Origin of the sequence: Ruegeria sp. HKCCD7559 (assembly GCF_013110575.1) — a bacterium.
GTDB lineage: Bacteria > Pseudomonadota > Alphaproteobacteria > Rhodobacterales > Rhodobacteraceae > Ruegeria.
The window spans coordinates 1-57,671 of sequence record NZ_WVQU01000008.1 but is presented as its reverse complement, the minus strand read 5'-3'; the positions used below and the strand labels follow the sequence as shown (position 1 = coordinate 57,671).

Sequence of the window (57,671 nt, the reverse complement as noted above, 5' to 3'; positions counted from 1 at the left end):
CGATACTTCGAGAACCGCAACAACTTCCTCAAGAGCTCGGACCTGACCCTTCCCAGCCCGCGCCATCACGACCTGCCCGAGATCGATGCCGCAACGTTGAAACCGGGCGAGAACATCTATGACCATCGCCTGTCTGCTGCCGTATCCCAGCTGGAAAGCGACAGCGACTTTATTCTGATCGACTGCCCGGGGTCTCACACCCGTCTGAGTCAGGTGGCGCATTCGCTGGCCGACACCCTGATCACCCCGTTGAACGACAGCTTCATTGACTTCGACCTTTTGGCGCGGATCGACTCGAAGGGCGAAAAAATCCTTGGCCCGTCCGTCTATTCCGAAATGGTCTGGAACGCTCGTCAACTGCGGGCACAGGCGGGGCTGAAGCCGATCGACTGGGTCGTTGTCCGCAACCGGGTCGGTACGCAGCGCATGGTCAACAAGGAAAAGATGCAACGCGCGATCGAAATGCTGTCCCAGCGCATCGGCTTCCGCGTCGCCTCGGGCTTTTCCGAGAGGGTTATCTTTCGCGAACTGTTCCCGCGCGGCCTGACCCTGTTGGACCTGAAGGACATAGGCGTCAAACAGCTGAACATCTCGAACATCGCCGCCCGGCAGGAATTGCGTGACATGATGAAAGAGCTGAACCTGCCGGGTGTAGAGATTGATTTCTGATCAGCTGTCCCGGCGACCGCCATGCCGACAAAGTGAGCTGCGCGGCGGCTGAGCGTCACACCGCTCGCCCCGGCCGGCCCGCGAGGCGATGTCTATCTCATGACGGAGAGTACGTTTTGCGTTGGATGCTCAGACTGCATTTCCCGGATCGCATGGCGAAGGGATCTCCGAGAGCGGGCTTCGTCGGTGGCCGGATGCGGTGAAAGCCGGGCGGTCAGCTGCGGCTGATCTTCGGCGACGTGACGGTCGAGCCCGCCGCCGACACCTCGGCACGGCTCGGGGGCGACGGCATTCAGAATTCCCGGCTTCGAAGATTTCCTTCGGTCAGATGTCGTCAAGCTTCGGCTTGCAGGCCGGCTTTACGAAGACTGTTCATCAGTTTCCTCTGAAACGAGTCATCGAATTGCCAGATTGAAAAAATGTCCCGCGCCTTTGATGCGAAATTTGGCTGTAGCGCCCGCAGTTCATTCAATGACGCCTGGGCCGCTTCTTGATTCCCCAACTCACCATTCAAGGCAGCCCCCCACAGATGCGTCCAAAAGAAGTTCGGCATGTCGATTTGATCCAGAATTGTCAGGGCCTGCTGGTGGTTTCCCTGATCGAACTCATAAATGACACGCGGGAAACGATACCAGTGCGGATGGACCGGGTTCAGGGCGATGGCCCGTTCCACGAAGGTCAGCCCTTCGTCCCATTCGCCACTGAAGGCCAATCTCATTCCGTAATGCGCCAGAACAGCCGTGTCATTCGGGCTCAGATCAATTGCGACCTGACCCGCCTGGCGAAACCCCTGAATATCGCCAAGAACAAAGCGCATGTTGGCCAGCATCAAATGCCCGGCAGCCAAATTTGGATCAATCTCCACCGCCCGACGCGCAGCCGCATCCGCGGCGGCAAAAAGATCTTGGCGGTCTCCGCCAAGACTAAACCGGACTTGTTGAAGATACAGGTTGGACAGTACTGCCCACGCTTCGGCAAAGTCGGGGTTTTGTTCAAGCGCTCTCAGGATACAGGCCTTGATTGCGTGGTGCCGATCAAGATCGATTGTGACCTGATAGCTGTAGTAACTCAACACGCAGTCAAGGGCATCACGGTTTCCGGGCGGGGTGCGCGCCGCCTTCTTCATCGCGTCTTGCGTAAGAACACCGTATTTACCCGCAAGTTTTCCGATCACATCCTGTATGACCATGTCTTGCGCGGCATAGATGTCACTGGGTGAGCTGCCAACCTTGTATTCGTGAACCCAGATGTAGCGCTGGCTCTTGAGGTCTATGAGACGGGCAGACAATTCTACCGTGTCGCCCATGTCCATGACACTGCCTTCCAGCGCGAAATCCGCGTCGAACTCTGCGCGCAAAGCTTGTGAATCCGTGCCCCCTTGCGAAAACCTCCGCACGCTGCCCAAAGGGAGAACCCAAATATCACGAAACCGGACCAGCTCGCTGGTCAGTTGCTGTGTAATGCCATCGGCGAAATAGCTTGGCCCCTCACCCAGAGTGTCGAATGGCAGTACCGCAACCACAGGACCCTGCGGCAACGGCTGAACCGAGAGCTGAGCCGTTTTTGTGGGCGACGCAAAAAAAGAAACCCAGATCAAGGCGCAAAGTACCAAAGCCCCGAAAACAGCCAATCCAGCCCTGAAAAATCGCCGGGGGCCGAAGCCGGAAACATGAGGGGGCGCAGGCTGTGCCGGTACTGGTTCCGCCGGGGGGGCAACGCTTTCAAACCTTGGGGCATAGCCGCCCTTGGGAATGGTCAATCGAATGGGATCTGATCGGCCGGGCCCAGCATAGTAGCCGTCTATATCTTGACGCAGTCGCCTCGCTTCAAGCCTGACAATCGGATCAATTTGCTGATCGAAGGTTTCATCCCGGCCGAAAACGGACATGGCGATGGACACGCCTTTGATTTGGTCCGCGCGCCCGGCCAGATACTCATCCACGATATAAGACAGAAAAGCGCGGCGCTGGGGTGTGGCGGTGAAATCTTGATGCTTCAAAAGGCGGTGCAACTGCGCCCGAATGTCATTTTCCGATAAGCCCAACTGAAGAATCCCGGTCCCGTAAAAAGTTCCTATAAATTAAGCACTCAGAGAGCTACGGGAACGTTCATACATGGGATTGAACTCGGGTGGCAACATGTTCGCACTTCACTGATCTTTTTCTCAGGTTAGCAGGAACGTGCAGTTTGCCACGCAGGCAGGCGCCGGAGCCTCAAGGAAGTGGCATTTGTGTTCAAAACAGCTACCGTCCCGTGCGGACGGTCTGATTTTCCCTAGTGGTGTGATTTTATTGCTGCTTCCTTGTCGCTTTCGTTATTTGCATTCAACTCGACAGGAACCGTTTGAACATGGCACGCCGACATACACTTTTTTTCTCTACCGCGCTTTCGATTTTGACGGCTGGTGCCGCGGTCGCGCAGGATCACTTTGACCCCAAGGGCAAGATGCCATCGAAATTCACGGTCGAATTTCAGGAGCAGATGCGCGACTCTCTACCATTTGACGATCAGCGCGATTTTGAAGAAAGCCGCAAAGGTCTGATCGCCGTTCCGGATTATCGCCAAATCAAGACCGAAGACGGCACTGTCGCGTGGGACATCGGCAGCTATGACTTCCTGTTGGAAGAAGGGCAGGATTTCGACTCGATCCATCCATCGCTGCAACGTCAGGCGATCCTGAACATGAACTATGGTCTTTACGAGATTCTGGAAGGCAAGATCTATCAGGTGCGCGGCTTCGATCTGTCGAACATCTCGTTCATCCGCGGCGAGACCGGCTGGATCATCTTCGATCCACTGGCATCGAAGGAAACGGCGGCGGCGGCGTTGAAACTGTTGAATGACACGGTAGGCGAGTTGCCGGTCAAGGCGGTTGTCTATTCGCACTCACATGCCGACCATTACGGCGGTGTCCGTGGTGTCATCACCGATGAAGATGTGGCCAATGGGGTCGAGGTCATCGCACCCGAAGGGTTCATGGAACATGCAGTGTCCGAGAACGTCTATGCAGGAAACGTGATGAACCGCCGTCTGTTCTTCCAATACGGTGTTTTGCTGCCGCGCGATCCGCATGGTCATGTGGATCAGTCGATCGGCAAGAACATCTCGGCCGGAACCACCGGCTTGATCGAGCCGACCCGCTATGTCTCGGACGATTATGAAGAGATCACCATCGACGGTGTGCGCATGATCTTCCAGAATACGCCTGGCACCGAAGCCCCTGCCGAGATGAACACCTATTTCCCCGACCTCAAGGCGTTCTGGGCTGCGGAAAACATCACCGGCACGATCCACAACATCTATACCCTGCGCGGCGCGCTGGTCCGCGATGCGCTCAGCTGGTCGAAGCATATCAATGACGCGCTTTATGAGTTCGGGCAGGAAGCTGAGTTGATGTTCGCTTCGCATTCCTGGCCGCGTTTCGGCAATGATCGCATTCAAGAGGTCATGCGTGCACAGCGCGACACCTACGCCAACCTCAACAACGGAGTGTTGAATCTGGCTAACAAGGGTGTGACCATCAATGAGGTCCATAATGTCTATGAGGTCCCCGAAAGTCTTCGGCAGCAATGGGCTGCGCGCAGCTATCACGGCTCGGTCGAACATAACAGCCGGGCAGTGATCAACCGGTATCTTGGGTATTGGGATGCGAACCCGACCACCTTGACACCTCTGTCGCCCCAGGACAGCGCACCACTGTATGTCGAGATGATGGGCGGTGCCGATCCGATCCTGTCCAAGGGGCAGGACTTGATTGACGCAGGGCAATACTTGCACGCAACCGAGATCCTGAACAAACTGGTCTATGCCGAACCGGAAAATCAGCAAGCCAAGGACCTGCTGGCTGATGCGTTCGAGCAGATCGGCTATCAAAAAGAAAGCCCTTCGGTTCGCAACTCGTTCCTTGGTGCCGCTTACGAATTGCGCAACGGCATCCCGCAAGGTGCAACTATCGAAACCACCGGCCCTGACACGATCCGGGCGATGGAAACCTCAATGTGGCTTGATTTCATAGCCATCCGCGTCAACAGCGAAAAGGCGGCGGGTATGGAATTCACGATCAACCTGTCGATTCCGGACCGGGATGAAAACATCGTCGTCGAGATGAGCAACGCCACGCTGACCCACATCGTTGATCGAAAGGCACCCGACGCAGACCTGTCGATCGTCTTGAACAGAGCGGATCTGGAGAAAGTCATGACCGGAGAGAGCAAGCTTGTCGATATGCTGGCGGACGGAACCGCTCAATCCGAGGGCAACACCGATGTTGTGTCGCAATTGGCTTCGACTCTGGACCAGTTTGATCTTGGGTTCGAGTTGATGCCCGGAACCGGAGCCGCGGACCTGACAGCGCCAGCCAATGACTTTGCTCAACCGCCGCTGGCGAACTCAAACGGAGGCTGAGTTCTACATGGATTGAAACTGGCAAGACCCAAGTCGGCATGGATTCATGGCAGCAGGAATAAAGCTGGCAAAACCCAAAACCGGCTTGGGTCACCTTTTCCGGCAGATATCAGAATTATGTGAGGTTCTGTCGCTTGTCCCCGGTGCAGCATCGGTGGATCTGGGTTCGAACCAGATACTGGCTCAAATCCACAACATACGCGATTATCCGATCAATCCCGGCGGGTTAAAGGCGTTCCATCACGTCTTTCAGCTTCGGCACCGCTGGAAGGAATAGCCGCAGTTTCAATTGGTTTCCGATGGCCCGCCGGGGCTGTACACCGTAAACAGCTCTTTTGGTTCATTCACCCCGCGCAGCATGTAGCGACCGACCGAGACAAGCTCCTGCGCGCAGGGCTGTGCAGCGCGGGCGACATCATCCGAGATCAGGATCCTCTGACCCAAAGACCGGTGCATTCCCGCAATGCGGGCGGCCTGGTTGACAGCCGGGCCGATCACCGTGAAGTCCAGCCGGGTCTCGGACCCGATATTGCCATAGAGAATCTCGCCCGAATGCAAGGCCAGCGTATAGTTGGCCACCGGCAGACCCTGCGCGCGGCGCCTCGCGTTCAGTTCATCCATGCGGGACTGCAATAAGGGCACGGCCTCAAGCGCGGCACGGGCGTCTTCGTCGATCTCTCCGACATCGAACATTGCCATCAGGCCGTCACCCATGAATTTCAGGATGTTGCCGCCCTTGTCATGCACCACACCCACGGCGACGGCCAGATAGTCGTTCAGCATGTCGATGATCTCATGCCCCGGCAGGTCTTCGGACAGCGTGGTGAAGCCTTCGAGGTCGAAATTCCAGATCACAGCGTCGATTTGCTGCAAAGACCCACGCCGAATTTCACCCGACAGAACCCGGCGACCGGCATCCCGCCCCAGATAAACCCGCATCAAATCCTTGGCCAGTTCCTGGTTCTTGGCGGATTTGAGCGCCAGCCCCAGATGCGGCAGTACAGTTTGTATTTGGTTCAGATCGCTGTCTTCGAATCCGTTCGGTGCGTCGCTGGTCCAGGACATCAGAACACCATCGCTGACCTTTTTCGTACCGTCGGGGCGCAGTTGTCTGGCCCCTTCATATGACAGGCCGGTGGCATAATAATCGGTCGCTCCGATTTCACGCAGATCATTCAACAAGGGAAAGCGGCTGGGTTCATTATGGTCGACCAGTTTGACCCGGATTTCATCCAGATCACCGTTCAGCAGCGTATAGAGTGGGCTTTGCTGCCAAACTTCGCTGGGCGTTTCCGTGAACTCAAATTTCTCGGATTCACCGCCCGCGCCGTTGTACCAGCTGTAACCGGTACCTCCGTAAACCGGATGCAGAGTCGACTGCGCCGCATGAAAGCGCATCAAAGGAATACCCATTTCCACCAATCGGGCACAAAACCCTTCCAACAGCTCTTCTTGCCCGGCGCCCTCCAGCCCCTTGCTGACCAGCCATTCGATCAGGGAATGTGAGAAAACTGAAGCGGAATCTGGCAATGTCATTTTGTTGTCCGTATCAAGTATGATCCCCATTTGGGGGCAGGCCGCGTCAATTGCCATAGGTCAGTCCAAACCAGCCAACCTTTGCAGCATTTGTCGCAATAACGCGGCCTCTTCCGGTTTGAACAGGCCTGACAGTTTCGCATCGTAATTGGCAGCAACGCCGCGCAGGTCACGATACACAGCTTGCCCTGCTGGTGTTAGTGTCAACCATTCCGCCCGCCGATCCGCTTCGTCCCGTGTGCGTTTCAGGTATCGACGCTGTTCCAGCTTGGCGACAGCACGGCTGATTTTGGTTTTGTGCATTCTGGCGCGCTCGCCGATTTCTTTGGCGGTCATCTCGCCAAACAAACCCAGATGGAACAATACCCGCCATTCGGTTCTGAGCATCCCATAGCGGCCCTTGTAAACTGCCTGAAACTCTAGCGAAGCCCGTTCGGCCGCCTGATTCAGCAGGAAGGGCAGAAAATTTTGCAGATAAAAGTCATCATTTTTTTCGGATTCATCGTGTGTCATGCTTGTTAGTTACAAAATCAACTATTACCCGACAAGCAGCAAACGGAGGAAAACGCAATGAATCGTCCGACTGATCCGCATACGCTGACACAGGCTGCGACGCCTGTCGGAACTCATGCAGGCTATATGCCTGGCTTTGGAAATGACTTTGAAACCGAGGCCCTGCCCGAGGCCCTGCCGCAAGGCATGAACAGCCCGCAACGGTGCAACTATGGTCTTTACGGAGAGCAGCTGAGCGGCACCGCCTTTACCGCCAACCCGCCCGAGCGCACCTGGTGCTATCGAATTCGCCCATCGGTAAAGCACTCACACCGTTATGAAAAAATCGATCTTCCCTACTGGAAATCGGCCCCCTGCATTGATCCGGATGTGATCAGCCTTGGACAATACCGCTGGGATCCTATCCCGCATTCCGATGAAGGTCTGAACTGGATGACGGGTATGCGGACCATGACGACCGCAGGTGACGTGAACACGCAGGTCGGCATGGCAAGCCACATCTATCTGGTCACGGAATCCATGGTGGATGACTATTTCTTTTCGGCTGATTCCGAATTGCTGGTTGTGCCACAGGAAGGACGCCTGCGATTTGCGACGGAATTGGGAATCATCGACCTGGAACCCAAGGAGATCGCTATCATTCCACGCGGTTTGCTGTACCGGGTCGAGGTTCTGGAAGGCCCTGCGCGCGGCTTTGTCTGCGAGAATTACGGTCAGAAGTTTGAACTGCCGGGTCGCGGACCAATCGGTGCCAACTGCATGGCCAACCCGCGCGACTTCAAGGCGCCGGTGGCCGCTTATGAGGATCGTGAAACCCCTTCTACCGTGACAATCAAATGGTGCGGGCAATTCCACACAACCAAGATCGGCCACAGCCCGCTGGATGTCGTGGCATGGCACGGCAACTATGCGCCCTACAAATACGACCTGCGCAACTATTGCCCCGTCGGCGCGATCCTGTTTGACCACCCCGACCCGTCGATCTTTACAGTTCTGACGGCTCCGTCCGGCCAGCCCGGTACGGCCAATATCGACTTTGTCCTGTTCCGTGAACGCTGGATGGTGATGGAAGACACGTTCCGCCCGCCGTGGTACCACAAGAACATCATGTCCGAGCTGATGGGCAACATCTACGGCCAGTACGACGCGAAACCGCAGGGCTTTGTTCCCGGCGGCACAAGCCTACACAACATGATGATCCCACACGGCCCCGACAGGGAGGCCTTCGACAAGGCGTCATACTCAAACCTGGGGCCGGACAAGCTGGACCAGACAATGTCGTTCATGTTCGAAACCCGCTTCCCGCAGCACCTGACCTCGTTTGCCGCCACCGAAGCGCCGTTGCAGGATGACTATATCGACTGCTGGACATCGCTTGAGAAGAAGTTCGACGGAACGCCGGGTAAGAAATGAGCCACCCATCGGTTCAGTTTCATTGCCGTCGTCCTGCCCGCGCTGAACATGCCGGAGTTGAACCGGTTTCCGAGCCAACGTGCCTCGGCAACCGGTGTGCAGTGACGCCTCGTGCATATGACATGCCACAACCGCGGCGGCTTCGTGCTTTTGCTACCGCCGTTCCAAAGCTAAAATCTTCTCGAACCTCTTAGAACACAACAAAATAGGGGCAAGATATGCCTTTGATGACTTCGTGGGTGGCGTCGGCCAATGACGCGACACATCCGTTCCCACTGAACAATTTGCCTTATGGTGTCTTCTCGACCGAAGGTGATGATCCCCGCTGTGGTGTGGCCATCGGTGACATGATCCTCGACGTCACCGCCGCCGAAGCCGAGGGGTTGATCACCCTGAGCGATGAGCCGCTGTTCGACATGCCGTTCTGGAACCCTCTCATGGAGGAAGGCCCAGCCGTCTGGGCGGCCCTGCGTGAGCGGCTGATCAGCCTGCTGGCCGAGGGTTCAGATGAACAAGCCAAGGTCGAACCGCTGCTTGTCAAACAAGAAGATGCGGAAATGCATCTGCCCTTTGCGGTCAGCGAATACACCGATTTCTACGCAGGCCGAAACCATGCCTTCAACGTGGGCACCATGTTCCGGGGGCCGGAAAACGCCCTGCCACCGAACTGGCTGCACATTCCCATTGGTTACAACGGCCGCGCATCTTCGGTCGTGGTATCAGGCACGGATATTCGCCGCCCCTGGGGTCAGTTGAAAGCCCCCGATCAGGACTTGCCCGCCTTCCTGCCCAGTCGCCGTTTTGACATCGAGCTTGAGATGGGCGCGATTGTCGGAACACCCTCGGATGGTCCGATCACCGTGCAGGAAGCGGATGACAATATCTTCGGTTACGTGCTTCTGAATGACTGGTCCGCGCGCGACATCCAGGCATGGGAATATCAGCCGCTGGGCCCGTTTCAGGCAAAGGCCACGGCAACCTCGATCAGCCCGTGGATCGTGACCAAGGCGGCGCTCGAGCCATTCCGCTGTGACACGCCACCCCGCGAGTTCGAGCTTCTGGATCACCTCAAGGATTGCGGCCCGATGCTCTATGACGTCGATCTGGCGGTCACCATGGCACCTGCCGGGCAACCCGCCTCGACGATTGCCCGGACCAATTACAACCAGATGTACTATTCCGCTGCGCAGCAATTGGCGCATCACACCACATCAGGATGCCCGATGAACACGGGCGACCTGCTGGGATCGGGAACCATTTCCGGGCCAACCAAACCTGAACGTGGCTCGTTGCTGGAGCTTAGCTGGGGCGGCAAGGAACCTCTGACATTGGACAGCGGTGAAACCCGCAGCTTCATCGAGGATGGCGACACGTTGACCCTTACCGGCGCAGCTCGTGGCGACGGCTACACGATCGGCTTCGGTGAATGTGTCGGCACCGTTTTGCCCGCTCTTGAAAACCCATATTCACGATAAGGAACCCACCATGGCCAAGGCATTCGCGTCCCAGGGGGACATGTCGGAAAAAAAGATCAGCTTTACTGAAGTCGGAGAAGGGCTTTATGCCTTTACCGCCGAAGGCGACCCGAATTCGGGTGTAATCATCGGCGACGACAGCGTGATGATTGTCGAGGCGCAGGCGACTCCGCGTCTGGCAAATAAGGTAATCGAATGCGTGCGTTCCGTCACCGACAAACCGATCACGCATGTGGCCCTGACCCACTACCACGCAGTGCGTGTTCTGGGCGCAAGCGCATTCGGCGCGCAGCAGATCCTGATGTCGGACATGGCCCGCGCCATGGTCGTCGAGCGGGGTCAAGAAGACTGGGACAGCGAATTCCAGCGCTTCCCGCGCCTCTTTGAAGGGCATGAAAGCATCCCTGGCCTGACATGGCCCACCACCACCTTCAGCGATACGATGACGGTGTATCTGGGAAACCGCCGGATCGACCTGATGCATCTGGGCCGCGCGCATACAGCTGGCGATATCGTCATCCATGTGCCGGATCAGAACGTGATGTTCACCGGCGATATCGTCGAATATCACTCGGCCTGCTATTGCGGCGACGGTCATTTCAGCGATTGGGGCGACACGCTGGACGAGATCAAGTGGTTCGACGTCGACGCCATCGCACCGGGGCGCGGTGACGCGCTGGTTGGCAAGGACATGGTGAATGCGGCCATCGAGAACACCCGCGATTTTGTCGAAAGCACATACCGGCCGGCGGCGAAGGTTGCCGCGCGCGGCGGGTCCCTGAAAGAGGCCTGGGACGCAGTCCGCGCTGAATGCGATCCGAAGTTCGCCGACTACGCAATCTACGAGCACTGCCTGCCGTTCAACGTGGCCCGCGCCTATGACGAGGCGCGCGGCATTGACACGCCCCGCATCTGGACCGCCCAGCGCGACCTCGAGATGTGGGAAGCCCTGCAAGGCTGACGAAAAACGGTCGAGTTTGATCCAGATCGTTTTTTGCGGCGGGATTCGATGAAACCATAATCTAAGACCTCCGGCGCCCGTCGCCGGGGGACAGGACATGCAGCACATCGGTGCATCTGTTTCGGGGGAGCCCATGAACAAGATCTTTGAAACGCCGCTTTACGGATATGAACGCAGCCCGGATCAGGACAGCCCGACGCCCGTCAGGCGCAAGGTGATCGTTATCGGTGCGGGGCCGGTTGGTCTGGCCGCCGCCATCGATCTGGCCCAGCAAGGGGTCGAAGTTGTGGTTCTGGACGAGAATGACAAAGTCAGCTTCGGCAGCCGCGCCATCTGTTTTTCTCAGCGCACGCTGGAAATCGCAGACCGGCTGGGTTGCGGCCAGCAATTGGTCGACAAAGGTGTGCTGTGGGACCGGGGCAAGGTCTTTTTCGACGACCGTCAGGTCTATGATTTCAACCTTCAGCCGGACGAAGGTTATGCCAACCCGGCCTTCATAAACTTGCAGCAATACCATTTTGAGAACTTCTTTGTGGAACGCGTGCGCGAGTTGCAGACAGAAGGCGCACCGATTGAAATTCGCGGGCGCAACAAGGTTGACGCAATCGGTACGCACGAAGATCACGTTCGGCTGGAGGTCGAAACCCCCGAAGGCCCTTATACACTCGAGGCCGAATGGCTGATCGCCTGCGATGGTGCCGCGTCGCCCACCCGGCGCATGCTGGGCATCGATTTCGAAGGGCGTGTTTTCGAAGACAATTTCCTGATCGCGGACGTGATCATGGATGCCGATTTCCCCTCGGAACGCTGGTTCTGGTTTGACCCGCCGTTCAATCGCGGGCAATCCGCGCTTTTGCACAAACAACCCGACAATGTCTGGCGTATTGACCTGCAACTGGGTTGGGACATCGACAAGGAACGCGAAAAGCGCCCCGAGAATGTGATCCCGCGCCTCAAGGCGATGCTGGGCGATGACGTCGAGTTTCAGCTGGAGTGGGTCTCGATCTATACGTTCCAGTGTCGCCGCATGGAGAGCTTCCGCAAAGGGCGTGTCCTATTCGCAGGCGACAGCGCGCACCAGGTCAGCCCCTTTGGCGCGCGCGGTGCCAATTCCGGCCTGCAAGACACTGACAACCTGTGCTGGAAACTGAAACTGGTGCTGGATGGGAAAGCCCCCGAAAGCCTGCTGGACAGCTACAACGCGGAACGCGTGCACGGGGCTGATGAGAACATCCAGAAATCCAGCCGCTCCACCGATTTCATCACGCCGAAATCCGAAATGTCGCGGGTTCTGCGGGATGCGGTTCTGGACCTCAGCGAGAAGTACGAATTTGCGCGTCCGTTGGTGAATTCGGGACGCCTGAGTCAACCTTGCACCTATGACGGCTCGACCCTGAATTCTGCCGACGCGCTGGATGGCCCAGCCGAAACGCGCCCCGGCTCGGCCTGCCCGGACGCGCCGCTGGGTGATGCGTTCCTGTTGCCCAAACTGGCAGGCAAATTCACCCTTTTGACGATTGACGCGGATGCCCCGGAGGTGCTGGAAGAAGACGGGGTCGAGGTCACGCGGTTGGCGCTGTCGGTCAAGGATGACCAGACCCTGGCGCTGAAACGTCGCTATCTGGGCGACGCAACCAGCGCGGTTTATCTGATCCGTCCTGATCAGCACGTGGCGGCGCGCCGGGACAGTTATGAAGAAAACAGTTTCCGCCATGCAATCCGCAGAGCCTGTGGTAAGGAGTGAGCGAGATGTCTGACCTGATCCTTTCCCCGAATATCGACGATGCTGACGACTTCTATGCCGAGCTGCTGGCCGCGCATGAAGGGCTTGAAAAAGCCGACAGTGACGCGCTGAACGCCCGACTGGTTCTGGTGCTGGCCAATCACATCGGCGACAAGGCGGTGTTGTCTGACGCTATTCGCGCCGCCACCCTGGCCGACACGTGACGGATTCGAATGTGAGCAAAACCGTCCTTTATGACTATTGGCGGTCCTCGGCCAGCTATCGGGTGCGGATCGCCCTGAATCTGGCCGGGATCGACTATCGCGCGGTTGTCGTCGACCTGGTGGGCGGCGAACACAAAAGCGATGCACATATTGCGCGAAATCCACAAGGGTTGGTTCCGGTGCTGGATATTGACGGGCAGCGGCTGACTCAGTCTCTGGCCATTCTCGACTATCTGGACAAGACACGTGAATTGAACCTTCTGCCCGACGATGCAGCAGGGCGCGCGCGCGTGCAGGCGCTGGCCTATGCGATTGCGGTGGACATTCACCCTGTTTGCAACCTTTCAGTTGCTCGCCATGCGACCACCCTCAGCAAAGATCCGACCGACATGCCCGGAGAGTGGATGCGGCACTTCATCCGGCCGGGGTTGCAGGCCTTCGAGACCATGTTGGGTGAGTTTGAACAAACCCCCTATTGCGTTGGTTCACAGCCCGGCCTCGCCGACATCTGCCTGATCCCGCAGATCTACAATGCACGCCGGTGGAAGGTCGACTTGTCGGACATGCCGCGTCTGCTGGGTGTCGAAAAGGCCTGTGCCGATCACCCCGCATTTGTCGCGGCGCATCCTGACAGGCACGCACCCCAATAAGCTTGCACAGGTCCTGTGTGCCGGTGTGCCTAGGCGTTCGTCGCAATCGGACTTAGCTTTGTTTCATCAAAGCAAAAGAGGTTCTGATGCCCGAGATCACCGGATACCACGCCCATGTCTATTTCGACGCCGATACGCAGCACACGGCGCAACAGGTCTGCGAAGAGGCCGCCCGTCTGTTCCCCGTCCGGATGGGGCGCATGCATAGCCGCAATGTTGGCCCCCACCCGCGCTGGAGCTGCCAGTTGAGCTTTGCCGCTGATGCCTTCGATCAGGTCACTCCGTGGTTGATGCTGAACCGGCGAGGTCTTACCGTTTTCACCCACCCGGAAACCGGCGACCATCTGGCCGATCACCGCGATCGCGCGATTTGGATGGGTGAAATGCTGGATCTGGACCTGTCGATCTTTGACACGCTTCAGCCCAGCGCCCGCGCCTGATCCCGCAGAACGAATTTCTGCACCTTGCCGGTTGAAGTCTTCGGCAGGGTGCCAAACACCACGGTCTTGGGCGCTTTGAAATGGGCCATGTTGTCCCGGCAAAAGGCAATCAGCTCTGCCTCGGTCGCGGTTGTACCAGGCTTCAGCTCGACAAAGGCACAGGGGGTTTCGCCCCATTTCTCGTCTGGCCGGGCCACAACCGCCGCTTCCATTACTGCCGGGTGTTTGTAGAGAATGCCCTCGACCTCGACGGAGGAGATGTTCTCGCCGCCTGAAATGATAATGTCCTTGGACCGATCTTTGAGCGCGATATAGCCATCCGGATGCATGACGCCCAAATCGCCGGATGCAAACCAGCCGCCCTTGAAGGCCCCATCGGTGGCATTAGGGTTCTTGAGATACCCTTTCATCACCACGTTGCCCTGCATAAAGATCTCGCCCATGGTTTCGCCATCCGCGGGCACGGGCTCCATCGTTTCGGGATCGGCCACCATCAGGCCAGACAGTGCCGTATACCGCACGCCCTGCCGTACTTTCAGGGCAGCACGGTCTTCGGGTCCCTTGTCGTTCCATTCATCCTTCCAGGCACAAACGACCGAAGGCCCATAGGTCTCGGTCAGGCCATAAACGTGCGTGACTTCGACCCCCATCGCCTCCATCGCTTCGATCACGGCGGCCGGCGGCGGAGCGCCCGCGGTCATCACCTTGATCTGATGGTCAAAGTCCTTCAGTTCATCCGGCGCGTGGGCCAACATGTTCAAAACGATGGGAGCGCCACAGAAATGGGTGACTTTCTCATCCCGGAATGCCGCATAGATCGGCTCGGCGCGCACGGCGCGCAGACAGACGGACACGCCCGCATTGGCGGCCATGGCCCAGGGGAAGCACCAGCCGTTGCAGTGAAACATCGGCAAGGTCCACAGATAGATCGAATGCTTGGGCATATCCCAGTCCAGCAAATCCGATTGTGCATTCAGGGTGGCGCCGCGGTGATGATAGACCACGCCCTTGGGATTGCCCGTTGTGCCGGACGTATAGTTCAGTGTGATCGCGTCCCATTCATCCTCGGGCAGTGACCAGTCAAATTCCGGGTCTCCCTCTGAAATCAGGGCGTCATAGGTCAGGCTGCCCAGCCTTTCACCGCCTTCAAAGCTGGGATCCTCGATGTCGATTACCAGAATGTCATGATCAACCTGCTCCAGCGCCTCCTTCACGACGCCGGAAAACTCGGGGTCAACCAACAACGCCTTGGTTTCGGCGTGGTTCAGGATGAAAGCGACTATCGGAGCATCCAGACGCGTGTTGATGGCATTCAAAACGGCGCCCGCCATGGGCACACCAAAATGCGTTTCGTACATCTCGGGGATGTTTGCGGCGATAATTGATACGGTATCTCCCTTTCCGATACCCCGCGCATTCAGGGCCCCCGCCAGCCGGCGGCACCGGGCATAGGTTTCAGCCCAGGTATACCGCCGCTCACCATAAACGACCGACGGGTAATCGGGATAAACCTGCGCCGTGCGCTCAATGAAGGAGAGGGGCGACAAGGGTGTGTAATTCGCCCGGCATTTGTCCAAATGACGCTCATAGATATTGGTCGCTGCCAACTGCTGATCCTCCCTGCACTCGGTTTGCGCGACTTGAGCATAAACTTGGTGCTCTGACAAATCCGTAGTATTACGGTCCCCTTATTGACTGGCAATACGGGATGGTGCGATCTGGCCCTACTTAGATCCGGCCATTCGCGGTGATCTGAAGTATCTTAAACATATGCCGGGGCACGCCATCTCTGCACCCCGTGCACCGCACCTCACTGAAAGGACTTGTCATGGACGGCACGTTCAACGAAAACGATCTTTCCCGCGTGGTCGAAGCCGACCGCGCCCATATCTGGCACCATCTGATTCAGCATAAACCCTTTGAAACCAACGATCCCCGCATCATTGTCGAAGGCAAAGGCATGCGCGTCTGGGACCAGAAAGGCAAAGAGCATCTGGATGCGGTTTCCGGCGGCGTCTGGACTGTGAACGTCGGCTATGGCCGCGAATCGATTTGCAAGGCCGTTTACGACCAGCTGATGAAACTGTGCTATTTCGCCAATTCGGCCGGTTCGATCCCCGGCGCGATCTTTGCCGAGCAACTGATCGACAAGATGCCCGGCATGAGCCGCGTGTATTACACCAATTCGGGCTCTGAAGCGAACGAGAAGGCGTTCAAGATGGTGCGCCAGATCGCGCACAAGAAGTACGGCGGCAAGAAGACCAAGATTCTGTATCGCGACCGCGACTATCACGGTTCGACTCTGGCAACCATGTCGGCAGGCGGTCAGGACGAGCGCACCGCACAATACGGACCTTTTGCACCTGATTTCGTCCGCGTGCCGCACTGCATGGAATACCGCAAGCACGAGCTGGATGGTGCACCGGAAGAGAACTTCGGCGAATGGGCCGCAGATCAGATCGAACAGGTCATCCTGCGCGAAGGCCCCGACACCGTTGGCGCGCTGTGCCTTGAGCCAGTGACCGCAGGTGGCGGCGTGATCGAAGCGCCCGAAGGATACTGGCAGCGCGTGCAGGAGATCTGCAAGAAATACGACGTGCTGCTGCATATCGACGAGGTTGTCTGCGGCGTGGGCCGCACCGGCACATGGTTCGGTTATCAGCAATACGGCATCAAGCCGGATTTCGTGACCATGGCCAAAGGCGTCGCCTCGGGCTATGCCGCGATTGCCTGCATGGTCACCACCGAGGAAGTCTTTGACATGTTCAAGGATGATGCTTCGGACCCGATGAGCTATTTCCGCGACATCTCGACCTTTGGTGGCTGCACTGCCGGTCCGGCGGCTGCGATCGAAAACATGCGCATCATCGAGGATGAAAACCTGCTGGGCAATTGCGCGGCCATGGGTGACCGCATGATGGGCAACCTTCAGGCGCTGATGGAAAAGCACAAGGTTATTGGCGACGTGCGCGGCAAGGGCCTGTTCCTGGGTGCCGAGCTGGTCGCAGACCGTGGTTCTAAAGAGCCGGTGGACGAGAAACTGGCGCAGGCGGTTGTGGCCGACTGTATGAACCAGGGCGTGATCATCGGCGTCACCAACCGCTCGATCCCAAGCCGCAACAACACGCTGTGCTTCTCGCCCGCCCTGATCGCCACGGCGGATGACATCGACCAGATCACCGACGCGGTCGATGGCGCGCTGGGGCGTGTGTTCGGATAAGTTACCTTAACGGAACCTATGAAAACCGGCGCTAAAATGCGCCGGTTTTTTCGCTCGCATGGCATCTACGCGGACTTTCCTGCCATTCGTCTAATTTCTCAGACTTCTGAGAATTCGTTGATAGAACGCGCCGTTTGCATCTTCAGCGGTAGGTTCGTTGATCAATTCCCAATCCAAATCCAGTGGTCCAGCCGGAACTAGTTGCCGCGCGATCTCGGCTGGTGTGGTTTCATCGCTGGTTCCGCTCTCCCAATCGTGAAAAGCCGATGAGTATCGAACGACCGCCCCGCTGGTGGGCAAATCGAGCGAACCTCCCTCGGCAAAAAACGTCAACCCGTCACCCATTTCTTCCCCTATGAGCTTGAGCCTAGGTCCCAATCGATGTTTGAGGATGGCGACAAAAACTATCGCAGCCGAAAACGTGAATTTATCGACAAGCACAACAACCTGCCTGCTTGCGTTTTCAGAGATGGCGTCGATCAAGGGCATCGTTTTAAGAAAGTCGCCACCGGTGTTTCCACGAATATCAATCAAGAGCGTTTTTTCCGAGCAAACGCTTACTTGTTCTGCTGCACCTGAGATGGCTTTCGGCAGCGCACCTTCTCCTGAATCGAGAAAACTGGGCAACAGTATCGAAAGCCCGAGTCCCCGCCAGCCCTTAGTCTCCACAAGTCTCTCGGGTGTCCAAGCCGGATCGGCCCGGCCATGCTCGTTTCTCGGGTAGAGCGTTGATGCAGGAACCGTATGACTGTTTTCCACTTTGAATTCGGATATCTGACCGTTCTCGTCTTGCACCCGATACTCGGTCGTTTCGTCTTTTGAGGAAAAACCGAGACGAGACAAAGCATGGGGCCACACGAGTATAATCGATCCGATTACCCGTTTCCTTTGGCGCGTTCCTGCCAGAAATGTTCCTGAGGCGGCTTCGATTTGGCTTAACGGTGTACCGTTGACTGCAACCAGCTTTCCTCTGGGCGCAGTTGTTTCTGGTGCCGTACCAACTAACTGGATGGCAGTTCCGATGCTCACGAATCTCAGCGGGAGCACCGAGATGGCATCATTCGGAATCAGCCGTGTGTGCCCGTTGTCGGGAAGTGCCAGTAGGCGCATTGTTGAAAACAGAAAGGCCTCTTTTAGACCTTCTGAAGCGTATCTTCGGGCATCACTAATGCAACTGTCTATCGCCGTCTGTGCGATCCGCCGAAAGCTGGGATCACGTGGCAAGGCAGTTTCTAAAACTTGCTCAAAGTCTTGTACCAGCGACATAGTTTAAGGTGCGCACGACTGCCGGACGATGTCCAGAGTGTGCTTAACACCGACGTCCAATCCATGGAAAACAAAAAAGCCGCCCCAAATGGGACGGCCTTTCTTTCACTGTCTCTCGAAAGAGGATCAGGCAGCCAGAGCGGCCTGAGCTTTAGCGACGATCGCGCCGAACGCTTCCGGTTCGTGCACGGCCAGGTCGGCCAGAACTTTGCGGTCCACCTCGATACCGGCTAGGTTCAGGCCGTTGATGAAGCGGGAATATGTCAGTGCCTCGTCATGCGAACGCACAGCAGCGTTGATACGCTGGATCCACAGGGCGCGGAAGTTGCGCTTGCGGTTCTTGCGGTCGCGGGTTGCATACTGGTTGGCCTTGTCGACGGCCTGACGGGCAACCTTGAAGGTGCTTTTACGGCGGCCATAGTAACCTTTGGCGGCCTTGATGACCTTCTTGTGACGGGCGTGAGTTACGGTTCCACCTTTAACGCGGGACATCTCTTAATCTCCTCTTAGCGGTCGTAGGGCATGTAGCCCTTGACGATCTTGGCGTCGGGGGCGGACAGGGTGGTGTTGCCACGGGCGTCGCGGATGAATTTCTTGGTCCGCTTGATCATGCCGTGCCGTTTGCCGGCCTGGCCAGCAAGGACCTTACCGGTCGCAGTCACCTTGAAGCGCTTTTTGGCGCTCGACTTGGTCTTCATCTTAGGCATTTCCGTCTCCTTTTTCGGGTTCGGTTCCAGACGCGACTCGGCATGCCATCTCGGCCGGTCACGCGATCAGAAGCGCCGTTTACGCAAGTTCGGTCATACTGGCAAGGGGGTTTGGATCAGATTCTGCGCTTTTTGCCGGCTGATCGGGCACTGGGGCGACAAAGGCCGCCCCAGTGATTGGGTTTTAGTGTTCGAATTTCCGGATTTCACCGGTTTTCAGGCGCTCGGAATACGAAGCCAGCTCCTGACGCACCACTTTCATCAGGAAGTAGAGCGCAAAGACGTTGACCACCGCCATCGCAAAGATCGCCGCATCCGAGAAGTCGATGACCGGGCCAAGGTTGGCTGCGGCACCGATGACGACGAAGATGCAGAAGATGATCTTGAACACCAGCTCTTTGGTGTGACCCTCACCAAACAGGTAGGTCCAGGCCTTGAGGCCATAGTAGGACCAGCTGATCATGGTCGAGAAGGCAAACAGGATCACCGCAACCGCCAGGATATACGGGAAGAAACCGAACGCGCTGCCGAAGGCGGCAGAAGTCAGGCTGACACCCGAGTTGCCGTCAACAGTGGCAATCGCCGTGCCGGCCTCATTCAGCATGTAGTTTCCGGTTTCCGGATCGATGATCAATTGCTGGGTGATGATGATGACCAGAGCGGTCATTGTGCAGATCACCACTGTGTCGATGAACGGTTCCAGCAAGGAAACGAAGCCTTCCGTGATCGGTTCCTTGGTCCGAACAGCCGAGTGCGCAATCGCTGCCGAGCCAACACCCGCTTCGTTCGAAAACGCCGCACGTTTGAAGCCCTGGATCAACGCCCCGACCATGCCGCCTGCAACACCCAGACCGGTGAAGGCGCCGGCGAAGATCTGACCAAAGGCCCAGCCGATCATATCCGCATTCATCAAGATGATGACCAGAGCGGTCAGAACGTAGAGAACGCCCATGAACGGCACCACCTTCTCGGTCACCCGTGCGATAGACTTCAAGCCGCCGACGATGACCATGAAAACAACCGCTGCGAAGACCAGCCCGGTAATCCAGCCCGGATAGTCACCCACGATTCCCGCGATCTGCTGATGCGCCTGATTGGCCTGGAACATGTTGCCCCCACCCAGCGCGCCAAGGATACAGAAGATCGAGAACAAAACCGCAAGGATCTTGCCGCCCGGCAAGCCCAGTTCGTTGAACCCTTTGGACATATAGTACATCGGGCCACCCGAAACGGTGCCATCTTCGTACTCGTTGCGGTATTTCACGCCCAGCGTACATTCGGTGAATTTCGACGCCATCCCCAGAAGACCGGCCAAGATCATCCAGAAGGTTGCGCCCGGTCCGCCGATGCCGACGGCGACGGCAACACCCGCGATATTCCCCAGACCGACTGTTCCGGACAGCGCCGTGGCCAGAGCCTGAAAATGGCTGACCTCGCCTGCATCATTGGGGTCGGAATAGTCACCTTTGACAAGACTGATTGCGTGGCCAAAAAACCGCATCTGCACAAAAGCAAAATACAGCGTGAAGACCGTCGCAGCGATCACCAGCCACATCACGATCCATGGGAAGCTGGTCCCGGGGAATGGCGCGAAGATGAAGCTGACGAATGGACCGGTCAGATCAGCGAATGTCTGATTGATTTTTTCATCAAGCCCCGGAGCATCTTGCGCAAAGGCAGGGCTGGCGACAATGGCGGCTGCCATCGAGGCGCCGAGTTGTTTGAGCATTCTCATTTTGTCCCTCCCTTCAGTTCACAACCGTGACCGGAACATCGGCATGCATCACAAGGTTCTGGGTCGAGCTGCCGAAGATACGTTTCTTGATCCCGTCCGCCGAAGACCGGCCGACAACGATCTGCGAGCCGCCCATTTCCATTGTAATGGCGTTCAAGGTCTCGGCCACGTCGCCGTGGCGAACGACACCGTGCGCTTCAAAACCAGCCTCTCTGAGGGCCTCAACGGCAGGTGTCACGATACGTGACGTCGCCAGATCAACCTCTTCTTCCCGTCGCTTGTGACGCTGTGCGTTTTCTTCCGGTGTCTGAAAGGTGTAAGGGGACCATTCGATCACATAAGCGACCACCAGTTCACACGACCCGATCAACTTTGCCAAATCCTTGGCAAAGGCAATCACGCGCTCACCGGTCTCTGTCCCGTCGAGTCCTATGACAATCTTTGTTGTCATGTCGTTCCTCCATTATTTTTCATTTGGCCGAGGCCCGTGCCCCCGGCAGGGCAGCCGGAACTTGGAACTTTCAATAAGACCACCCTTTGGTAAGTATCAGGAATTTTCACTAGGAATTGGGGATTTTTTTGGTCTATACTCAGTGGAAATTGTCGTTTTGCACTAAAATAACAGGAAGTTTTACTGATTAGTAGAGAATTGGACAATATCGATCAACGCATCCTGCACGAGCTTGAGGCCAATGGCCGGCTCTCAATAGTTGAGCTTGCGGCGCGCGTAAACCTTACGAATACGCCCTGTTCCGAACGTGTGAAACGGCTGGAAAAGAACGGCTATATCAAGGGCTATAGCGCCATCGTCGACAAAGAGAGAATGGGCCTGGCCCTTCTGACCGTCGTACAGGTGTCGTTGACCGCAACGGCCGAGCAATCCCTGGAAAAATTCAACGAGGCCGTACGCGATGTGCCGGAAATCGAAAGCTGCCTGATGGTGGCAGGGTCGTTCGATTATCTTTTGACTGTCCGCACCCGCGATATCGCGCATTTCCGGATGATACTGGGCGAGAAAATCAACAAGCTGCCCGGGATTCACCAAACCAGCTCATTCACGGTCATGGAGGCCGTGAAAGAGCCGGTTGGTCAACGGGTGTCCGGGCTTTGATACCCGTTCTGGTTATTCGGGATCCGTGCTGTAGATCAGTCGCTCGTCACAAGGTGCCACGCGCAGAATGTTGGTGGTTCCCGGTACGTTGAACGGCACCCCGGCGGTGACAACGATCTGGTCAGTTTCAGTTGCAAAGCCCCCTGCCCTTGCGGCGCGCGCTGCGTTTACAACCGCGCTTTTGAACCGTTCAAGCTCGGGCGTCATGACGCAGTTGCAACCCCAGCTCAGGCAGAGTCTGCGCGCCGTTCCCATCAGCGACGTCATCGCGATAATCGGAACACCGGGACGTTCGCGCGCGGTCAATGCGGCTGTCGTGCCACTTTGCGTAAAGCAGCAGATCGCTTTGATATCGGTTTTCTCGGCTATTTCACGCGCGGCGGCGACGATCCCGTCCGCAACGGTGGTTCCCTTGGCGGTACGCGAGGCTGCGATGATCTGCGTATACGTCGGGTCGGCTTCGACTTCGATGGCAACCTTGTTCATCGTCTGCACCGCTTCGATCGGATAGGCACCGGCAGCCGATTCCGCGCTGAGCATGATGGCATCAGTGCCTTCGTAGATCGCCGTCGCAACGTCCGACACTTCGGCACGGGTCGGCATCGGGCTTTCGATCATGCTTTCCAGCATCTGTGTGGCGACGATGACGGGCTTGGCTGCCCCACGGCATTTACGGACCAGTCGTTTCTGGATCGGAGGCACGGCAGACACGGGCAGTTCCACACCCAGGTCGCCGCGTGCCACCATGATCCCGTCCGACGCATCAAGGATGTCGTCAAACGCCTCAACTGCCGCAGGCTTTTCAATCTTGGACAGGATCGCTGCGCGACCATCCGCAAGCGCGCGAGCCTCGAAAACGTCCTTGGCGCGCTGCACGAAGCTCAGCGCCAACCAGTCCACACCCAGTTGGCAGACAAACTCCAGATCCTCTCGGTCCTTGGCCGACAAAGCCGCCAGCGGCAGCACCACATCAGGAACGTTGACACCCTTGCGGTTCGAGATCGTGCCACCCACCTCGACCGTGCAATTTGCAAAATCCTGCCCACAGTCCTGAACGATCAGTCGGATCTTGCCGTCATTCACCAGCAGGCGCGCGCCCGGCTCAAGCGCCGCAAAAATCTCGGGATGCGGCAGGCAGACACGTTTGGTGTCGCCCGCAGCAGGGTCGAGGTCGAGCCGGAAGGACGCACCTTCTTCCAGCTCCTCTGCTTCATTGGCAAAGACACCAACGCGCAGCTTGGGCCCCTGAAGGTCGGCCAGAATGGCAATCGGGCTGTCCAGATCCTTTTCCACCTGCCGAATGATCTTGTGCCGTTCGCGGATCTCATCATGGCTGCCATGGCTCATGTTCAGACGAAAGACATCCGCGCCAGCCTCGTGCAGGGCACGAATTGTGTCATAGTCATTTGACGCTGGCCCCAGCGTCGCCACGATTTTCACATTTCTCAGGCGTCGCATTGGCATAGACCTCCTTACGTCATCTCAAGTTTGCAGATCAGATTTCGCGAAATGTTACCGCAAACATCATTTCGATGCTTATTGCGCAATTCCCTTTCCAAAGCAACTGCCCTACATCTGCGGCAAACAAGATGACAGGCTCATGACATACACTCCATTTTTCGTCCACGGTGCGGATCGCCCGTCTCGCTGGCTGATTACATGCGACCATGCAACCAACACTGTTCCCCCAGACGTAAATGGTGGCGACCTCGGCCTGCCGCGCGAGGATATGGAACGCCACATCGCCTATGATGTGGGCGCGTATGAGGTGTCTAAACACTTGGGCGAGATCCTGAACGCACCGGTGATTGCCGCCAACTTCTCGCGGTTGGTCATCGACCCTAACCGGGGTGAAGACGATCCCACGCTGTTGATGAAGCTCTATGACGGGTCAATCATCCCCGGAAATCGCCATGCAGATGATGACGAACGCGAGCGTCGCCTGAATATGTGCTACCGCCCTTACCACGAGGCACTGGCACAAATGGCGGCCCTGCCCCATGCTGTGATTGTTTCGATGCATTCCTTTACGCGCCAGCTGCGCGGTCGTGAGCCCCGCCCATGGCACATTGGCGTGCTGCACACCTCGGACGAGCGGTTCTCTGGCCCGCTGATCGAAAGGCTTCAGGCCGAGGAAGATCTGTGCGTTGGCGTCAACGAGCCGTATACCGGAGTTCTGCCGGGGGATGCGATCGACAAACACTGTACCGCGTTCGGACGCCCCAACGCACTGATCGAGCTGCGCAACGACTTGATCGCAGACCATACGGGGCAAAGGGAATGGGCCGAGCGGTTGGCGGTAATCCTGCAGGACGCATTGGAAGCCAGCGACCTTTGACCGCAAGTCCTGCGCATGCTTTTCCGCGCATCACGCTGTTGTGAGCACGGCCTTCATTTCCCATATCAACGGGGAAAGGGGGTCATCATGACACAAGAGTTTTTGACGATGTTTTTTGGTTGGATGGCCGTGCTCAATATCGCGGTGCTTCTGTTTACCACCCTAATGGTTCTGCTTTTGCAGGATTGGATTGCCGGCATTCACGGCAGGATGTTTCGGATGGAACGCCCGGATGTGAAACGCGCCTATTTCAGGTATCTTGCGAACTACAAAATCCTGACGCTGGTTTTCTGCATCGTGCCGTGGCTGGCTTTGAAACTGATGTGAAAAGGCGCTTCGGCACGTCCGTTTCTTGTAACGGGTCCACTGGATTGTTAGGTCAGAAGCAACTCAATCGCCATCCGGAGCCAGATCATGGACAAGCAAACCGAAATTGAACTTCAGGCTGCCGCATTTCGCCGGTTGCAAAAGCACCTGATGGAAGACCGCACGGACGTTCAGAACATCGACATGATGAACCTCGCCGGGTTTTGTCGCAACTGCCTGTCGCGCTGGTATCAGGAAGCGGCAAACGAAAAGGGAATCGAACTGGGCAAGGATGAAGCCCGCGAGATTTTCTACGGCATGACGATGGATGAATGGAAATCGAAATATCAAACCGAGGCCAGCCCCGAGAAACAGGCCGCCTTCAAGGTTGCGTTCGAAGAAAACGTCGGCACGAAAGACTGACAGCTCAGAGCTCATGCTCTGAAACCTGATTTGCCGGCCTTTTGTGATTAGAGTATTCCGCGACGAATCCCTCGTTGGAGCGGGATCGGAAGCGATGAAAGCAGCGAGATTTACGGACGCACAGAAGGCGTTTGTTTTGACGCAGGTCGAAGAAGGCAAGACGGTTGCCGAAGTGTGCTGAGAAGCTGGGATCAGCTCGGCAATCTACTTCAAATGGAAGAAGAAGTATGCGGGGATGTTGCCATCCGACATGCGGCGGTTGCGAAAGCTTGAAGGCGAGAACGGCCGTCTGAAACGCATCGTGGCCGAACTGACGCTGGATCGGGAGATGTTGCAGGACGTCATCAAGCGAAAGCTCTGAGGCCGGATCGGAAGCGCCAGCTTATCGACGGTGTTCGGGAAGACTGGCGAGTGTCTGTCAAACGCGCCTGCAAGGTGTTGCGGTTCGACAGATCGACCTGCCAGTATGTTTCCCGGCGCACCGATCCGGCCGTCCTGAATCGGCGTATCAAGGAGATCTGCGAGACCCGTGTTCGCTATGGATACAGGCGTGTGCACTATCTGTTGCGCCCGGAGGGTTGGCCAGCCAACATCAAGAAAGTCCACAGGATTTACCACGCAATGAGGCTGCAATTACGGAACAAATCACCAAAACGGCGGGTGAAAGCCAAGCTGAAAGAGGATCGTTCGGATGCCGTGAGGCCCAATGATGTGTGGGTCATGCCTTGCCCGATAGGCGATTGCGCAAGTGCAATCTGCCGAAAGGGACTTCGTTCATGATCAGCTTGCGACTGGCCGCAAGCTACGTATTCTGACCGTGGTCGATACGTTCTCGCGCGTCTCACCCGTCATTGCCCCAAGGTTCAGCTAAAAGGGCGAAAACGTTGTTGTCACGCTGGATCGAGTGTGTCGGCAGATCGGATTCCCAGCGACGATACGGGGGGACAACGGCAGCGATTTCATCTCTCGGGACTTTTGGATCTATGGGCCTACCACAACGGCGTTACGCTCGACTTCTCCCGCCCTGGCAAACCGACCGACAATGCTTTCATCGAAGCGTTCAACTCAAAGTTCAGGGCAGAATGCCTGAACACGCATTGGTTCCTGTCGCTGGCAGATGCTTGCGAAAAGATGGAGGAATGGCGTAGATACGACAACGAAGAAAGACCGCACAGCACCATCGGGAACATCCCACCGGCAATGCTGGCAAACCCACATGGCGATACCAGCCCGCCATGCTGAGACAAGGTGGTAAACTCTATGCCCAAGTGGCAGAAGGTTGGGTATCAGAGCAACTTGCAGAACGAGCGATGAGTTGCACGAACTTCTGAGTTGAACGAACTGCTGAATCGGGTTGTTGTTTCATACGACCATGGAGCCAAGAACCGCATCCTGGACATGCAGGGCGATTTGATCACTATGCCCAAAAAAGCAAAACCCGCTGATGAGGGGGGCCTTGATTTCGACGACTGTTCGCTAATTATTGGTTGCGGGAGCGGGATTTGGCCTTCATCGAACAACCGTGCTTCGAAGAAAAGCCAAGTAGACTACATCTAAGAGCACAATCTGAGGCTCCGAGGCAACCCAAGTGTCGAAAGTCTCCCAGCGACCAACCAGAAACTGTTCTTCGCAATAAAGTAATCCAGCGTTCTAATAAATTCGAAACCGCAGGTAAGCTGCAAAAATTGCAAAAAGTATAGCTACAGTCCAAGGGTTCTTTGGCTCAGCTGTCAATTCTCTCGATCTGATTTGGCTCACTAAGTATAGGGCCACTCGAAAAGGAAGTCACACCGCTAACTTTGGATCAACGAATTACATGAACCGAGCACCTGGCGTGGTGCACGACTCTGTTCGCAGTGGAACCTAAAAATATGTCCTCAAAACCAGGCTTGTGCGAAGCCAAGACGATGCAATCCGCGTCGCTCTCATTTGCGAAGTCGACAATAGCCCTACCCGCGTGCCCAGAGATGAGCCGAGCCTTCGCGCCTGGAATTTCAGAAGCAGTCTGATGCAGGTTTTCTAGGATTTCATGCCGCGTATTGGCAAGTACTTCGCTGGGAATCTGAGACCCCACGTAAGCCGGAATTGGCTCTTGGACGTGTATCACGGTAAATACAGCGTCCGCATCAGCCAATTGGCGCGCGGCCTCAAACGACGCTTGTGTGTCGTATTCTTGGTCCAGAGCAACCGGGATCAGGATATTCTTGTACATTTGACCTCCTATCTACTGCACCGATGACTTCAATTTGGTTCCTCGGCAGCAGGAAACCTACACAGGCTCAGACTTTGAAGATTTCCCCGCGCTCTTTGTAGCGGCTACAACATCATCAACTGTTTTCTCAACAGCTTCAGCTTCGGTTTCAGCGACATAAGATGCACAACGGGACACGGTTTCGAACCATTCCTGCGCGTCAGCAACCAACCGCTCAGCCGAATGGCGCTGCCATTCCGCCATGCTCTGAAGAGCTTTCGATGGATCGGACGGGTTCGCGGAAGACACATTGCGTGCAGCTTGTAGAGCCGTCCGGACCGCCTCATGACGCCGTTCGAACCAATGCTGCGCAAAGGCCTCTGTTTCTTCGAGCAATTTTTCTTGCGCGTCCCAAAATTGTTCGATCTGGGCACCGAAGGCCGGATTGCCAGACATGGGCGGCTGCATTTGCTTGAAAACATCCAAAAGTGAGGTCGGGTTATTTGTGTTGGGTTTCTTTGTCGACATCGAAAACTCCTCCTCATCTACCGAATGAGTTATTGTGCCACCTACGGCGCGCTTTCGCCTTAATACAGATCAATATCCCTTATTTTTAGTACCCTCGGCATAGGCTACAACGGGACACTCGCATTCTCTCCGACATCGGTTCCTAGAGGGCAGTGTTGGAGTTAGAGTAGTCTAGACAAGAACTTAACGCTTGGTTTTCTATGCACATTGCCGGCTTTCTGATTACCCTTGGTGTCCTCTTCCTTGCCGGATTGGCGGCCGACCAACTTGGCCGGGCCACGCATCTTCCTCGTGTTACAACCTTACTTTTCCTCGGTCTGATCGCCGGGAACGCCGGAATGGGGTTGATCCCACTCGACATTGCAATGTGGTTCGACGAGATATCCATTGTAGCCTTGACGATGGTCGCGTTCCTTCTTGGAGGATCTTTGACATGCGAGAACCTGGTACGGCATGGCCGAGCCATTCTGACGATTTCGATTTCAATCGTGGTTGCAACCCTTGTTATTGTGTCTGCTGGATTGACCGCAATTGGCGTACCCTTCGGGTTGGCGTTGGTGCTGGCGGCAATTTCTACGGCTACTGCTCCGGCCGCCATGACAGACGTGATCAAACAATCTGGGGTGTCCAACAGCTTCACCGAGACATTAAAGGGCATAGTCGCAATTGATGACGCTTGGGGTCTGATCGTTTTCAGCGTCGCATTGGTTCTGGCCGGTCATTCGGACGGTTGGGCCACCATCACGACCACAGCGATGTGGGATTTCGGAGGGGCTATTTTGTTGGGTTCCGCGCTAGGCGTGCCATCCGCTTACCTCACCGGTCGCTTGAAGCCGGGAGAGCCAATGCAGGCAGAAGCAATGGGTATCGTCTTTCTTACAGCGGGCCTCGCGCTTTGGCTGGAGGTTTCATTCTTGGTAGCAGGCATGGTTGCGGGCGCAGTTATTGGGAATCTTGCCCGCCATCACGACCGAACTTTTCATGAGATCGAGCACATTCAGTGGCCGTTCATGATTTTGTTCTTCCTACTAGCTGGCGCCACGCTGGATATTGAAGCCTTCGGCTTGATGGGCTGGGCTGGTGCTCTTTTCCTATTCTTGCGCGCCGTCGCCCGCCTCGTCGGGGGTTATTGCGGAGCGAGACTTGGCGGCCTGCCTAGCCGTCAGACCCGCTGGTACGGCCCAGCTTTGTTACCACAGGCCGGTGTCGCGGTAGGAATGGCCCTCGTCGCCGGAGAGCAATTTCCACATTGGGCCTCGTCGATCATGGCCTTTACTCTAGCCAGTACTGTGGCCTTCGAGGTGTTGGGGCCGCCATTGACTCTCATGTCAATCAGACGAACGGCTGACACCGATGAGCAGATTGGTCAGTAACTATTCAGACTGGATCGATTCAAGAAAGGCGAGCAAATTCGCCAACGGCAGGCCTACCATCATAGGTTGCCCATTAGGCAGAGCCACCGCGATTTGTTGGTCTGTCTCAAACACCGTGCCAAAGATTGGCATTTCGCCCCCATGGGCGAGCAATTGTGAACGACCATCAATCTGTTCAGCTATGCGAACTATCGGAAACACACCGTCGTTTTCGCCCGCCAATTTGGTAAGGTCGGGTGTTCGAATAGCCAGCATTTCGGCCATTGGCCCGTCTCCGGTCGCTTCGAAGCCGTGACATTGCCAGCAATACGTCCGGTACAAATCACTTCCCTCACTGACGCTGACTTCCTGCGCTAGTGCAGGCCCCGTGACTAACAGTGCCAGTAAAATCCCTCGATAAACCTGCATATTCTCCTCCAAATCGCTGCCACAAATGAAGATCCCATTAAACAGTATAGCTAAGGAACGTCTTTGACCTTGCTCATGTTGTCCGCACCAGCGGGAACATTGGCGTTTCAGTCGAATAGCGATTGAGCACGCGCCTAATCTAATCCAGGCAGGCATCCAACTACGCCACTTCGTCATTGACCTCACCACCCTTGCGCTTAGACGGCACTCCTTCCAATGCGTTCAAATGCCAACGAATTCGCCAGAGGTGATAGGACACGCGATGTAACCATCTGAGGGCATCCAAGCGAGCCCAGACCACGTCGTCCGGCAGACTGTCAGTCGCAGCGTCGGAGATTAGCAAGTCTCTGCGAAGTTTCCTCTGTCGTCGCAGAAAACGGCGAACGCGATTCAGCGTGATTTCACACTGCGCTGGATTGTTGATTTCCAAATAGCCATCAGTCGCTGCAATCGCCACTGAAGCAAGCCGTTTCAAGCGCGGATCTTTCGGCAACTCGCCTATCCGATCATCTTGGCTACACCGGTAAAGCAGCCGATCAAGATGATCGAGCACATGGTACATACCCTTGATGCTGGATATCTCTGCGTCGGACCTGCTGGGCAGTTCTATCTTGTCTAGGTACGAGCGCGCTTCAGATACAGCAGTCTCAATGCTGTCCCGTCCATAATCGGGTCCGCTTGGCTGAGATGCCCCGATACATGACCGAAGGTGCGCCACTTCGGCCCTTACAATGTGTTCGACTGCAACTTTTGCTGCGTCCACAGCTATTTCCGGCATCCCGAGGACGAGAGGATCCAAAGATCTCGTTAACTCAGCCCCTCTGTCGGGTACGAGCGCCTCGACAAATCTGGCGAAGGGTTTCGCGAACGGCAGGATCAGCGCCACGCCTATGGCGTTGAAGAAACTATGGAACGCGACAAGCGCAGTCAGAGAGTTTTCAGCCCCCGTCCCGCTTACAAAGACCGCAGTAAACGGCCCCAGCAGGAAAAATGCCATTGCCCCTGTCATCACGTTGTAGATTACATGAGCAAAACCGGTGCGGCGCGCCATCGTGCCCCCGCCAAAGGTGGCCAGAACAGCGGTGACGGTTGTCCCCACGTCCATTCCAATGACGAGAGCCGCCGCTTGAGGGAAGTTCACAGCACCGGCGCTTAACGCAGCCAACGCCGTTGCAACACCAGCACTCGAAGACTGCGTCACCATCGTGATAAGGACGCCGATCAATACAAGCTTCAGCCTGCCTAGCAATGTATCTGGCGGAAAATCGGCAGGAGTAACTACGCCGCGAAACGCGTCAAGCCCGGACTTGAGTTGCTCGATCCCAATGAAAATCAAACTGAACCCGGCCAACGCCAGCCCAAGGCCGGAAACCGCTTTTCTTCCCGAAAGCGCCAGCAAAGCCCCAATAAAAACAACTGGCAACATCACTTGCCCCAAGTCTAGCCTGAACCCCAAGAGCGCGACGAGCCAACCTGTCATGGTCGTTCCGATATTGGCCCCAAAGATGATCCCAAGCGCTTGGGGAAACGTGAGCAGACCAGACGCGACAAATCCGACGGCCGCAACGGTGGTCGCACTGGAAGACTGGATTGCAGCTGTCGTGACCGCGCCTGTTACGGCCCCGGTAAACGGTGTCGACGTGAACCGGCCCAAAATATCTCGCAGTCGCGCCCCTGCCAAAGCCTTCAATCCGTCCGTCATCAACAGCATTCCGACAAGGAACAGGCCGATGCCGCCCAAGGCTGGTAACAGGTTCCAGAACATCACGAATTGCTTTCCACCCTAAATCTCACACCGCCTAACATGTTTGCTTTGCATTTAAGTCCGACGACAAACGACAGTTGGTTTGCATTCAGACTCGCAGACCCGACGCCGCGAGTTGATTGACATAGATCAAAGCACCAACATGAATTACATAGTGAAATTCGAATGTTTCAACATATTCTACGTTCACCGTCCTGTCCCCAAGTAAACACAAAGGTGAATGGAATTTTGAAGGAGTGGAAGTTCCACCCACGGGGGCTCGGCAGGAGTGATGGCGAGCCCCCAGTTAGTTGATTGGCGCCCAATGCGCCCAGACGTTGAGACACAAGGCATTCGGTGCGGCTTTGACCATAGGATTAAGCCGCTGCGCCAATCGAGACAAAAAGAGAAGGACGCCACTGACGACGTTCGGAATGGGCAGTTGGCGGAAATCACTTATGAACTCTGTTGATCCAAACGAACAGAAACTCAGACGGGCCCTTACTACCCCGTTGCTCACGCTTTATGGCCTTGGGGTAACGGTCGGAGCGGGCATTTACGTTTTAGTCGGTGCAACAGCAGACATTGCCGGACCGTTTGCGGCGCTGTCGTTCGTTGTAGCTGCGCTCGTCGTATCACTCACCGCGCTTTCGTATGCGGAACTCGCAACTCGATTTCCTGTCAGCGCAGGTGAAGCAGCCTACGTTGAGGCGGGATTTCGGAAAAACTGGGTGGCGGTTTTCGTTGGTCTTGCGGTGGCAGCCTCGGGCGTTATCTCCGCTTCTGCCGTTGCAATTGGCGCAGCATCATACCTTCACGCTTTGACCGGTTTTGCGATCCCTATTTTGACTATCAGTGTTGTTTTGATCATGGGTCTAATCGCGCTTTGGGGGATCACTGAATCGGTCTTTGTTGCGGCTGTCATCACGATCATCGAGATCGCAGGTCTTCTTTTTGTGATTGGCTGGGGCATGTCGATCCAAGATCCGCAGGGATACGGGATCAGTTCGATGCTTCCCCCGCTTGAACTCGACGCGTGGAAAGGCATTTTCGCTGCATCACTTCTTGCCTTCTTTGCATTTGTTGGCTTCGAGGACATGGCCAATGTCGCGGAAGAGGTTAAAGACCCTGTGCGCACCATCCCAAAAGCGATTTTGCTAACGCTCATTCTAGCGACCGTGTTGTATCTAGGAACCTCAATGACGGTTCTACTTGTTGTTCCGATCGATGTCCTTTCGACGTCCGCAGCACCCCTCGCGCTTGTGTTTTCAAACGCCCCTGAGGTGATTAAACAGGGCTTTTCCGCGGTCGCCATTGTGGCGACAGTCAATGGAGTACTGATCCAGATGATTATGGCCTCGCGGGTGATCTACGGACTAGCTGACCGTGACCATTTGCCGAAGGTTCTGGCGATAGTCCCTAAAGCAACGCAGACACCATTAGTTGCTACTTTGCTGGTCGTGGCGATCATCGTACTGCTTACTCAAACTATACCGATTGGTACTCTGGCAGAGCGCACATCCCAGATCGTTTTGGGCGTCTTTGTGCTTGTCAACATTTCGCTGATCCTGCTGAAGATGCAGCCGGACGAGGCCGCCAAGCACTTCCGCGTTCCTCTTGTGGTACCGATCCTTGGCGTGATCACCAGTGCATTGCTTTTCGGATCTGGATTTCTCTAACTAGACAAAACGACCCAAAAGCCTCAACGAGCTGCCATGGCATATGACGACTGACCAAACTTCCATAGGATCAAAACTTTCGGCCTGGTGGCATAGAACGTTTGTGGATCTGGTTCAGCAGCTGCAATGGTCCTATCTGCCGCCATTGATGGTCTATTTTGCGGCCGGCGTGTCCGGCCTGACCTCGGTCGTTGGTGCTTTTTTCCTAAAAGACTACCTCGATTTATCCGCCTCTTTCGTTGCAGGGCTAGCATTTTGGGCTGGTATCCCGTGGATACTCAAAATGCCGCTTGGTCATGTCGTGGACCTGTTTTGGCGCTGGAAGTCCCTGCTGATCTTGTTCGGCGCGTCCTTGATCACGTTGTCTTTGCTCACCATGTACGGGCTCGTGACCGCACCTGCGCAGATGTCCAGTTTCATGCCGCTGGAAGACTGGTATGTTGTTGCCTTGCTCTTGGCGCCTTCGGGCTATGCAATTCAGGACGTCGTTGCCGACGCCATGACGGTTGAGGCGGTGCCAAAGGTTGACCAGAACGGCGCACCATTTTCGCCGGAAGAAACTCGTGCACAGCACACAACGATGCAGACCTTGGGCAGAGTTTCGATCATTTCCGGGTTTGCGGCGGTTGCGGCTGTAAACATCTGGATTTTCTCTGGAACCGAAGAACTGCAAGAATCCGAACGCCTTGCGCTTTATGGCCAAGTATATCTGATAGCTCTGACCATCCCGGTGTTGTCCGTTAGTGGAGTCGTTCTTCACAGCTTTATCCAGCGTCAGCTTATTAAGCGCGGCCACCCGCCACATACGCCGGATGAAGCCACCGAAGTCAAATGGTCCATATTGCTCGGCGGCCTTGCATTCGTTGTGCTCAGCATCGTGCTGGGAACCGCAGATTTCGCATTCGCACAAGAGACCGTTTTTGCGGTTTCCCTGACGGTGATCCTTTACCTCATGTCGCGTCTGCTGAAGGAGTTGGAACCAGCCCAAGCCAAAGCCTTAATTGGGACAGCGACAATCATTTTTGTTTTCCGTGCCGTTCCTCTGCCGGGAGCAGGCCTGACCTGGTTTGAAATCGATGAACTAGAGTTCGATGAGCAATTCTTAGCAATCTTGGCTTTGTTGACTTCGCTGCTGGCGCTGCTGGGGTTAATTGTTCTCCGACCGTTTATGGCCAATCGCTCGATTGCGCATGTGGTCGTATTGCTGACAATCGCTGCGGGCGTTCTAGCCCTGCCCAACCTTGCCCTCTATTACGGCGTGCATGAATGGACAGCCGCGCGTACCGGCGGAGTTGTCGACGCAAGGTTCATTGCCATTCTTGATACAGCCGTTGAATCGCCGCTTGGACAGATCGCTATGGTCCCGATGTTGGCTTGGATCGCCCGCAATGCACCCGTTCAGTTGAAAGCGACTTTTTTTGCGGTGATGGCATCATTCACAAACATGGCATTGTCGGCCAGCAGCCTTAGCACCAAGTACCTCAACCAGACATACGTCGTCACACGCGCTATCACCAACCCTGAGACCAGTGAGGTCACTTCAACCGCGGACTACAGTCAACTTGGGTACTTGCTGATCTCCGCGGCCCTGATCTCAGTGATCGTTCCACTGGCCACTGTGTTCTTTGTTCAAAAATCGCGCTTCCGAACGAGCGAATGATCACAGGTTTTCGAGCTCTGCCAGCAGTGCTCTGAGATGTGAAACCGGGACGCCGATGTTTGAGCCACCAAACTCGGGCAGGATCGCAGCATTGATGGCAACGACCTCACCCCGCCGGTTCAATGCTGGCCCCCCGCTTCCACCGGTCGTGGTCTCAGCGTCATAGACGATGGCGTTCCCACTTGTCCTCGCAATTATCCCCCGGCTTGCCAACGGGTGAATCTTGCTTTGAGTAGAAAGCCGGGACGCAATCGACCAAAAGTTCAACGTTCCTTCTGCCTCCAGTTCCTCTAGAAAGCCCGGCCCAGCCTGCGCGATCAAAGCTTTCAAACCCGTTGGATATCCCAACAGATAAAGCTCTTCACCGACGCGCGACGTGGCATCCGCCAACGGAATTCCGAGGTCCTGAACGCGGCTTGGCTCAACTGCCAAAATCGCCAAGTCTGCGGCTTCACTAAACCGGACCAAACGCGCCTCTATTGGTTCCGTCTGATCAGGCAAATAGGCCAGCAGCCTCAACATCTCTGGCTCAAGACCAGCGTCGCTCAGCGCTTTCTCTCGGTTCACCGAGGTCCAGGGCAAAGCGACATGGCGGTTGGTGGCCATCAATGGCACCCCAGCAATCAAAAACCCTGTTCCGGTGAACTGAAATTCTGCAGGTTCGCCGGTCCCGTCCGGTTCGATCCAAGGCTGGCCAAACGGGGTCTTCAGGTTTTCTCCGTTAGGTCCCAAAACGTGCCGTAATATCTTCCCGCTTTCCACGTGGCGCAATCCATAAGCTCCCTGAAGGAAAGCTACAGATCGAGTGGAGGCAGCTATCACCCGCGTGGGTGCCCCCGCCCGTTGCTCCAAGGTTCCAAGACGCTGCTCAGTCGACAAAACCTGGTTCTCAAAAGCGTCACGCAACGAAGCCAAGTCATCAGGCGTAAGTGCATCTTTTCGCGTCTGAGCGAGCATAACCGCGACCGCTTCGATCTTGCGGGACTCCTGTTCGATACTATCCGCCAAGCGCCGGTCGTTTTGGTAAAGCAGGTACCCAAACCCCGCGATCACAAAAAGCGTCGCAAGAACTGTGATCCTGAACAATATCGTGGTCTGAGACGCAAGCCGCCGCCCACTATCACGCAGGGCACCAGACATCTTTTTAGCGAAAGGTCGGCGGCTCGCTCGGGCGTAGGCATATGCGTCACTAAAGATATCTTCGACCGTATGGTGCGCGGGAAATGAGTGATCGCACAACCTGTATCGAGACATAGGGCCCTTTTCGCCGAACTCGATCATGTCGCCGTGCCTAAGAGACACCGATGAAGCATTTTGCCCGTTTACCCACACATTGCGCCCTGCTGACGCGGTTACCGTGTAACCTTCGTCAGCCCATTGTAGGGTGGCAACATCGTTATTATGGGGAGGCAGGTCATCCCTAGGACGAAGGCTTAGCACCCTTTCATCGTCAACTGAAACAGTTAGGGTTTTATCGACAAGCCAGTTCACGTTTCCGCGCGATGGACCTGTCAGGCTCTCCAGAAATGCCCGCACCTCACCTTCACCACCAGTCCCGGAGGATGTAATGCTACTCGCTTCTGGATTTCGCATTGTGACCCCCTATCCAAACGCGTGAGGGCATTCTACCACGCTGCAACAACAAACCCATGGCTTGGTGCGAATGTACATAAAACGCATTTATACAAACACTTGCGATGTCCGCCCGGATTCAACCAAAAAACATCTATCAGGCCGCAGCTCAAAGAAGGCCGATCCATGATCGGCCCTCTGCTTTGGCATTTTCAAGCCCCGTATCGAGCCAACAGACCGTCTATTTCGACGATACCTTGATCTTACGGCTGGGATCCTGAGGCTCAGTCTTCGGCATTTCGATATGCAGAACGCCTTTGTCGAATGTTGCGGAAATCTTGTCGATTTCAACAGTGTCTGGCAGCGACATGGCTCTGGAAAAACTGCCATAGCTTCTTTCGCTGACACGTAGATCGCCCGTTTCATCATGCGCAATCTTCTTCTGACCGCGCAGGATTAGCCTGCGATCCTTGATTTCAATTTCCACATCATCCTCTTCGAGCCCTGGCAATTCAGCCGTCAGGACAATCGCAGAATCCGTTTCTTGGACATCGATTGCCGGTGAAATCGCACCTGTCATGTCAAGAGACGGAAAACCCGTGCGTTGCGCAGCCGTTTCCATTGGTAGGAAAGGTGATCCTCCCCCGAAAAAACGCGACATCAGGGTTTCCATTTCACGCCGAAAGTTGTCGGAGAGGGGATGCGTTCCAGTGAAAAGTTGCGGGGATTTTTTGTCTTCTAGCATTTTTTGAGCCTCCTCCTTTGGTCTGATTTCACGCGCGCAACATTGTGACAGAAAAGGCGGTCAAGGACCTTGATCTTGCGCAAGCATACAACCTCATCCATCGCCAGATCGCTCGCACCGGTTGAACGAACAGAAACGGGAACCGTCGTCCAACAGACTTGCCAGATCGTGCTGGAGTTAACACCAATCTCAGTAGTCTTGATCGGAACCCTAGGTCAGCTTAGCGTTTATTCTAAATGAGCCCGAGTTGCCTACCTTTAGCACAGTGGAGCAAAACCGTATGAAATGGCCTTATCTGGCGCTGATTTACGTTTTGCTGATCTTGGCACCCTTGGGTTTTTCTTGGTCTCTGGGATGGCCACCGCGATCATTTCATCAAGAGCTCGCGTCCGGGCTTGGAATGCTTGCTTTTTCAATAATCTTAGTCGAGTTCCTGCTGTCTGGGCGGTTCAGGTTCATCTCTTCCGGTCTGGGTATGGATGTAACCATGCGGGTGCATCAGTTGATGGCGCGTACAGCACTCGGCTTTGCGCTGATACACCCGCTTCTGTATCAGGGTACGCCGTCTGGCGGACGCCGACCGTGGGATGAAACAAACCAACTTACGATTTCGACCGACTTTTCTACGCTGGTATCGGGCATCGGCGCATATTTTTTACTGTTCATTCTGGTCGCCTCGGCAATTGCGCGTAAATTCCTTGATTTCAAGTACGAGACATGGCGCCTCTTTCACGGGCTGGGAGCCTTGGTGATTGCCTTCCTGCTGTTGCATCACACGGTCTTTGCTGGGCGCTACGGTGGGCATCCACTTTTGACGTATATCTGGCTTGCCCTGACCAGTGTTGCAGTTGGAGCTTTGCTGTATGTCTATCTCGTTCGCCCATTGCGTAAGAGGAAAAGGCCGTGGCGCGTCACGTCTGTGTCTAGACTAACACCGAGGCAATGGGAGTTGCGCATCAAGCCAGATGGTCATAGCGGACTAACCTTCGAAGCAGGGCAGTTTGCCTGGCTAAATGTCGGCCACAGTGCTTTTTCGCTGCAGGAGAACCCATTCTCGATTAGTTCGGCACCAGCCGAAGGCCCCGATGTTTCATTCGTGATAAAGGAGCTTGGGGATTTCACATGTGGTCTTGGACAGATCGCTCCGCAAACCACTGCCTATCTGGATGCCCCGCACGGGAATCTTTCGATCAGCCACCGCACTGAGAAAGGCATTGTTCTGATCGCAGGTGGTGTCGGGATCGCGCCCATGTTGAGCATTATGCGTCAAGTTCGACTGAGTGGAACACAGCACGATCTCAAGCTTGTCTATGGTAACCGGGTGGAGGAGCAGATTGCTTTTCGCCAGGAGTTATCCAAAGAAGACACAGTATTTGTTCTATCCGAACCGCCAAAGGATTGGTCCGGAGAGACAGGCTTAATCGACGGTCCTCTGTTGGACCGCAATTTGTCGTCTGAGCAATATGAAAGCTGGCTTTTCGTTCTTTGCGGCCCCCCTGCTATGATGGACACCGTCGAAGATCATCTGATTGAGCGGGGCACCGCGTCACACCGGATTTTGTCTGAAAGGTTTGACTATGATTAGACTGCTCAGAAACCTGCCCGCACGCCAACAAGTGAAGGTCACGGTGTGGTGCATCAGTTTAATAATCCTCGTCGCTGTCTTGGCCTTTTCTTTAAGGTAGCAACACAAGCCATTGAGCCAAGGCCAGTTTCAAAAATTGTCAGCCAAAAAGGTCGATTTGCTTCGAGGTGTAGGTCGTCACTAACTTCCTTAAATAATGCTGCGGGTGGACAGCAAAATCGTACCACAACTCTTCCGATACGCTCCCAATTAGCGCCTTTGATGGAGATCAAGGGCAACGCGCGCGACTTATTCATAATCAGCAATCTATTCAGACCGATTTATGGGAGGATCGGAATGACCGTACTCATCGTCTTTGCTACAGTCGAAGGCCAGACAGAAAAGATTGCGCGCTTCATCAGCGGTGTCGCGAAGAATGCCGGTTTCAACACAAAACTGATCAATACCGATGAAATGCCCGGCCATGTATCGATTGACGATGTGGTCAAGGTTGTTCTTCTGGCCCCTGTCCACGAGCGTAGGCACCCCGAGTCATTCGAGGCTTTTGTCGCCTCAAATAGAGATACCCTAAGGAAACGAAAGTCTCTCGTGCTTTCCATCGGTCTAAAAGCTGCTTTCGCGTCAGGTCGAGAAGAAGCGCGCGACTATCTCAACGAAATGCTTATGCGAACAGGTTTTGAACCAAGTGCGACGGCGTTGGTCGCAGGCGCCGTGAAGCCGGAAAACTACGGGTATTTTGAGAGGGAGATCCTTAAGCACGTTGTCTTGCTTGGTCGAAAAATCGATCCACAAGATGGGGTACGGGAGTTTACTGACTGGGATGAACTGACGTCAATTGTGATAGATTTTCTTGGCGGAACCGGTCGGGCAAATCGACTTTAACCTCAAGCGAGTACCCAATAACAACTGGCTGTTCCCGCATTACCCGATGAACGCATAGAGCCACCTATCCCAGCAAGCCACAATCGCCAGTTTTCTTCATCAGTGTCCGAATAGCACTGGTAAACTTGTCTGCTCCAACATTGCTTGCGTCGTTCCCCCAAATACCGACTGACGCAAATGGGAATGCCCGTAAGCGCCCATAACAACGAGGTCGGCCCCCAGTTCTCGTGCGCGTTCCTGAATGCAGTGTTCAATTGAATTCCCGCCGCACGGGAACTGCGACACGGTCACGGTGCAACCGTGATGGCTAAGCCATCCAGCTAGATCAGTTCCGGGCACTTGACCTTCTACGTCATCAGGCGACGGCAAATCAAAACACCCAATCACAACTTCGTTGGCCGCCAGAAGAATGGGTAAAGCTAAATGCGCAACCCTAGACGCAGGCAGGCTATCATTCCATGCCAAAAAAATGCAGTCGCGTTGGGCAAACGGATCTCCGTTTATCATCAGGGCTACCGGCGAATGGAACAATACTCCGTAGGCGATCTTATGAAACAAATCGGGATCTTTTCGCAACTCAGCGTCTAGAAAGGCGATATCAGAGCGATTGGCTTGGCCAGCCACAAGATGCTTCAACTCTGCTCCAGATCCCATAAAGGCAATTACATTTGCAGATACGCCCTGCCCGACCAGGAGCGCTTCAACTTCTGTGGCGCGGGACTTCAAGGCGGCATTTTTTCTGTTAAGAACATCCAACCAGTTTGAAGGAAGACCCGCCTCAACGAACCTGTTTGATCCATACTTTAGGTAAGGCAGGTTGGGTAAGTCCGCGATCAACACGCAATTCAAGTGACTGTTCTGGTTACGGGAAGTTTCAGCGCATTCCAAAATCGACGCGTCGTCAGTATCAATTCCTACGTAATATGCCACTGTTCTGTGTTGCATTCCCGACCTCCGTCCGGAATTTCAATTTGCCCGAGAGCCGTGCGCACGGATTAAACCAACGAAGAGACAATGTTGTTGATCGCTCTTCTTACTTCGGCAGCATGAAGAACTCTTCCAGCACAATCTTGCCGTCCGCCACCGAATACACTGCGATCTCGCGCAGGGTCATACGCTCACCCGTAGCCTTCTGCAGCACTTCAGCTCTGAAGCGTACTCCAAAGCGGTTGGGTGGGTGGACGTAGGGCCCATCCACTTCTAGTTCTTGGATTTCATGCGACGCCAACCAATCCTCTCTTTTTCCCTTGATGGCTTCTCGACCCTTTGTAACGCGGAATTGTCGAACCGGAGGCACAACCGCCTCTATCGACTGCGCGTTTTCGGCATAGATCTCATCAACACTTCCAAGGCCCCTGCGCTCACGCATGGCCTGGACGAATGATCTTCCGATTTCAATCAACTCTTCCATGAGCCCCCCCCTGAATTACCGTTGACTGTACCACTTCTTGCCCGCTCAAATCTTGACAAGGATCAATGAGCACAAGGGGAAATGCAATGAGGCCGATTCGTACTCAACTCTGCTCAGCCAGAAGTAACACACTTAATACAGCGCCACATTCGCATCAATCTGCAGGAAAGGCGGACAGCGTCAGCACGCTAGTGTCGCAGTTGCTATTTGGTTTTTAGTCAGCGCGACCGTGCATTGGCGGCTGGTTGCAACCTAAAGCTGCCATGGAGATGTAATGGTATACAAGAGGAAGTGCTGAGGCGATTGCCACGGCCGTTTTTACCAAAAACACATCTTCGCCCTTGCTTGCCAGACAATATCCGGCCCCCGCTCCTTCCCCCCGGTCTTGCGGGAGAAGGCCCTTCGCTTTCAGGTTCGTATCCGCGCGATGCCTTTTGTCGGAGGCCAGCCGCTTCCCCGCAGGCTTCTCACCTGCCCCGCTTTGACCGCGTACGGTCTCGGCGGTCCCCGGTTCGACGAGTGTCTGAAGACGTCCGTCGACCGGTGGGTTCCGTAGACGCGTTTCTGCACCGGGCCAGAAGGAGCCGCGTCGGTGCGGGATGGGGTAGTCCCCGAACCATAGTTCACAATTGGAGGCCGGTCGTGAACGTACCGTGGTCACCGCTTTTCTTGATCGTTTGCCAGGGAAAGCAGCAAGTATAAACCGGGCGCAACGGAGACGGGGAGACCCATCCCGGCCCGGAACGTCCGATTTTGCGCTCTTGCTGACTAAGTGTATTGATCTGCTTTTTTTTGGGGATCTTTGTGTTTCGCGCGGCCGCAAGTTGTACAAACTTTAGCTGACCCGAAACGCCGCAGCCCACCAATAGCGCAGGCGGTTCGGGTCAGCGGCTCGACACAGAACCTAACCAAATTGTTCTCTTCCTGTTCTTTTGTTTGTGTGCAACCTTTGAGGGGGTCGCCTCGTTTCAACCAGCGCTTTCTGAGCAAACGGTACTGCCTTGATGGATCACCGAAGGTACTGTCAAAGTGCACCGCCACAATGCGTATTCCAAGCTCGGCGTAAGTTCACAGGCCGAGTTGTTTTCCGCTGCCACGCGATACCTGGCATCAAAGCAAACTTAGTCGTGGGAAGTTGACAGGCTACAAAATTATTCCGATTGCCGGAATCTGTTGAATACGGCCTAAAGCCGTCGTTGGCACAACCCAATGACAATGTCGGCTTTTGCGTCGCTCGCGGGAAGGAGATTGGAAAGCCACTGAAACGTGGCTTCCCAAATGGATAGAGAGGTTTTGGCTCCGTCACGACCCGTCGAAAATCAGGAACACGTAGGCCATAAAGGCGGCCAGATGCACGACGCCCTGAAGCGCATTTGTGCGGGTTCCTACGAAGGTCAGAATGCTGATCCCAAGGGTCAGAGCCAGTAGCACGATCTCAGCGCCTCCCAAGCCGAGCTCAATCGGAAGGCCGACAAAATGCGCAGCGATCAGAACTGCGGGCACTGTCAGGCCGATTGTGGCCAGTGCTGAGCCAAGGCAGATGTTGACGGCCCGTTGCAGCTTGTTGGCGCGCGCTGCGTCCAGAGCAGCCAGCGCTTCGGGGGTCAGGATCATAGCAGCCACGAGGAAACCGCCAAGCGCAACGGGCGCGCCAAATTCCAGAAGTTTGAAGTCGACAAACAGCGCGAGCTTTTTGGACATCAGAACCAGTGGCAGCATTGCCAGAACCAGCCAGACCACGTGAAAGCCAACACTTTTGGTTTCGAGATGGTGCGCGTCCGATCCTGCTGTGGTTGGCAGTTCATCTGCGGGCTGGCGGAAGATTTCTGGTTTGCCGGCGGTCTGATAGACGAGGAAAATGCCATAGAGCACAACCGACATCCCGATCATAAACACTGTTTGCAGGGCAGAGAGGCCACCGCCGGGTGCAGATGTGGTGAAGCTTGGCAGCACAAGGCTTACGATGGCGACGGGAAGCAGGACCACGAGATAGGCATTGGCTCCCGAGAGGTTGAACACTTGCAGCCCATGGCGCAGGCCGCCAATCAGGAGGCTCAATCCAACCAGCCCGTTCATCACGATCATCAGCACCGAGAACATAGTGTCCCGCGCCAGTGTCGGGTTGTTGTCCCCGGTCAACATAACCGCTGTGATAAGCGCCACCTCGATGCCGATCACCGAGAGCGTCAGGATCAGTGTGCCATAAGGCTCACCGAAGATGACGGCCAGACATTCCGCGTGATGCACCACACGAAACACCGCAGCCAACATCACGCCAAAGATACCGCCCAGCAGCAGCCAGGACATGCCAGAGCCCATGGCGGCGGGCTTGATCAGATCACCGGCGAAGGTCAATGCGACAAACACCAACCAGATCAGTACCGTCGCTTTCTCCGCGCGCAGGATGTTTGAAGTAGAAAAAGTCATTTTGGGTCTCCTGCCTTAGCGTTTCTGGGTTGGTGCAGATTTGAGACTGGTGGTCTCTGCCGCCTTAAAGTTGGTTTGTTCAGCTTTTGCTGCAGGTGCGACCGTTTTAATCCGCACAACAACCAAGGCTGTGAAAGCGGCCATCACGATGGCGAGCATCCAGTTCATGGCCAGGTCGCCAAACACAGCCGAGACAACGCTTGTCAGGAGTGGGCCGATAATGCCGCCAATGGTGAACACAAAAAGCATGGTTACAGCACTCGATGCTACATAAACGGGCACGGTCCGGTCCATCGCATGCGCCAGCAAAAGCGCATAAAGCGTGAGCATCGATCCACCGAGCAGAACCAGACCGACAAATAGGAGACGGTAGAGGGGTGTTCCCACCAAGCTCGCATGGCGAACACCATCCCCGGTGGAAAAGAATGCGAAGATCAAGAGCGCGAAAGTTGCCACTGCGGAGGCGACCAGAATGACCTTCCGGCGGTCCATCCGGTCAGAGGCAAGCCCCAGCGGGTAGAGAAACAGGATACGCCCGACGTAGACCGCGCCCATTGCGATCGCTACGTCCACGGCGTCGACGCCCATGGTCGCCGCCCGATATGGCACAACATTCATGAAAACCGTGGAGACTATGCCAACAGCGAGCGCGCCAAAGGCAGCTGTGGGGGCATCTATGAAAAGGGCTTTTACACGCACATTGGCCCGCTCTTTGCCTTCCGGTGGCGTGCTTGGCGCGGCTGCAATCACGACGATAGCGAGACAGTACAGCAAAGACACCAACACAAAAGACTGGTTCAAATCGTCTGGAGTCACGATCACGATAACCTGGCTCAACACCGACATCAGGCCCAGAATGATGGCAAACACCGCAAGCAGGCGCCCGCGCGACGTCCCATCCACAGTTTCGCTGATCCAAGCGTCGCCGATGGCAAACAGCCCGGCTGTGGCGATGCCTGTCATAAGCCGCACAAACAAAAGGGTGGGTTCGTGATCTGTGACCGAAAAGAGCAAAGCCGCAGCCGTACAAATAGCGGCGGCCGCCGAAAAGGCGCGGATGTGGCCAATACTGGTGATCCAACCAGCGATGTAAAAGCAGCCAATCAGGAACCCCAGCGAGTAGGCCGCCGGTGCAAGCGCGGCGATTTCCTGCGAAGCACCGGTTTCCGCGAAATACAGGGCGACAATTGTGCCGGACGCCGCGGTCACCAGTTGGATCGCGGCAACAGCAATGAAGAGATATTTGAGAGTGTGAATTTGAGCGCTGAAACTGGGCATATGCGCACCTTTGAGAAAAATTCGGGGTTGGACGCCCAAGGCAACTGTGTCGATTGCCTTGGGCCGTGGGCTTACTTCAGATGAAGGTCAAAGAAGGCGTTCAGCTCGCGCAAAGCATCTTGCGATTCCGGGGCATCGACCATGAAACCTGCGATGTAGTCGCCGTGCGCCTGACCGTCATAGACGTGCAGGTCGGCAATCACATCCGCATCCCGCATGGCGCGGTGCATCCGCACTGTATCGCTGAGCAACAGATCCCGCGTGCCACTAAGGAAGATTGCAGGCGGCATCCCCTCAAGGTCGCCATAGACCGGAGAGAGATACGGATCGTCGGCGTTTTTGCCGCCCGCATACAGCTCAAAAGTGCCCGCGATTACGCCCTCATGCTGGCCAAGCGGATCAAGACCTTCGAGGGTTGTCCAGCTGTCAGACACATTGGCAAGATCGGTGGCGGGCGTGCCAGCCATGATCGCACCCGGCACCGGCAGACCTGCGTCCCGCAGTTGCAGAGTTGTAGAAAGCGTCAGGTTGCCGCCCGCCGATGTCCCAAACATGGCGATTTTGGCTGGATCATAGTTCTGAGTGATCTCGCCCCAAACCGCAATCACGTCATCGGTTGCTGCCGGAAACGGGTGTAGGGGCGGGCGACGGTAATCTACAGAGATCACCTCTACACCCAGCCCATTTGCCAACCAAGCGGCCTCCATGATTGCCGCTTTGCCGCCGTTGAACACGAAAGCGCCGCCATGAACATGAACAAAAACGGTGTCGGCCCAACGCGGGTCGATTTCCTCAGGCGTGACGAGATATGTCGTAACACCCGCGATCTGACCAACACTGAAATTGGCTCCGGTTTTGGCCAACATCGCCTCGGCCCCTTGCGCAGACGCTGCATCAAATTGGGCTTGGAAAGACAGCCACTCTTCCAGTGTCTCCGGAACCGCCGGCATTCCTACGATCTCGCGCGAGCCAATCAACTCGGCCAATTCTGGGGATACGCCCACTGGGACAGGCACCGTGCGCTCTGCCAACGGCAAGCCATCAGTCGCGGTTTTCACAGGGGGTTCAGCGGCAAAGGCCGGTACCGAAAGCGCTGCAACAAGAGCAGTGGTCAGGGCAGTTTTCAGAACGGAACGACGTTTCATTTCAATCTCCTACGTTTTAGGTGTCCGTGTTTGTCTTTGATGAACCTGAGGTAATTTCGCGCCTTGCACCTTGCGACCGCCGAAAGTGATCATTTGACGACAAAAGGGCGTCTGCTTGGGGCTTTTGTCTTGAAGCAGACCTGTGATGTGCAAACCAAGGGAGGCAGGTGGCAAAATAAAGCCCCGGTCGGACAACCGCCGACCGAGGCAATGACGCGAAGCGTTGATCAGGATGTCTGATCAATGGGCAGGGCAATCGGGAAGGCCCAGCCATCTTCAAGGATCTCTGGACCCGGCTGATACAGGCGCACGACGTAGTTCCACCCGTCCATGATCGGCAAACAGTTCACCCGACCATCCTCACAATCCCCGAAATGTATGGTCACGGTGCCGTCCTCGTTGGGAACGGAAGTCACGTTGTTGACCGAATAGGCCCCTGCGTCGTTGGGCACCATGTAACCGCTCGCATCATAGACTGTGACCGACCAGAAACCGTCTACAGGGACGTCGCCGACAGTCAGGATGTGGGGAATTGTGCCATCGCCCAACACCGGATATTGGCCGTCATGAACCGCCGCCGCAGGTGGGTTGCCGCCCCATCCGGCCGCCGCGCCGACCAAATGCGAGATTGGATTTACGGCGTCGGCCGTCCCAAACACCTCAAACGTGTTACCACTGAGCCCTTGCGCCAACGGAAGCAGCAGTTCGCGTGTCAAATCACGGGAGGCGGCGTCCCAGTTTGGTACCTCAAAGCTTCCGGCGTCAGACTGATGTACTTCAATGGCGTCCTGAAGCGTGTTGGTCAGGGCAATGTCTGATGGGTCATTCTCGTCTGCGAACGTCCTGAACAGGACCGACATATAACGCGTGCCGACCTCCTCTTCAGTGAAATGGTAGGTGCCCGCGTCATGTACAACGCCAACCACATAGTGATCCTGGTTGAGAATCAGCATGGACATAAAGCGCCCTTCGGAGTCTGGCAGCACAATCGAGGCGGGCTCGGTCAGATTGATCACGACGCCGGAATAAAGTGTATCACGGTTCATGCGGATCACATCCTGCGCATCCAGTGGTACCGGTTCGCGGATATGCATCAACCCACCAAAGCCACCCAGATCAACAATGCGCTGATGATACATGTCGGTCTCAGCTCGCACAAAATTGGTCACATTCACCGTCACCGGGGCCTCCGCAAAAGCAGGCACGGCAAGGCCTGCGGCGGCAACGATGGCAAGGAAAGAGGATACCGTTTTCATTTCAATCTCCTTTGGGGTCAGAGCGCTACCGTTCCAATTTCGGTCGCTTTGTTCGGCTCATTCCTCAGGTAGGCGGCCAAGAATGGCGTTGGGATGGGCCAAACACTTCTCAAAGTGATCAATCGACGACATAGTGAGCGCGTGCGCGACCCGATGCAGAACTCAAGGGGTTTACTCCCGACACTCGACGCCCTGGACCAGATGGCGTCCCCAAGGCTCGTTGAACGTGCGCTCAAAGATGTTGGGTTAACCCGCACGGTGCTTGAAGGCCCTCCGGTTCCGCTGCCGATACGGTATCATGCACAGCTTCTGGAAACGATTTCCGGCAAAATTGGAGAGCGCCATCTCGGGGCGATCATGGCGAAAGACTTTGCCTACTCTTCTCTCAACCGGCCTGATCCGTTTTCGAGCTATGCGCTTGGGGCTTCTCGGTTGGACATCGCCCTTCAACGTGCCGCCCGGGCGCTGCCCTTTCTCCAACGAGGGACCCAAATTCGCACACGAACCGACGGAAATTGTCTGGTATTCAGTTTCGGGGTGCAATTTGAAAAGAGCATCGGGGCTCAATTGCTTGAGCAGGAAATTCCTTCGATCCTAATCGCTCTTGTGCGTCCCTACCTTGGGACAAGCTGGGTGCCAGATTGGGTCGAACTTCCGGCTGAGCACAGGCTTCAGAAAGTTGCATTTGCACGATTGCTCGGCACAGAAGTCCGGGCCAATGCAGATTTTCCGGGGATCGCAATTCCGATGTCGCAACTTCAGACGCCGACCCGCCTTGACGAAGGCGGACGCGTGCAAATGACGGCTGCAGGCATAGAGAGGTTGCGGTTGAACCGCCCGCCCCGCACACATGCCGAAACGGTACGCCAAGCGCTTCGCATGCAACTCAACAACGGCAGCGCCGCGGTCGACGATGTCGCGGCGGCGCTTGGGGTCGGGGTTCGGACATTGCAGCGTCAGCTTCGGATCGAAGATGTGACGTTCAAGGAGATCGCGCTGTCCGAACAAGTTAGTCGGGCAAAGATGCTCTTGAGTGAAAACGACCTGAACCTGTCTCAAATCGCCTTTTATCTTGGTTTCTCCGAGGTCAACAGCTTCCGGCGCGCGTTCCGCACCTGGTTTGGACAATCGCCGACACAGTACCGTTCTCGCGCATTCAGCTAAGCTGCGGCATAGCGATTAATTCATCGAAGTCTGTGTCTGCAGTTGCTGCGGCTCCTCTTTGATCTTTGGAATGCGTGGTGAAAGCACACAGACCTGCAATTGCAGGTCACTTTAGGTAGCCGCAAGCGGACATTAGTCCATCCTGCAGCGAAGGTCCATTTTCCGCCCGTTCACGACGAATGCTGTGCTGGTCCCTAAGGTCTACTTAGGGCTCGGTGCGGTCATTCGGTGTATTGGGTTCAATGTCTGCTCTAGCGGCAAAGCGACCGGTCACTCGGCAGGCGCATGTATCCACTACAGTGCGGTGTGCAGTCTGCTACCGAAATAGCGTTAAAACCGCCTTGGACGATCAAGCATTAGCTGGAGCACAAGCTGTTCTCTTCCTGTTCTATTGTTTATGTGCAACTTTTGGAGGGGTCGACTTGCTTCAACCGGCAAGCTTCCTCAGCAATCGGTACTGCCTTGATACACGTAAGCTTTTGGATGTGCGACCAGACCCTAGAATGTGCCAAACGGAGAACAACATGAGCGCTAACGCGGACAGCGGTCTGAAGGGCAATCGAGACGTTACAGATACTGAAGGTGACTATTCCATCTATCCGCACATGGATGGGATCAAAAGCTCGATGTCGTGGAAGCTTGGCTGTTATGGAGAACGCGGCGCTCTTTCCAAGGACATGATCGGGAGCTTGGCTGAACAGTTTGACCTGCCGACTAAGCTCGTACGCGAACTCTCTGTGTTTCTTGGGAACTGCCTCAATAACGACGACGACATCGCAATCAATCTGACTGAGGTCCGACGCTCGCAAGCGATTGAACGAGGTCAAAAGCACCTCAAGCAACTTTTGCGGAAAGCAAAACAGAGTTCCATTGGTCCCCAAGAACTCCGGAACGCATTGGGCTCGCTTTCGACTTATTTCGCGGCGACGCCAGAAGATGGAGACCTTCTTGACCAAGTCCTCGACAAGCTTGAGACCGCAACGACACTTACTCAGGATGTCATAGATGACATTCGGCACATCCTTGTGACCCCCGGCGCAGTTGCAGAGATGTCGCCCCGAGACAAGCGGTTCTTGCGCGACAAACGCCGTCAGTACATCGTCGAGAGCTGCTGTTACATCTGGAAAGATGCCGGTCGCCCTCTGACCTATACAACATACTCAGACGGGCGCCCCGGAGGACAACGGCAAGGTCCGCTCGTCAACTTTATCCAGGCTGTCGTGAAGATGATCACCGAGCCGGGGCAAATCCTGAGCGGTGAGACGATCCGCGTGGATATAGACGATTTTCGCGGCAAGCTTGAGCGTGAAGAGAAAGAGCGTTGGGCGCCGCCGGAATTGGCCAATCAATACACTTAGAAGGAGCAAGCCCGCGTTGTCATGGTCACGGCATGACACGCGTTCCTGCCATACCCCCTTCTGACGACCATGCGCACCGGCAGGTTGAGACAGCGATTGACCAGTTGGTCCGATTGCTGGCTGCCCAGGCAGTACGGGAACTGGGCCGGAACGCCTCTGACCAAAAGGAGGCGCATCAGGATGCCACAGATCAATGCCAAGAAGAGCCGACCCCGCAAGCTTTTGACGGTGAAGGACGTCGCTGAACTGGACAATTGCTCGGAGAAGACGGTACGCCGTGCGATTGCGGCAGGCCTGCTTGAGGTTATTCGGGTGGGCCCCGGCGGACGCCTCATCCGCATTGATCCGGCAGCTCATGCCGCCTACCGGCAGACACATTGCTGGTAGGAACTCACGTCTATTAATGTCCATTTATGTCAATGCGTTATGTGCATTTCGGGAAGAAGGCCAGCCCGTAAGTTTCTGACTTTCTGTGCTACGCTTTTCCCGAATCGGACCTCCTGTCCACACCCGTCCACCCGAGACCTGACATGTCCAAAGGAACACAGACCCGATGACTAGCCAGAGCCCCGTTCCATTGACAATAGCCTTCGTCAAAGCCGACACACCGATGTTTGCCGAGCTTATCGAACAGCTGCGCTCCGATAGCTCTCTGACAGACGGACGCCGCCGCGATATGATCTCCGGCCTGCGCCGTGCATCCAAAGCCCTTGGATTGCCTCCTGAGGATGTGCCTTGCGATAGCCGCTGGTTGCAGCCCCGTCTTTCCAAAGTCACACCGGCTGCACTCGGTCTTTCACCAAAGAGCTGGCAAAACGCGGTCAGTGATGCACGGGCTGCGCTCGCGCATTTCGGGCTGGTGGAACGGCGCTTCAACCGGATCGATGATCTGTCTCCCGATTGGCAAGCGCTCTGGGCGAATGTACTGGCGTCCGGCGACAAGACATTGCAACCCGCGCTCTGCCGCTTCGTGCATTTTTTGAACCGGCAGGGTGTCAAACCTGCCACTGTCTGTGAGGAGCATGCTCAAGCCTATCGAGTAGCCCTTGAGCATAACGAGATCAGCAAATCTCCTGATGTTTCACATCGTGCCGCTGTCAACGGCTGGAACCTGGCGGCTCGACGTATTTCACAATGGCCCAACGTCACTCTGCCTCTGGAATCGCGCCAGAAGGTCATCACTTTTCCGGTGACCGCGTTTCCAGCGCCCTTCCAAACCGCTCTTGCAAAGCTGATACATCGTCTGTCCAATCCAGACCCCTTGGCAGATGACGGTCAAAACAGGGCACTCCGACCCCCGACCCTGTCCCAATACCAAAGACAGTTGGTTCGGTTTGCCTCCGAACTCGTTCACTCTGGTATCCCGATCGCGGAGATTGGTGGATTGGACATCCTGATCAATCCGATGATGGCTGAACGGGGTTTGCGCCAGATGTTATCGCGCACCAACAACCAGACCACAAAGATGATCAGCGAGATCGCCGCGCTGCTCCGCAACCTGGCCCGGATACTCAATGCATCCGATGACACCCGGGACGCGCTGTCGGGGCTTGCCGCGCGCCTTGCGGTAAAACCTCAGAATGGCATGACCCAAAAAAACCGAAGCCGGCTGCGGGTGTTGCAGGAGGACCGGCATCAGCAGCGCCTGCTGCTTCTGCCTGAACGGGTTTTCGCGCGACCACGCGGCACCTCCAAGCCGTATGGCTGGGCTCTGGCGCGCGAAGATGCGCTCGCCATCGCCATCCTTCTGGTCTGCCCGGTTCGCGTGAAGAACCTGGCTGACATCCACCTGGAACGCCACCTGCACCGTCCCGGCGATGGCCGAGCCTACCTGGTTCTGGAAGGCGGCGAGACCAAAAATGAGCGACCTGTCGAGTTCGAGATCCCACGGGATGTATTGCGCATGATCGACGCCCATCTCAAAACTCGCTGTCCGGAACTCTGCCCCGCGGGAACGCCTTGGCTGTTTCCGCGCCGAAAGAGATGCGATCCAATCGACCCGAACGCCCTTTCGGCACGCATCTCCAAACGGATCCGGAAGGAAACGGGGTTGGAGATGAATGCCCACCTGTTTCGGCATTTCGCGGTGATGAACTGGCTCGACGCCAATCCCGGCGGCTACGAGGTTGCGCGCCGTTTGCTCGGGCATTCGGAGGTCAGCCACACCATCAACATGTATTCCGGTCTTGAGGCACGGTCGGCGACACGCGCCTTTGCTGACCTGGTCGATGCCAAGAAAGGGCGTCGCTGATGAGCCTTATTCTGCCGCTCGACGAATGGCCCGCGCAAGACCAGGAGATGTGGCTCAACCTTCAGGCGGGAGGTGGACCGATTGACGATTGCGGCGCGCTCTCACATCTACGCGCGACCTCGCTGAAGACTTTGGAGTTGCGCTATGCCCGATGGCTGCAATGGCTGATTACAAGTGATGCGAATGCGATCACACTGCCTCCGGCTCGACGCGCGACTCTGCCGCGCCTGTCCGCTTGGCTTCGGGACCTCTCACACACCCGGCCAATGACCCGGTTGATGTTCATTGACGGCGTTTTGCGTATCCTCTCCGCGGCTGACCCGACACAGGACTGGTCCGCTCAGCGGAGATTGAAAGCGGGATTGAAGCGCACCGCAGGACGGGGTGATCGGGATCGCAAACTTGGGCGTGTGTTGTCCAGCGAGGTTCTATTCCGTGCAGGGCTGATTCTGGCGACGGGTCATGCAGAAGCGGCGCCAACATCGCTGCGCCGTATGATGTGCCTGCGGGATGGCACCATGATTGCCATGCTGGCTTTGATGCCGATGCGGCGACGCGCCTTTGCCGGCCTTCGGATTGGCATATCCTTGCATGTCACAGCAGACACCTTGACCGTCGCGCTCCCCGGGGATCTGACCAAATCAGGGCAGCCATGGGAGGCTGTTGTTCCCCAGAGTGTTGAGCCTCTCTTGCGTCGTTATGTCAACGAAGTCCGCCCCTATTTTTTGGAGCGTGGCCAACAGCAGCACGATGTCCTATGGGTTGGCAAAACTGGCTTACCTTTCAAAGAAAACGCGCTAGGCCCCGAATTGCTGATCAAACGCTTAAGCTGACGGGTCGCCGCATCCCACCGCATTTCTTCCGGGATGCCGCCGCAACGACATTGGCGCGCTCCTCTCCGGAACACGCAAAGCTGATCCGACCAATATTGGCTCATACGAGCTTCGGAACGGCAGAGCATCACTACATTCACGCCCAAACCATTGAAGCAGGCCGCGACTACGCGGATCTGATCAACCAGAAGAAAAAGGTCTGTCGATGACCCGAGTCGCAATCTATGCCCGTTTCTCCAGCCAGATGCAGCGAGACGCATCGATCGAAGACCAGATGCGACTGTGCCGGGAGCGGGCAGAACGCGAAGGCTGGACCATTGTTGAAGCCTATTCGGATCGGGCGGTCTCTGGCGCGTCCATGTTGCGTCCCGGGCTGCAAGCGCTCTTCAATGCAACCCAGGAAGGACGGGTTGATCTGATCTTGGCGGAGGCGCTGGATCGCTTGAGTCGAGACCAGGCAGACATCGCTGCGATTTTCAAACGCCTGAGCTTTGCAGGGGTCGGCATCATGACTCTGACCGAAGGCGAGATCAGTGAGTTGCATGTGGGTCTCAAGGGGACCATGAACCAACTGTTCCTCAAAGATCTGGCAGAAAAACTCGGCGCGGTCTTCGCGGGCGGGTGGAGCTTGGACGCTCCGGTGGCGGCAACAGCTATGGCTACGACGTCGTCCGGCGTCTCGGGCCCGACGGCCAACCTGTTACGGGGGAACGAGTGATCAACGCAGCGGAAGCTGAGATTGTCCGACGGGTGCTTCAAGAGTTCACCGAAGGGCACTCCCCAAAAGCCATTGCGCGCCGCCTCAACACCGAGGGTGTCCCAGGCCCCCGTGGTAAATTATGGCGTGACACGGCAATCCGGGGGCACCGCACTCGTGGAACCGGCCTTCTTAACAATGAGCTCTACATCGGCCGCCTGGTCTGGAACCGGCTGCGTTACATCAAGGACCCGGAGACCGGCAGACGTGTTTCCCGTCTCAACGATACCTCCGAATGGATCATCACGGAGGTCCCAGAGCTGCGCATCGTCGGGGATAAACTTTGGGAGGCGGTCAAACAGCGGCAGGGCGAGATCGAGGCTGATCCCCGCGTCAAAGCCATCAAGGAAACCAAGTTTTGGGAGAAGCGGCGCAAGAAGCACCTTCTGACAGGTCTTGCATTCTGCGGCACCTGCGGAGGGCCGCTCGCGACAGTCGGGCGCGACTACCTCGCCTGCTCTGCCGCCCGCAAACTCGGTACTTGTTCCCATAGGCACTCCATTCGCCGCAATGTCCTGGAAGACGCCGTTCTGGATTTGCTTCGTCAGCGTCTGATGCAGCCCGACGCAGTGGCCGCTTTTATCAAGTCCTTCAGCGAAGCCGCCAACGCAGAAGCAGGCACAGCGGAGGAAGTCCGGACCCGTCTGCAATCCGACCGGGACAAAGCCGTGCGCAAACTGAATGGGCTTTATGACGCAATCGCCGAGGGCATTCGCACCACCGGACTTCAAGCAAGACTCGAAGAGCTTGAAGCGCAGATCGCCGATCTTGAGGCGAAGCTCTCAGAACCTACGCCCTCACCGGTGCGACTGCACCCAAATCTGTCCGAACTCTATCGCTCCAAGGTCGCAGATCTGGCACAGGCGTTATCGGATCCGTCGATCCGTACAGGAGCCTTGGAGATTATCCGGGGCTTGATCGAACGTGTTACGATCCAACATGAACGGGATGGCGTGCAGATCGAACTGGAGGGTGCCCTGGCAGCAATGATTGGGCTGGCCCAGAATGAACAAAGCCGCCCTGAGGCGGCTTGTTCGAGGCTCTGTTCGACCAAGGTGGTTGCGGGAGTAGGATTTGAACCTACGACCTTCAGGTTATGAGCCTCACGGGCATATGTTTGCTGATATTTGTTAAAGCTGTTTATTTATTTACTTATCAGTATGTTGCCACTTTTTCCGATTGCTTCATGTATTCTCAACATTGTTCAAATTTGCTCCCTGATGTAGCACCAGTGTAGCACCGTCAACTTTTTGGTAGCACCAAGACAATTCAAGGATACACCGTGGCCAGTCACCGTTTGAACTTCACCAAAGCCGCCCTTTTGAAAGCACCCGCCGCGAAGAAAGGTTCGAGGGACTACTACTATGACGAACGGGAAGCGGGGTTGATACTGGCAGTGACAGCGGCAGGATCAAAGAGCTTCTACTTGTACAAACGGATTGAAGGGCGTCCAGAACGGCTACTTCTGGGCAAGTTTCCAGACATGACTGTGGAACAAGCCCGCAAGGCAGCAGCAAAGGCCAAGGGTGGCATTGCGTCTGGGGCTAACCCTCAAAAAGAGAAAAAGGCCGTGCGTGATGAAATGACCTTTGGAGCGCTCTTTGCCGAATACATGGACAAGTACTCCAAAGTTCACAAGAAATCATGGAAGTATGACGAGCGGGAAGTAAACAAATATCTGTCGCATTGGTTCCGCAGAAAGATATCCAGCATTGATCGGGCCGAGGTAGAAAGGCTTCATGCGAAGATCGGCAAGGACAACGGCTTGTATCAAGCCAATCGTTTGCTTGAACGTATTCGCTCCATCTTCAACAAGGCGATTGAATGGGGATGGAAGGGCGTGAACCCCGCTGTCGGCATCAAAAAGTTTCGGGAACAAAGCCGCGACAGATTCTTGCAGCCTGACGAGTTGCCCCGGTTCTTCGAGGCACTGGCAAATGAACCCAACGAAGTCGCACGGGACTTCTTCATGATTTCCCTTCTCACAGGTGCGCGGAAGTCCAATACGCTGGCGATGATGTGGAAGGATATCAGTTTTCAATCGGCGACATGGCGGATTGAGGAAACCAAGAACGCCGACCCACTGACTGTTCACCTTCCCCAGCAGGCAATTGAACTGCTGATCGAACGGAAATTGAAGTCAGACAGCCCCTATGTGTTCGAAGGCTCAGGCAAGAGCGGCCATCTTGCGGACCCCAAGAAGGCGTGGAACCGGATTCTAGAAGAAGCTGGAATCGACAACCTGCGCATTCATGACTTGCGCCGTACCTTGGGCAGCTATCAAGCGGCAACCGGGGCCAATGGATACATCATTGGGAAGTCACTTGGGCATCGGTCGCAGCAATCTACCGCAATCTATGCACGACTGAACCTTGATCCGGTCCGGGAGAGTGTGGACAAGGCGACCGAATTGATGTTTTCAAGAGCAACCTAGCGTGGGAATGAGCCCATAGCTGCCCTTCACGATGCCATGTATTTTATGAAATTGGGATGCTTGCAAAGTAGATGATATGTCGAAAACCTCGCAGAAAATCTCATAAAGCGGTCACTCAAAGTACCGCGAGTGGAGGCGCTAAGCACCTAAGTCTTCCCTAAATTAGCTCTTCTGGAATTCCTTCCCCTCTTCACAGTGGGCATTGTAATAGTCGATCAATTGGTCTTGGAACCTCATGAGAACCGCCATGTCGTGCTGCATCTCAGGGATTCTCGCTATTTGGTCACATTCCGGAATGAGGTGTTCTGCCAGACTGAGTGCCATCAGCTTTTCGGTGTGGCGATCAGAATCCGCCATTTCGCGCATTTTGTCGTACAGTTCCACGATTTTCTTGTCCTTCAACTTCGCCATCTTAAGGACGAAATAGAAGAATTTTTGATTGGAAACTTTGAGCTCTATGGCAACAGCCAGCTTAATATCATTTGCACGATTTCCCGCACCAGAAAACAATCCAAACATCTAACTTCTCGCACCATTTCAAATTGATAGCACCGAACATCATATTGATACTTTCGTCAAGTCGCTGTTTTCTGACATGGATCGGTCGTTCAGGAAGCTGAATTGGTCCCAAAGCACATCTCGCGTTGCTGATCCTGATGCTAAGTGGAGCGCTAGTCCGGATTGCATGTGCCATTCCAAATTCACCGTCAACACTGTCAGCGCTGTCAGCCTCTGGCATTATGCTGGTTTTTCCTGAACAAGCAGAGTCATGGACCAGGCTGACAACACCCTTCCCGGCACTGAGGCGGCACCTATTACACCATGGCAGCGCCTTATGACGGGCCACGGCTTTCTGCCAGAGCTACACCGCCTCTATGATGCCCGGTTCATGCTCGAACTTGAGATGTTGGTTGGCCCCAAGGCTGATGCCGGCAATCTGCGCGCGGGCGTTGAGGCCGCAGCGCGGGCCTATATCCGCGAGCGGCGTCGCATGCGCAAGCGCAAGCCGGGTGCGATGGAATATCGCCGCCTGTCCGCATTGTCGGATAAGCTGGAAGCGGTCTCTGTTGAACTCGCCCGGGTGCAGGATTCGCCAAACTGTTCCGGGAAACTGGCCGACGCACTGGAAACGCAAGCCCGATCATCCAACCCAAGCGCCGCCGGAATAGCAAACCTGATCGAAGGTGCATTTGGCCCCGGCGATCCTGTTGGCCATATCGCGGCGTTTGTCGAATTGTTGCATAAGGCCACCGCAGAAACGGTTGCTCTGGGCGAGCATGACACCCCAAGCAGCTATTATGAGGCCGATCTGGATCGTTGGTCTCGCAGGCCGAAGAAAACCGAAAGCCAGCCGATTGCGGCGTTAACCCGCGCCTTTCGCCCCTATTGGGAGCGCAACGCCATGCGCCCCTTTAATGCGGGCCGCTACGATCCGGCCACAAAGCAAAACAAAGCAACCGCAGTAGATGCGATTCATTTGATCGGCCAAAAACTTGATCCGGACCTGACGCGCGCGCGTGTGGTCACGGTAATGCGGGTGATATAGTCATATTTTCGCCACATTATGTGGCATTTAACCGGCATGTTTTCTTACGTAGGAAGTAGTTTTTCTTTCCTGCTTCACGCGTTTCGACCTGCCCAATCGCTCTCTAGGTTTCTCTTCATCGATCAAAATTGATGGAGGTTATCATGATCGCAAAACAGGCAGACACCCTGCTCAAACCCGAGCAAGTCGCGGAACGCCTCGGCGTGTCCACAACCACCCTTGCTACGTGGCGCTGCACCAAGCGCTACCCGCTGGCCTATGTCAAAGTTGGCCGCTTGGTCCGCTATCGCATGGGAGATGTAGAAGCGTTCGAGATCGCGCGTCTTCAGG

55 protein-coding genes and 1 pseudogene (1 of these 56 running past the window's edge) are annotated in these 57,671 nt (G+C 55.8%); 32 read left to right on the top strand and 24 right to left on the bottom strand.

The window, feature by feature from the left end; translation table 11 throughout:
• Positions 1 to 669 carry the 3' portion of a division plane positioning ATPase MipZ gene (locus tag GS605_RS17540; RefSeq protein ID WP_152457022.1) on the top strand. 141 nt of this gene lie to the left of the window's left edge, so only the last 669 of its 810 coding nucleotides appear in the window; its start codon lies off the left edge, out of view; the stop codon is at positions 667 to 669.
• Positions 670 to 1,003: 334 nt separating this feature from the next.
• On the opposite strand, the gene GS605_RS17535 is transcribed toward GS605_RS17540, so the two are convergent.
• Entirely contained in the window at positions 1,004 to 2,668 is a 1,665-nt protein-coding gene (locus tag GS605_RS17535) for a hypothetical protein (RefSeq protein ID WP_171724818.1), read from the bottom strand.
• A gap of 350 nt (positions 2,669 to 3,018) precedes the next feature.
• On the opposite strand from GS605_RS17535, the gene GS605_RS17530 reads away from it, so the two are divergent.
• Together GS605_RS17530 and GS605_RS17525 are read left to right on the top strand one after the other, a co-directional pair.
• Positions 3,019 to 5,073 (top strand): alkyl/aryl-sulfatase, encoded by a 2,055-nt coding sequence (locus GS605_RS17530; protein WP_245218194.1) that lies wholly within the window; start codon positions 3,019 to 3,021, stop codon positions 5,071 to 5,073.
• Between the two features lie 46 nt (positions 5,074 to 5,119).
• Complete coding sequence (locus GS605_RS17525) at positions 5,120 to 5,350, top strand: hypothetical protein (RefSeq protein WP_171637652.1); 231 nt, start codon at positions 5,120 to 5,122, stop codon at positions 5,348 to 5,350.
• 8 nt (positions 5,351 to 5,358) lie between these two features.
• Here the strand turns inward: GS605_RS17525 and GS605_RS17520 are convergent, their stop codons facing one another.
• Both GS605_RS17520 and GS605_RS17515 read right to left on the bottom strand, forming a co-directional pair.
• Positions 5,359 to 6,609, bottom strand: a complete 1,251-nt coding sequence (locus GS605_RS17520) for an adenylate/guanylate cyclase domain-containing protein (protein WP_171637654.1) — start codon at positions 6,607 to 6,609, stop codon at positions 5,359 to 5,361.
• Positions 6,610 to 6,669: 60 nt separating this feature from the next.
• On the bottom strand, positions 6,670 to 7,122 hold the full coding sequence (locus GS605_RS17515; protein WP_171120356.1) for a MarR family winged helix-turn-helix transcriptional regulator: 453 nt from the start codon (positions 7,120 to 7,122) through the stop codon (positions 6,670 to 6,672).
• A 57-nt stretch (positions 7,123 to 7,179) separates the two neighbouring features.
• Between GS605_RS17515 and hmgA the strand changes: the two genes are divergently transcribed.
• The 7 genes from hmgA to GS605_RS17480 all read left to right on the top strand — a co-directional run bounded on the left by hmgA (position 7,180) and on the right by GS605_RS17480 (position 14,008).
• Positions 7,180 to 8,535 carry a homogentisate 1,2-dioxygenase gene (gene hmgA / locus GS605_RS17510; RefSeq protein ID WP_171232726.1) on the top strand — a complete coding sequence of 452 codons (1,356 nt, stop codon included), beginning with the start codon at positions 7,180 to 7,182 and terminating at the stop codon, positions 8,533 to 8,535.
• Positions 8,536 to 8,753: 218 nt separating this feature from the next.
• Entirely contained in the window at positions 8,754 to 10,010 is a 1,257-nt protein-coding gene (gene fahA, locus GS605_RS17505; RefSeq protein ID WP_171724817.1) for a fumarylacetoacetase, read from the top strand.
• Between the two features lie 10 nt (positions 10,011 to 10,020).
• Positions 10,021 to 10,971: an MBL fold metallo-hydrolase gene (locus tag GS605_RS17500; protein ID WP_039541551.1), complete on the top strand. Its 951-nt coding sequence runs from the start codon at positions 10,021 to 10,023 to the stop codon at positions 10,969 to 10,971.
• A 133-nt stretch (positions 10,972 to 11,104) separates the two neighbouring features.
• On the top strand, positions 11,105 to 12,715 hold the full coding sequence (locus GS605_RS17495; RefSeq protein ID WP_171637659.1) for an FAD-dependent oxidoreductase: 1,611 nt from the start codon (positions 11,105 to 11,107) through the stop codon (positions 12,713 to 12,715).
• Between the two features lie 5 nt (positions 12,716 to 12,720).
• Entirely contained in the window at positions 12,721 to 12,918 is a 198-nt protein-coding gene (locus GS605_RS17490; RefSeq protein WP_171637661.1) for a DUF2783 domain-containing protein, read from the top strand.
• A gap of 11 nt (positions 12,919 to 12,929) precedes the next feature.
• A complete protein-coding gene (maiA, locus tag GS605_RS17485) occupies positions 12,930 to 13,568 on the top strand; it encodes a maleylacetoacetate isomerase (RefSeq protein ID WP_171724816.1) in 639 nt (212 codons plus the stop codon).
• Positions 13,569 to 13,654: 86 nt separating this feature from the next.
• On the top strand, positions 13,655 to 14,008 hold the full coding sequence (locus GS605_RS17480) for a DOPA 4,5-dioxygenase family protein (protein ID WP_152457005.1): 354 nt from the start codon (positions 13,655 to 13,657) through the stop codon (positions 14,006 to 14,008).
• Here the strand turns inward: GS605_RS17480 and GS605_RS17475 are convergent.
• Positions 13,987 to 15,615 carry an acyl-CoA synthetase gene (locus tag GS605_RS17475; RefSeq protein ID WP_171724815.1) on the bottom strand — a complete coding sequence of 543 codons (1,629 nt, stop codon included), beginning with the start codon at positions 15,613 to 15,615 and terminating at the stop codon, positions 13,987 to 13,989. The two genes, GS605_RS17480 and GS605_RS17475, sit on opposite strands and share 22 nt — an antisense overlap.
• Positions 15,616 to 15,836: 221 nt before the next feature.
• Between GS605_RS17475 and GS605_RS17470 the strand changes: the two genes are divergently transcribed.
• A complete protein-coding gene (locus tag GS605_RS17470) occupies positions 15,837 to 17,228 on the top strand; it encodes an aspartate aminotransferase family protein (RefSeq protein ID WP_171229222.1) in 1,392 nt (463 codons plus the stop codon).
• A gap of 90 nt (positions 17,229 to 17,318) precedes the next feature.
• Here the strand turns inward: GS605_RS17470 and GS605_RS17465 are convergent, their stop codons facing one another.
• From GS605_RS17465 to GS605_RS17445, 5 genes are all read right to left on the bottom strand, one after another.
• Positions 17,319 to 18,494, bottom strand: a complete 1,176-nt coding sequence (locus GS605_RS17465) for a peptidase S41 (RefSeq protein ID WP_171724814.1) — start codon at positions 18,492 to 18,494, stop codon at positions 17,319 to 17,321.
• A 126-nt stretch (positions 18,495 to 18,620) separates the two neighbouring features.
• Positions 18,621 to 18,986, bottom strand: coding sequence for a 50S ribosomal protein L20 (rplT, locus tag GS605_RS17460; RefSeq protein WP_008756009.1), 366 nt, complete (start codon positions 18,984 to 18,986; stop codon positions 18,621 to 18,623).
• 14 nt (positions 18,987 to 19,000) lie between these two features.
• Positions 19,001 to 19,201 (bottom strand): 50S ribosomal protein L35, encoded by a 201-nt coding sequence (gene rpmI, locus GS605_RS17455; RefSeq protein ID WP_010443552.1) that lies wholly within the window; start codon positions 19,199 to 19,201, stop codon positions 19,001 to 19,003.
• 184 nt (positions 19,202 to 19,385) lie between these two features.
• A complete protein-coding gene (locus GS605_RS17450; protein ID WP_171724813.1) occupies positions 19,386 to 20,936 on the bottom strand; it encodes a sodium:alanine symporter family protein in 1,551 nt (516 codons plus the stop codon).
• Between the two features lie 13 nt (positions 20,937 to 20,949).
• A complete protein-coding gene (locus tag GS605_RS17445) occupies positions 20,950 to 21,387 on the bottom strand; it encodes a universal stress protein (RefSeq protein WP_171724812.1) in 438 nt (145 codons plus the stop codon).
• 198 nt (positions 21,388 to 21,585) lie between these two features.
• Here GS605_RS17445 and GS605_RS17440 point away from each other — a divergent pair, with 198 nt between their 5' ends.
• Entirely contained in the window at positions 21,586 to 22,047 is a 462-nt protein-coding gene (locus tag GS605_RS17440; protein ID WP_245218193.1) for an Lrp/AsnC family transcriptional regulator, read from the top strand.
• Between the two features lie 12 nt (positions 22,048 to 22,059).
• Here GS605_RS17440 and pyk read toward each other — a convergent pair whose 3' ends face one another.
• Entirely contained in the window at positions 22,060 to 23,505 is a 1,446-nt protein-coding gene (pyk, locus tag GS605_RS17435; protein WP_171637669.1) for a pyruvate kinase, read from the bottom strand.
• Positions 23,506 to 23,647: 142 nt separating this feature from the next.
• On the opposite strand from pyk, the gene GS605_RS17430 reads away from it, so the two are divergent.
• From GS605_RS17430 to GS605_RS17415, 4 genes and pseudogenes are all read left to right on the top strand, one after another.
• Positions 23,648 to 24,385 carry an N-formylglutamate amidohydrolase gene (locus tag GS605_RS17430; protein WP_171724811.1) on the top strand — a complete coding sequence of 246 codons (738 nt, stop codon included), beginning with the start codon at positions 23,648 to 23,650 and terminating at the stop codon, positions 24,383 to 24,385.
• Between the two features lie 87 nt (positions 24,386 to 24,472).
• Positions 24,473 to 24,712: a DUF6868 family protein gene (locus GS605_RS17425; RefSeq protein ID WP_171637671.1), complete on the top strand. Its 240-nt coding sequence runs from the start codon at positions 24,473 to 24,475 to the stop codon at positions 24,710 to 24,712.
• 87 nt (positions 24,713 to 24,799) lie between these two features.
• Positions 24,800 to 25,114: a DUF1244 domain-containing protein gene (locus GS605_RS17420; protein ID WP_152456994.1), complete on the top strand. Its 315-nt coding sequence runs from the start codon at positions 24,800 to 24,802 to the stop codon at positions 25,112 to 25,114.
• Positions 25,115 to 25,208: 94 nt separating this feature from the next.
• Positions 25,209 to 26,356, top strand: a pseudogene (locus GS605_RS17415) (IS3 family transposase).
• Positions 26,357 to 26,918: 562 nt separating this feature from the next.
• Here GS605_RS17415 and GS605_RS17410 read toward each other — a convergent pair.
• Both GS605_RS17410 and GS605_RS17405 read right to left on the bottom strand, forming a co-directional pair.
• Entirely contained in the window at positions 26,919 to 27,326 is a 408-nt protein-coding gene (locus GS605_RS17410) for a universal stress protein (RefSeq protein WP_171724810.1), read from the bottom strand.
• A gap of 57 nt (positions 27,327 to 27,383) precedes the next feature.
• Complete coding sequence (locus GS605_RS17405; protein WP_171724809.1) at positions 27,384 to 27,833, bottom strand: phasin family protein; 450 nt, start codon at positions 27,831 to 27,833, stop codon at positions 27,384 to 27,386.
• Between the two features lie 200 nt (positions 27,834 to 28,033).
• Between GS605_RS17405 and GS605_RS17400 the strand changes: the two genes are divergently transcribed.
• Positions 28,034 to 29,206, top strand: a complete 1,173-nt coding sequence (locus tag GS605_RS17400) for a cation:proton antiporter (RefSeq protein WP_171724808.1) — start codon at positions 28,034 to 28,036, stop codon at positions 29,204 to 29,206.
• On the opposite strand, the gene GS605_RS17395 is transcribed toward GS605_RS17400, so the two are convergent.
• Both GS605_RS17395 and GS605_RS17390 read right to left on the bottom strand, forming a co-directional pair.
• Positions 29,207 to 29,614, bottom strand: a complete 408-nt coding sequence (locus GS605_RS17395) for a c-type cytochrome (RefSeq protein ID WP_171724807.1) — start codon at positions 29,612 to 29,614, stop codon at positions 29,207 to 29,209. It lies immediately after the preceding gene.
• Positions 29,615 to 29,774: 160 nt separating this feature from the next.
• Positions 29,775 to 31,379 carry a Na/Pi cotransporter family protein gene (locus GS605_RS17390; RefSeq protein ID WP_171724806.1) on the bottom strand — a complete coding sequence of 535 codons (1,605 nt, stop codon included), beginning with the start codon at positions 31,377 to 31,379 and terminating at the stop codon, positions 29,775 to 29,777.
• Positions 31,380 to 31,816: 437 nt separating this feature from the next.
• Here GS605_RS17390 and GS605_RS17385 point away from each other — a divergent pair, with 437 nt between their 5' ends.
• Entirely contained in the window at positions 31,817 to 33,037 is a 1,221-nt protein-coding gene (locus GS605_RS17385) for an APC family permease (RefSeq protein WP_171724805.1), read from the top strand.
• 43 nt (positions 33,038 to 33,080) lie between these two features.
• Positions 33,081 to 34,697, top strand: coding sequence for a hypothetical protein (locus tag GS605_RS17380; protein WP_171724804.1), 1,617 nt, complete (start codon positions 33,081 to 33,083; stop codon positions 34,695 to 34,697).
• Here GS605_RS17380 and GS605_RS17375 read toward each other — a convergent pair whose 3' ends face one another.
• Together GS605_RS17375 and GS605_RS17370 are read right to left on the bottom strand one after the other, a co-directional pair.
• A complete protein-coding gene (locus tag GS605_RS17375; protein ID WP_171724803.1) occupies positions 34,698 to 36,290 on the bottom strand; it encodes a trypsin-like peptidase domain-containing protein in 1,593 nt (530 codons plus the stop codon).
• Positions 36,291 to 36,510: 220 nt separating this feature from the next.
• Positions 36,511 to 36,930 carry an Hsp20/alpha crystallin family protein gene (locus GS605_RS17370; protein ID WP_170697089.1) on the bottom strand — a complete coding sequence of 140 codons (420 nt, stop codon included), beginning with the start codon at positions 36,928 to 36,930 and terminating at the stop codon, positions 36,511 to 36,513.
• Between the two features lie 364 nt (positions 36,931 to 37,294).
• Here GS605_RS17370 and GS605_RS17365 point away from each other — a divergent pair, with 364 nt between their 5' ends.
• Positions 37,295 to 38,599, top strand: a complete 1,305-nt coding sequence (locus GS605_RS17365) for a ferric reductase-like transmembrane domain-containing protein (RefSeq protein WP_171724802.1) — start codon at positions 37,295 to 37,297, stop codon at positions 38,597 to 38,599.
• A 336-nt stretch (positions 38,600 to 38,935) separates the two neighbouring features.
• Positions 38,936 to 39,481 carry a flavodoxin domain-containing protein gene (locus tag GS605_RS17360; protein ID WP_171724801.1) on the top strand — a complete coding sequence of 182 codons (546 nt, stop codon included), beginning with the start codon at positions 38,936 to 38,938 and terminating at the stop codon, positions 39,479 to 39,481.
• Between the two features lie 99 nt (positions 39,482 to 39,580).
• Here GS605_RS17360 and GS605_RS17355 read toward each other — a convergent pair whose 3' ends face one another.
• Complete coding sequence (locus GS605_RS17355) at positions 39,581 to 40,426, bottom strand: universal stress protein (protein WP_171724800.1); 846 nt, start codon at positions 40,424 to 40,426, stop codon at positions 39,581 to 39,583.
• 88 nt (positions 40,427 to 40,514) lie between these two features.
• Positions 40,515 to 40,892, bottom strand: coding sequence for a SnoaL-like domain-containing protein (locus GS605_RS17350; protein WP_171724799.1), 378 nt, complete (start codon positions 40,890 to 40,892; stop codon positions 40,515 to 40,517).
• A gap of 1,008 nt (positions 40,893 to 41,900) precedes the next feature.
• Between GS605_RS17350 and GS605_RS21200 the strand changes: the two genes are divergently transcribed.
• Complete coding sequence (locus tag GS605_RS21200; protein WP_348539535.1) at positions 41,901 to 42,017, top strand: LuxR C-terminal-related transcriptional regulator; 117 nt, start codon at positions 41,901 to 41,903, stop codon at positions 42,015 to 42,017.
• Positions 42,018 to 42,194: 177 nt separating this feature from the next.
• Here the strand turns inward: GS605_RS21200 and GS605_RS17340 are convergent, their stop codons facing one another.
• From GS605_RS17340 to GS605_RS17325, 4 genes are all read right to left on the bottom strand, one after another.
• Complete coding sequence (locus tag GS605_RS17340) at positions 42,195 to 43,319, bottom strand: calcium:proton antiporter (RefSeq protein ID WP_171724798.1); 1,125 nt, start codon at positions 43,317 to 43,319, stop codon at positions 42,195 to 42,197.
• 15 nt (positions 43,320 to 43,334) lie between these two features.
• Complete coding sequence (locus GS605_RS17335) at positions 43,335 to 44,597, bottom strand: MFS transporter (protein ID WP_171724797.1); 1,263 nt, start codon at positions 44,595 to 44,597, stop codon at positions 43,335 to 43,337.
• 71 nt (positions 44,598 to 44,668) lie between these two features.
• Positions 44,669 to 45,742, bottom strand: coding sequence for an alpha/beta hydrolase (locus GS605_RS17330; protein WP_171724796.1), 1,074 nt, complete (start codon positions 45,740 to 45,742; stop codon positions 44,669 to 44,671).
• Positions 45,743 to 45,969: 227 nt separating this feature from the next.
• The gene (locus GS605_RS17325; protein WP_171724795.1) at positions 45,970 to 46,998 is read right to left on the bottom strand and encodes a DUF1214 domain-containing protein; all 1,029 of its coding nucleotides are present in this window, start codon (positions 46,996 to 46,998) and stop codon (positions 45,970 to 45,972) included.
• 141 nt (positions 46,999 to 47,139) lie between these two features.
• On the opposite strand from GS605_RS17325, the gene GS605_RS17320 reads away from it, so the two are divergent.
• From GS605_RS17320 to GS605_RS17310, 3 genes are all read left to right on the top strand, one after another.
• A complete protein-coding gene (locus GS605_RS17320) occupies positions 47,140 to 48,162 on the top strand; it encodes an AraC family transcriptional regulator (protein WP_171724794.1) in 1,023 nt (340 codons plus the stop codon).
• Positions 48,163 to 48,503: 341 nt separating this feature from the next.
• The gene (locus GS605_RS17315; protein ID WP_171724793.1) at positions 48,504 to 49,520 is read left to right on the top strand and encodes a hypothetical protein; all 1,017 of its coding nucleotides are present in this window, start codon (positions 48,504 to 48,506) and stop codon (positions 49,518 to 49,520) included.
• 180 nt (positions 49,521 to 49,700) lie between these two features.
• Complete coding sequence (locus tag GS605_RS17310) at positions 49,701 to 49,907, top strand: helix-turn-helix domain-containing protein (RefSeq protein WP_170782160.1); 207 nt, start codon at positions 49,701 to 49,703, stop codon at positions 49,905 to 49,907.
• Positions 49,908 to 50,316: 409 nt separating this feature from the next.
• Here the strand turns inward: GS605_RS17310 and GS605_RS17305 are convergent, their stop codons facing one another.
• Complete coding sequence (locus GS605_RS17305; protein WP_171724792.1) at positions 50,317 to 50,574, bottom strand: hypothetical protein; 258 nt, start codon at positions 50,572 to 50,574, stop codon at positions 50,317 to 50,319.
• A gap of 330 nt (positions 50,575 to 50,904) precedes the next feature.
• Here GS605_RS17305 and GS605_RS17300 point away from each other — a divergent pair, with 330 nt between their 5' ends.
• The 5 genes from GS605_RS17300 to GS605_RS17285 all read left to right on the top strand — a co-directional run bounded on the left by GS605_RS17300 (position 50,905) and on the right by GS605_RS17285 (position 55,795).
• Positions 50,905 to 51,771, top strand: a complete 867-nt coding sequence (locus tag GS605_RS17300) for a site-specific integrase (protein ID WP_171724791.1) — start codon at positions 50,905 to 50,907, stop codon at positions 51,769 to 51,771.
• Positions 51,771 to 52,604, top strand: a complete 834-nt coding sequence (locus tag GS605_RS17295; protein WP_171724790.1) for a hypothetical protein — start codon at positions 51,771 to 51,773, stop codon at positions 52,602 to 52,604. Before GS605_RS17300 ends, GS605_RS17295 begins: the two co-directional genes overlap by 1 nt.
• A 205-nt stretch (positions 52,605 to 52,809) precedes the next feature.
• Entirely contained in the window at positions 52,810 to 53,322 is a 513-nt protein-coding gene (locus GS605_RS21290) for a recombinase family protein (protein ID WP_371807777.1), read from the top strand.
• Complete coding sequence (locus tag GS605_RS17290) at positions 53,319 to 54,461, top strand: recombinase family protein (RefSeq protein ID WP_371807776.1); 1,143 nt, start codon at positions 53,319 to 53,321, stop codon at positions 54,459 to 54,461. Before GS605_RS21290 ends, GS605_RS17290 begins: the two co-directional genes overlap by 4 nt.
• 197 nt (positions 54,462 to 54,658) lie before the next feature.
• Positions 54,659 to 55,795, top strand: coding sequence for a site-specific integrase (locus GS605_RS17285; RefSeq protein WP_216600226.1), 1,137 nt, complete (start codon positions 54,659 to 54,661; stop codon positions 55,793 to 55,795).
• A 162-nt stretch (positions 55,796 to 55,957) separates the two neighbouring features.
• Here GS605_RS17285 and GS605_RS17280 read toward each other — a convergent pair whose 3' ends face one another.
• Positions 55,958 to 56,314, bottom strand: a complete 357-nt coding sequence (locus GS605_RS17280; protein ID WP_171724788.1) for a hypothetical protein — start codon at positions 56,312 to 56,314, stop codon at positions 55,958 to 55,960.
• A gap of 250 nt (positions 56,315 to 56,564) precedes the next feature.
• Between GS605_RS17280 and GS605_RS17275 the strand changes: the two genes are divergently transcribed.
• Together GS605_RS17275 and GS605_RS17270 are read left to right on the top strand one after the other, a co-directional pair.
• Complete coding sequence (locus tag GS605_RS17275; RefSeq protein WP_171724787.1) at positions 56,565 to 57,341, top strand: hypothetical protein; 777 nt, start codon at positions 56,565 to 56,567, stop codon at positions 57,339 to 57,341.
• Between the two features lie 143 nt (positions 57,342 to 57,484).
• Positions 57,485 to 57,671, top strand: a 187-nt coding sequence (locus tag GS605_RS17270; protein WP_216600224.1) for an AlpA family transcriptional regulator, incomplete at its 3' end; no start/stop codon positions are given.

Bases quoted from the DNA above. Each gene is read 5' to 3' on its own strand.
- GS605_RS17530 (WP_245218194.1), top strand. From the start codon at position 3,019: ATGGCACGCCGACATACACTTTTTTTCTCTACCGCGCTTTCGATTTTG.
- GS605_RS17525 (WP_171637652.1), top strand. From the start codon at position 5,120: ATGGCAGCAGGAATAAAGCTGGCAAAACCCAAAACCGGCTTGGGTCAC.
- GS605_RS17520 (WP_171637654.1), bottom strand. From the start codon at position 6,609: ATGACATTGCCAGATTCCGCTTCAGTTTTCTCACATTCCCTGATCGAA.
- GS605_RS17515 (WP_171120356.1), bottom strand. From the start codon at position 7,122: ATGACACACGATGAATCCGAAAAAAATGATGACTTTTATCTGCAAAAT.
- hmgA (WP_171232726.1), top strand. From the start codon at position 7,180: ATGAATCGTCCGACTGATCCGCATACGCTGACACAGGCTGCGACGCCT.
- fahA (WP_171724817.1), top strand. From the start codon at position 8,754: ATGCCTTTGATGACTTCGTGGGTGGCGTCGGCCAATGACGCGACACAT.
- GS605_RS17500 (WP_039541551.1), top strand. From the start codon at position 10,021: ATGGCCAAGGCATTCGCGTCCCAGGGGGACATGTCGGAAAAAAAGATC.
- GS605_RS17495 (WP_171637659.1), top strand. From the start codon at position 11,105: ATGAACAAGATCTTTGAAACGCCGCTTTACGGATATGAACGCAGCCCG.
- GS605_RS17490 (WP_171637661.1), top strand. From the start codon at position 12,721: ATGTCTGACCTGATCCTTTCCCCGAATATCGACGATGCTGACGACTTC.
- GS605_RS17480 (WP_152457005.1), top strand. From the start codon at position 13,655: ATGCCCGAGATCACCGGATACCACGCCCATGTCTATTTCGACGCCGAT.
- GS605_RS17470 (WP_171229222.1), top strand. From the start codon at position 15,837: ATGGACGGCACGTTCAACGAAAACGATCTTTCCCGCGTGGTCGAAGCC.
- GS605_RS17465 (WP_171724814.1), bottom strand. From the start codon at position 18,494: ATGTCGCTGGTACAAGACTTTGAGCAAGTTTTAGAAACTGCCTTGCCA.
- rplT (WP_008756009.1), bottom strand. From the start codon at position 18,986: ATGTCCCGCGTTAAAGGTGGAACCGTAACTCACGCCCGTCACAAGAAG.
- rpmI (WP_010443552.1), bottom strand. From the start codon at position 19,201: ATGCCTAAGATGAAGACCAAGTCGAGCGCCAAAAAGCGCTTCAAGGTG.
- GS605_RS17450 (WP_171724813.1), bottom strand. From the start codon at position 20,936: ATGAGAATGCTCAAACAACTCGGCGCCTCGATGGCAGCCGCCATTGTC.
- GS605_RS17445 (WP_171724812.1), bottom strand. From the start codon at position 21,387: ATGACAACAAAGATTGTCATAGGACTCGACGGGACAGAGACCGGTGAG.
- pyk (WP_171637669.1), bottom strand. From the start codon at position 23,505: ATGCGACGCCTGAGAAATGTGAAAATCGTGGCGACGCTGGGGCCAGCG.
- GS605_RS17430 (WP_171724811.1), top strand. From the start codon at position 23,648: ATGACATACACTCCATTTTTCGTCCACGGTGCGGATCGCCCGTCTCGC.
- GS605_RS17425 (WP_171637671.1), top strand. From the start codon at position 24,473: ATGACACAAGAGTTTTTGACGATGTTTTTTGGTTGGATGGCCGTGCTC.
- GS605_RS17420 (WP_152456994.1), top strand. From the start codon at position 24,800: ATGGACAAGCAAACCGAAATTGAACTTCAGGCTGCCGCATTTCGCCGG.
- GS605_RS17410 (WP_171724810.1), bottom strand. From the start codon at position 27,326: ATGTACAAGAATATCCTGATCCCGGTTGCTCTGGACCAAGAATACGAC.
- GS605_RS17405 (WP_171724809.1), bottom strand. From the start codon at position 27,833: ATGTCGACAAAGAAACCCAACACAAATAACCCGACCTCACTTTTGGAT.
- GS605_RS17400 (WP_171724808.1), top strand. From the start codon at position 28,034: ATGCACATTGCCGGCTTTCTGATTACCCTTGGTGTCCTCTTCCTTGCC.
- GS605_RS17395 (WP_171724807.1), bottom strand. From the start codon at position 29,614: ATGCAGGTTTATCGAGGGATTTTACTGGCACTGTTAGTCACGGGGCCT.
- GS605_RS17390 (WP_171724806.1), bottom strand. From the start codon at position 31,379: ATGTTCTGGAACCTGTTACCAGCCTTGGGCGGCATCGGCCTGTTCCTT.
- GS605_RS17385 (WP_171724805.1), top strand. From the start codon at position 31,817: ATGAACTCTGTTGATCCAAACGAACAGAAACTCAGACGGGCCCTTACT.
- GS605_RS17380 (WP_171724804.1), top strand. From the start codon at position 33,081: ATGACGACTGACCAAACTTCCATAGGATCAAAACTTTCGGCCTGGTGG.
- GS605_RS17375 (WP_171724803.1), bottom strand. From the start codon at position 36,290: ATGCGAAATCCAGAAGCGAGTAGCATTACATCCTCCGGGACTGGTGGT.
- GS605_RS17370 (WP_170697089.1), bottom strand. From the start codon at position 36,930: ATGTCGCGTTTTTTCGGGGGAGGATCACCTTTCCTACCAATGGAAACG.
- GS605_RS17365 (WP_171724802.1), top strand. From the start codon at position 37,295: ATGAAATGGCCTTATCTGGCGCTGATTTACGTTTTGCTGATCTTGGCA.
- GS605_RS17360 (WP_171724801.1), top strand. From the start codon at position 38,936: ATGACCGTACTCATCGTCTTTGCTACAGTCGAAGGCCAGACAGAAAAG.
- GS605_RS17355 (WP_171724800.1), bottom strand. From the start codon at position 40,426: ATGCAACACAGAACAGTGGCATATTACGTAGGAATTGATACTGACGAC.
- GS605_RS17350 (WP_171724799.1), bottom strand. From the start codon at position 40,892: ATGGAAGAGTTGATTGAAATCGGAAGATCATTCGTCCAGGCCATGCGT.
- GS605_RS17340 (WP_171724798.1), bottom strand. From the start codon at position 43,319: ATGACTTTTTCTACTTCAAACATCCTGCGCGCGGAGAAAGCGACGGTA.
- GS605_RS17335 (WP_171724797.1), bottom strand. From the start codon at position 44,597: ATGCCCAGTTTCAGCGCTCAAATTCACACTCTCAAATATCTCTTCATT.
- GS605_RS17330 (WP_171724796.1), bottom strand. From the start codon at position 45,742: ATGAAACGTCGTTCCGTTCTGAAAACTGCCCTGACCACTGCTCTTGTT.
- GS605_RS17325 (WP_171724795.1), bottom strand. From the start codon at position 46,998: ATGAAAACGGTATCCTCTTTCCTTGCCATCGTTGCCGCCGCAGGCCTT.
- GS605_RS17310 (WP_170782160.1), top strand. From the start codon at position 49,701: ATGCCACAGATCAATGCCAAGAAGAGCCGACCCCGCAAGCTTTTGACG.
- GS605_RS17305 (WP_171724792.1), bottom strand. From the start codon at position 50,574: ATGCTCAAGGGCTACTCGATAGGCTTGAGCATGCTCCTCACAGACAGT.
- GS605_RS17295 (WP_171724790.1), top strand. From the start codon at position 51,771: ATGAGCCTTATTCTGCCGCTCGACGAATGGCCCGCGCAAGACCAGGAG.
- GS605_RS21290 (WP_371807777.1), top strand. From the start codon at position 52,810: ATGACCCGAGTCGCAATCTATGCCCGTTTCTCCAGCCAGATGCAGCGA.
- GS605_RS17280 (WP_171724788.1), bottom strand. From the start codon at position 56,314: ATGTTTGGATTGTTTTCTGGTGCGGGAAATCGTGCAAATGATATTAAG.
- GS605_RS17275 (WP_171724787.1), top strand. From the start codon at position 56,565: ATGGACCAGGCTGACAACACCCTTCCCGGCACTGAGGCGGCACCTATT.